The sequence below is a fragment of the Streptomyces sp. NPDC041122 genome, from assembly GCF_055592445.1.
Window position 1 is genome coordinate 210643 of sequence record NZ_JBVIYQ010000012.1, and the last position, 49442, is coordinate 260084.

Consider the following 49442-nt stretch of genomic DNA (forward strand, 5'->3'; position numbering starts at 1 on the left):
CCGAGGTCGTGGACGAGGTGATGACCGAGATCACCGGCGCCGTCCCGGACCACGAGGCGGCCATCCGCTTCCACACCTTCGGCGACTCGCGGATCAGCTTCACGGTCATCCTCGGCGTCGGGGAGTTCAGCGACCAGTACCGGATCAAGCACGAGTTCATCAAGCGCCTGCACCAGCGCTACCGCGCCGAGGGCATCCGGGTCCCGGCGCCGGCCCGCACGGTCACCGTGCAGCAGGGCGAGCTGCCGCCGCCGCTCGGCATCCCGCACCAGCGCGACGCCTCGGTCTCGCCGCGGCTGCACTGACCGTCCCGCACACCGCACACCGCTCGCGGCGGGCCCCGCCCGCGCACCGACGGCCTGCCCGGCGCGCCCGGCGTCCGCCCGCTGCGCCGAGTGGCCGACCGCTCGGTGGCGGCCCGCCGCGCCGCGTGATCCGATCGCGGGCATGGGGCACGACCACGGCCCGGCCGCGGCGACGGCGGGCGGCACGCTCAGCGGCACGTACCGCAACCGGCTGCTGTGGACCATCGGCATCAGCGGCGCGATCACGCTCCTCCAGGTCGTCGGCGCGCTGCTGTCCGGCAGCCTCGCGCTGCTCGCGGACGCCGCGCACAGCCTGACGGACGCGGTCGGCGTCTCGCTGGCCCTCGGCGCCATCACCCTCGCCCAGCGCGCGCCGACACCACGCCGCACGTTCGGGTTCTACCGGGTGGAGATCTTCTCCGCGGTCCTGAACGCGCTGCTGCTCGTCGCCATCTTCGTCTGGGTCCTGTGGTCGGCGATCGGCCGGTTCAGCGAGCCGGTGGAGGTCAAGGGCGGCCTGATGTTCGTGGTCGCGGTGGGCGGCCTGCTCGCCAACCTGGTGGGCCTGTGGCTGCTGCGGGACGCCAAGGACAAGAGCCTCAACCTGCGGGGCGCGTACCTGGAGGTGCTCGGCGACGCGCTCGGGTCGGTCGCGGTGATCGTGGGCGGCCTGGTCATCCTGCTCACCGGATGGCAGGCCGCCGACCCGATCGCCTCGATCGTCATCGGCCTGCTGATCGTGCCGCGCGCGTACGGGCTGCTGCGGGACTCCGTGCACGTCCTGCTGGAGGCGACTCCGCAGGACGTCGACCTCGGCGAGGTCCGCCGGCATCTGCTGGAGGAGCCGGGTGTCATCGCCGTGCACGATCTGCACGGCTGGACGGTCACCTCGGGGATGCCGGTGCTCACCGCCCATGTGGTGGTGACCGAGGCGGCTCTCGCGGACGGTTACGGGGAGCTGCTCGGCCGCCTCCAGCGGTGCGTCGGCGGCCACTTCGACGTGGCCCACTCGACGATCCAGCTGGAGCCCGAGGGGCACGTGGAGGACGAGGGGGCGCTGCACACCTGAGCGGGTCCCTCGGCTCGCTCGCGGCGCGCGGACCCCTCAGCCCGGCCGCGCCCCGAACGCCTCGGCCACCGCGTCCCTGACCGCCGCCGCGACCGCCTGCGCGTCGAATCACCACAACGCGGGGCGAGTTGCCTATGTTGATCCGGCGTGGCACACGCAGCGCCGCGCGACTCCCCCTCCCCCACTGTGGGCTCAACGCCCAGACACGGATGCCACGTTGAAGTCAATCCTGAGCATGAACCGCTTGAAGTACGTATCCACCGCCGGGCTCGTCGCCCTCGCCGGTCTCGCGGCCGGGGCGCTGTTCCTGGGCCCGGTCGCGGGCACCGCGGCCGCGACCCGCCCGGCCGCGCACATCGCGTCGCCGACCCCTCCGCCTCCCGCGGCCCCGAGCCCGTCGCTCACGGCGAACATCTCGGCGAGCAGCGTGCGAAGCGCGGAGGAGTTCCGCATCCACGGCGAGGCACGCGGTCTGCCCGCCGGGACCCCGGTCACCCTGCAGCAGCGGCAGGGCGCGCTGTGGGTGACGCTGCCCGCCACCGTCAACACCACGCCGCGAGGGACGTACTCGATGCGCGTCAGGCTCGCCTACCAGGGGCGCAACGCGCTGCGCATGAGTGCGGGCGAGACGCTCTCGCCCGTCGTGTACGTCACCGTCCTGCCCTGACCCACCCCCGGCGGCACCCCCGCTCCCCGCGTGCCTTCGCCCCCAGGCGGGCCGCACGATCCGCCGTCTTGCAGATCCCGCAAGAAGAGATGCCGTTTCGCCACCTGTCGGCCCAGACTCGGTCCACGGAGTCCGAAAGCGACGGACTCCCCAGGGATCGAGAGGCAGGCATCCGATGGAACAGACCGACGCGGCCACGTACTGGGACAAGGTGTACGCGGAGCGGCCCGCGCCCGACGACCCGCGGCCCAACGCCCGCCTCGTGGAGCACGTCTCCGGCCTGACCCCCGGAGACGTGCTGGACATCGGCTGCGGTGGCGGCGGGGACGCACTGTGGCTCGCGGCGCGGGGCTGGCAGGTCACCGCCGTCGATGTCTCCGACGTGGCGGCCACCCGGCTCGACCGGCTGGCCCGCGCGCGCGGCCTGGGCGACCGGATCACCGCCGCGCGGCACGACGCGCGCGCGTCGCTGCCCGGGCCCGCGTACGACCTGGTCACCGCCCACTACTTCCACACGCCCTACGAGCAGGACAGGGCGGCCGTCCTGCGCTCCGCCGCCCAGCTGCTGCGCCCGGGCGGACGGCTCCTGGTCGTCGACCACGGGTCGACCGCGCCGTGGTCGTGGAACCAGGACCCGGGCGTGCGCTTCCCGACGCCCGAGGAGGTCGCGGCCTCGCTGCGGCTCCCGCCCGCGCAGTGGGCGGTCGAGCGTGCGGACAAGGCGCGCCGCGTCGCGGTCGGCCCCGACGGGACGACCACCGCCGAGGTCGTCGACCACGTCCTGCTCATCCGCCGGAACCGGTGACGTCACACCGCTAGGAGAACGCCATGCCCACCGCCTCCCACCGATCCGACGCGCCTCCGCCGCGCACCGGGAACAGCGAGACCGAGGTCCTGCGGGGCTTCCTCGACTATCTGCGCGCCTCGGTCGCGGCGAAGGTCGACGGAGCCCCGGAACCCGACGTCCGCGCGGTCGCCGTGCCCTCGGGCACCAACCTGCTGGGGCTGCTCAACCACCTGACAGCCGTGGAAGGAGCGACGTTCCTCGGCGAGCGGGTCACCGACTGGCAGGCGACGTTCCGGGCCGACCCGCGGGACGGGGTCACCGAGGTCGTCGCCCGTTACCGGGCGACCGTGGGCCGTGCGAACGAGGTGCTCGACACCTGCGCCGACCTCGGCGCACCGCTCCCCCGGCCCGGCCGCCCGGGACCGAGCGTCCGCTGGGCGGTGACCCACCTCATCGAGGAGACCGGCCGCCACGCGGGGCACGCGGACATCCTCCGCGAGCTCATCGACGGCAGCACGGGGCGCTGAGCGGACGGACGTATGGACGTACGGCTGAGGAGCACGGGGACGGCTGAGCGAGGGGGACGGCTCAGTGGGGAGGCAGCCGAGTGAGGGGGTCTCGGACACCCATACGATCGCTGGATGGCATCCACCACTCCCACGACCGACTACCTCCGGCACGGCCCGCGCGTGGCTGTGCGCCGCATCCGCCGCGAGGACTACGAGGAGATCACCGCGCTTCGTGCGGGGAGCGCCGAGATGCTGCGCCGCTGGCTCGGCGCCCATAAGGAGTCGGTGGAGGCCTTCGAAGCCTCCCTCGCCCGGTTCGAACAGCCCACCCACGAGGGCTTCGTGGTCTGTCTGCGCGACACCGGCGCGATCGTGGGCGGCGTCAACGTCAACAACATCGTCCGCGGCTCGCTGCGGAGCGGCACGCTCGGATACACCGCCTATGCCTCGACGGCCGGCCGGGGCTATCTGACCGAAGGTGTCGGACTGGTGGTCCGGTTCGCCTTCGAGGAGCTGGAGTTGCACCGCCTGGAGGCGAACATCCAGCCGGACAACGTGGCTTCGCTGAACCTCGTGCGGCGCCTGGGGTTCCGGCGCGAGGGCCGCTCGGAGGGCTTCCAGTTCATCGGCGGGGCGTGGCGGGACCACGAACGCTGGGCCCTCACCGCCGAGATGGCAGCGGCGAAGCCGGACGGCGCCCCGCCCCGGCCTTCGTCCCGCAGCACGGCGGGCGTGCACGAGCGGTACGGGCTGACGCGGATCATCAACGCCCGGGGCACCTACACCCCGCTGGGCGTGTCACGGAGCGTGGAGTCCGTCGCGGCGGCCACCGCCGAGGCGTTGGGCGAGTTCTTCGTCATGGCGGAGCTCCAGGACGTCGCGGGCCGCACGGTCGCCGAGGCGACGGGCGCGGAGGCAGCGACGGTGGTGCACTGCACCTCCTCCGCCCTCACGCTGTCCGTCGCGGCGTCGATGACGGGCGACTGCGCCGAGCGGATCGCGGCGTTGCCGGACGCGGCCGGGCTGCCCACGCGCGTGGTGCTCCCCGCCGGGCACACGGTCGACTACGGCCACCCCCTGCTGCAGGACATCCGCCTCGCGGGCGCCGTTCCGGTCCCCACGGGTACGGAGGCCGACTGCACGGTCGCGGACCTGGAGGAGGCGCTCTCCCGGCCCGGCACGGCGTGCCTGCTCCTCGTGTCGTCGCGGCTCGTGCGGGGCGCGGACATCCCGCTCGCGGAGGCCGTCGCGGCCGCGCACCGGCACGGGGTCCCCGCCGTCGTGGATGGGGCGGCGCAGGACCTGCGCGTGGCGGAGCTGCTCGGCACCGGCGCGGATCTCGTGCTGATCAGCGGCCAGAAGTATCTGGGCGCCCCGACGGCGGGTCTCGTGATCGGCCGCGCCGGGATGGTGCGCGCGGTCCGGGCGCAGGAGAAGGGCATCGGGCGGGCGATGAAGGCGAGCAAGGAGGCCGTGTGCGGCGTGCTCGCGGCGGTGCGTGCGCGGCAGGAGACGGATCTCGGGGCCTGGCGGCGGGAGCAGGCGGAGAAGGTCGCGCGGTTCACCGCGAGGGCGGGCGCGCTGCCGGGCGTCGACGCGACGGCCGTGCCCGACCCGACGGGGCTGCCCTTTCCCCGCGCCCGGCTCCGCTTCGACCCGGCCGTGTCCGCCTCGGGCGCCGGCGCTGCGGCGGATGCGCTGCGGGCGGGCTCCCCGCCGGTCTGGCTCATGGACGACGCCCGGGACCGGGGTGAGCTCACCCTCGAACTCGTCCCGCTGACGGACGAGGAGATCGATGTCGTCGTCGACCGGCTGGGCGCCGCCGTGACGGCGGGGCGGGTTCCGCACACGGGGCCCACCGCCGTCTGACGCGGCCCCTGGAGTTCCGCTCAACTCCCGTGTTCCGTGGGGGCGTTGACGTATACCGTGGCACCGCTCCACGATGAGGAGCTCCCGCCGCTGGGGGCTCCCCCCACCCCCACGGAGGTCCTTGTGCGCACGTCCTCTTGGCTCGGCGGTCTCGCGGCGGCCGTGCTGACCCTGTCCGTCCTGCCCGCCTCCGCCGCCCGGGCGGCGGCCGAACCCTCGCCGCCGCTGGAGATCCCGACGGCCCAACTCGCCGCGGCGCTGCACTGTCAGACGGACCTCGACGACCTGCGCGAGGCGAGCGACAAGCCGACGGTCGTCTTCGTGCCGGGCACCGGCCTCAAGGGCGAGGAGAACTACGCCTGGAACTACATGGCGGAGCTCAACAAGAAGGGCTACCAGGGCTGTTGGGTGGACTCGCCGGGTCGCGGACTCAGGGACATGCAGGAGTCCGTCGAGTACGTGGTGTACGCGGCGCGCACCGTCCAGGAGCGCACCGGGCGCAAGGTCGACCTGGTCGGGCACAGTCAGGGCGGGCTCCTGACGGCGTGGGCCCTGCGGTTCTGGCCGGACCTCGCGGGCAAGGTCGACGACATGGTGACCCTGGGCGCCCCGTTCCAGGGCACCCGGCTCGCCAGTCCGTGCCGGCTGATCACCGAGGTCGCCCGCTGCCCCGCGTCGGTCCTGCAGTTCGCCCGCGACTCGAACTGGACGAAGGCGCTGAACGCCGAGGACACGCCGATGCCCGCGGGCCCGTCGTACACCACCGTCTACTCGTACGCCGACGAGTCCGTGGTCGCCGACGGGCAGGCCCCGTCGCTGCCGGGCGCCCGACGCATCGGCGTCCAGGACATCTGCCCCGGGCGGCCCTGGCCCACGCACATCGCCATGGTCGTCGACCAGGTCAGTTACGACCTGGTCGCCGACGCGGTCGAGCACGAGGGCCCGGCCGACTCCGGCCGGATCGACGGCGCGCACTGCGCGAAGCCGATCATGCCGCTCAACAGTGAGGAGGCCGTCAACGCCCTGCCCGGCCTGCTCAACTACCCCATCGAACTGCTCATCCACAGCCAGCCGTGGGCCGACGCGGAACCGCCGCTGCGCGAGTACGCGCGCTGAGCTGGTTCTTTTACCTTTCCAGCATTGCAGGGCGATGAGGGTCGTGTCGCGGCGGACGGTTTTACCCACGTCGTAGCGAAGTGTGTCTCCAGCACCGTCCTTCGAAGGCCCCGACAACGCTGGGGAGATCGCCCTCGCGGTCGGGCCGGGCGGCTCGGTGGGTCGGACACGCGTACAGCTCCTCCGGGAAGCGTGACGGTTCCTCGAACGCTTCCCGCGGCCGGCTTGACGGTAGCGTGATCGGCATGACGGCTGAGGGTGAGACGGCAGAGGGCGAAGCCCTGATCGGCGGCATGGTGAACGCGGGCGCGGTCTTCCGTCGCGGTGCCCTGGTGGAACGTCCAGCGCCGCCCACCGCGCGCGCCCTCCATGCTCATCTCCTCGCGCTCGAAGCGCATGGGTTCGACGCGGCTCCGAAGCCGGTGAGCCTCACCGCGGACGGCCGCGAGCAGCTGACCTTCATTCCCGGCGACGTCGCTCTGGCGCCGTTTCCGCGCTGGGTGATGACCGAGACCGCGCTGCGATCGGTGGGAAACCTGCTGCGGCGCCTGCACGACGCCAGCTCGGCCATCTCGGTGGACGCATGCGCCGAGTGGCCCCGATCCCTGGCCGACCCGGACGGAGGAACGATGCTGTGCCACAACGATGTATGTCCGGACAACGTCGTCTTCCGCGACGGCCGTGCCGCAGGACTGATCGATTTCGACCTGGCGGCCCCCGGCCGAGCCGTGTGGGACGTCGCCATGACCGCCCGCTACTGGGTACCCATGCTCGATCCCACGTCTGCGGAAGCTCTCTATCCCCCAGGAATGGACACCCCGACGCGCCTGCGGATCCTCGCCGACAGTTACGGCCTCTCCCCGCAGGAGCGCGCTGAACTGCCCGGCGTCATCGAACAGGCCACCGCATCCTGCCGGGCCTTCGTCGCCGACCGCGTGGCCACCGGTGACGCCGTCTACACCCAGGCGCTGAACGAGCACGGTGGTTGGCGACGTTGGGACCGCATCCAGGAATGGCTGGCGGCTCACCACGAGGTATTCACAGCTGCCCTCTCGAACTGACGGACGCGGAGGTTGCAGAACAGGCTGAGAGGGAGTGAACACTCCCGCCGAGGCAGACGCGTGCGCCCGGCGGGACCGGTCAGGCGGCGGCGTGCGGGATGATCGTCCGGTACTTGCCGCCGTCTCCCTGCCGGGGCGGCTCCTCGGCCCGTTCCACGGTGACGTTGTCGAGCTTGTTGTCGGCGAGCAGGCGGGTCAGCCCGTCGTGGGCGTTGCGCCACACGCGCTCCGCGTCGGCGCCGGGGGCCTTGACCATGCGGACCCGCAGCGTCGACGGCTCGGTCTGCTCGATCTGGAACAGCTCGACGCCGGGCATCCGGTCGAAGAGGCTGCTGAAGGCCAGCGGGGCGAGCCTGACGTCGTCGCCTCGGCCGGAGGGGAAGCTCAGGATGTCCCCGGCCCGGCCCTGCACCCGGATCGCGGGTGACGTGACGCCGCAGGGGCAGGGGTCGGGGCGGACCATGACGCTGTCGCCGAGGTCGTACCGCAGGAACGGCTGGACGCGGTTGGCGAGGTTGCTGATCAGGACGGTGTGCGAGAACTCCCCGGGCGGCGTGGGCCGCAGATCGGCGTCGACCGGTTCGAGCACGGCCCAGTCGTCGTTGACGTGGTACCAGCCCTCGACGCAGCCGTGGCTGAGGTAGGTGCACTCCGTCGCGCTGTACATCGTGCGCACCTTGGCACCGAAGGCCTGCGCGATGCGGTCGGTGTCGCTCTCGCTCATCGTCTCGCCGGCCGGTTCGACGAGCACCGGGTCGATGTGCAGCCGGCCCGCCTCCTGTTCGGCGGTGAGCAGCATGATCGTGCTGGCGTAGCCGATGATGAACGCCGGGCGGTAGTCGTTGAGTTCGGCCACCAGTTTCGCCATCGGTTCGTGCACCGACAGGGCGCGCAGCAGTTTGCTGCGCCCCCCGCCCTCCAGCGCCATCCGGGAGTAGCCGGCGAAGCCGACGTAGTGCCCCTCGGTGGCGACGAGTTGGGCGAAGCGGCCGCCGCGGGCGACGGCCCGGGCGATGCCGAGCGGGCCAAGCCAGGAGGCGAGTACCCGCGAGGAGACGGCGGACGACACGGACATGTACCGGTCGTCGAGCACGAACAGGCCGCGCCTGCCGCTGGTCCCCGAGGTGGTGGCCACCAGATAGCGGCCGAGGAAGCGCCGTCCGATCAGGTCGGGGTCGTCGGTGAAGGCACGCACCTTCTCGAAGGTGATGTCCCGGTCGGTCGGCCAGTCGTCGAAGTGGTCCATCAGCTGCTTCTTGTCGGTGACCGGCAGCAGCGTGGGGTCGTCGATCCGCTCGGGGAGGCCTCGGTAGAGCTCCCGGTAGTACGGCGACGCGGAGCGGGCGTGGGCGACCAGGTCCGCGAGCCGCTCACCTCGGCGCCGCGCTACCGCGTCAGGGCCCTGCTTGCGGACCCGGCGGAGGTCCCGCATCAGCCACGACATGCTCTCGCTCTCGCTCATCGTCTTGTGCTCCTTCGTGTGGCGGACCCGTCCGGTGGGGCCTGCCGGAGACGGCGGGGGCGTGTGCCCGAGCGCCTTCGCTATGGGTGGTGGGGGGTGACGGGCGCCCGCGGGGCCGGCGGGCCGGCTCCCGACCGACCGCTTTCCCGCAGGCGGCGCCCTTCATCCATGGCACGACGATCGCCGATGGCCCGTCGGCCAGGGCCCCTTGAACGAGGCGAGTCACCCCAAAAGGTGACAACCCCGTCCCGACGTCCACGAAGCCGGGTGGCCCGGCGGCCGCCGCTTCACACGGGACCGGATCAGGCCACGCGACTCGCGCCGACGGCCCGCCGCCCCGCCCCGCGCGGGCCGCGGTACGGCGGCGTGGCGCGTTTCGCCGACCGGCGCCGACGAGCGCGGGAGGCGCGATCAGGACCGGTCCGGAGCCGTCGACACCGCAAGAAAACAACCGGCCACAATCGGCGTCGCGCGTTATTCACACACCGGCCACGCGGGGAAAACAGATCATTTCTTCGCGATGACGTGGAGACCGAGAAGTGGTGCAGGCCAGCAGAGGCGATAAACGGTAAAACCAGGGGCGCGTAATATTCGCGCAAAGAACGGCGCCGGGGCGAGTGGAGCGAGAGTCCACGGCGGCTCCACCGGACCTCAAGGGCCTCCGCCGAGCCCATGGGCACCGTCACCCGATCCAGCCCGGACAGCAGCCCGTTGGAGGTGCCCGCCGGGCCGGGCCGCACCCTGCCGGTCGGCACGCCCGGCAGGGTGCATCGTCAAGCATTCATATTCAAATTCCCCTTAAACCAATCACTTGCGAATCGATCACGACAGAATCCGAACAGAAAGTAAAGGGAATGTCCGATTCCGCGCTGTTGCGACCTAACCGACGTTGCCCTTTAAACTTTGAGCTGCGCATGATCAGGAGCTGCTATGCGATGTGGCGACACCGTTGTCAGCGTTCCTGGCGAAGGGAAAGATCTTGTCTGCCTCCCCCACACCCGATATGTCGGACCCCTGGATACGTCGTTTCCGGCCCCGTCCCGAAGCCGCTGTCTCGCTGGTCTGCTTCCCCCACGCGGGCGGCTCGGCCACCTACTTCCACCCCCTGGCGCAGTCCCCCACGCTGCTGCCGGACACCGAAGTCCTGGCCGTGCAGTACCCCGGTCGGCAGGACCGGCGCCGCGAACGGCTCGTCGACGACATTCCGACGCTCGCCGACCTGGTCACCGAGGCGCTCGCGCCGTTCGACGCCAAACCCCTGGCCTTCTTCGGCCACAGCATGGGCGCCGTCCTCGCCTACGAGGTCGCGCAGCGGCTCGGTGAGCGCACGGGCGCGCCGCCCTGCCACCTGTTCGTGTCGGGGCGCCGCGCCCCCTCCCGGTTCCGGCCGGGCACCGTCCACCTCCTCAACGACCGCGATCTGGCGGCCGAGCTGCGCCGCGCCGGCGGCACGGACCCGATGTTCCTGAACGACCCCGAACTGCTCGCGGACATCCTCCCGGTCGTCCGCAACGACTACCGCGCGGTCGAGCTGTACCGGTGGAAACCGGCGCCGCCCCTCGACTGCCCCATCACCGCGCTGGTCGGCGACCGGGACACGCAGGCCCCGCAGGACGACGCGGCGGCCTGGCGGGAACACACCACGGGCCCCTTCGACCTCAAGGTCTTCTCCGGGGGTCACTTCTACCTCAACTCCCATCAGCGGGGCGTCTCGGAGGTCATCGCCGGCTCCCTGGCGGACCGTACGCGCCGGCCCGCGGCGGCGCGGACGGCAGGGGGGACGGCCCGATGAGGTACGAGATGCTGGGCCCGCTCCGCATCAGGAACGGCAACACGTACTGCACCATCAACGCGCAGAAGGTCGAAGTCGTCCTCACCGTGCTGCTCATCCGGGCCGACCAACTGGTCTCCCTGGAGCAGCTGATGCGGGAGATCTGGGGCGAGGACCTGCCCCGGCGGGCCACCGCGGGACTCCATGTGTACATCTCCCAGCTCCGCAAGTTCCTCAAGGCACCCGGCTCGACCGGCAACCCGGTCGAGACCCGCGCGCCGGGGTACGTGCTGCGCAAGGGCGACGACCGGATCGACGCCCAGGTCTTCCCCGAACTGGTGGACACGGGGCGCTCGTTGCTCAGGGAGCAGCGGTACGACGAGGCGGCCTCCTGCTTCGGGCAGGCCCTCGCGCTGTGGCGCGGGCCGATCCTCGGACAGGGCGGGAACGGGACCCTCGCCAACGGCCCGATCGTGGACGGGTTCTCCACCTGGCTGAACGAGATCCGCCTGGAGTGCCAGGAAATGCTCGTCGAGTGTCAGCTTCAGCTCGGCAGGCACCGGGAGGCGGTCGGCATGCTGTACGCCCTCACCGCGGAGAACCCGATGTGCGAGGCGTTCTACCGCCAGCTCATGCTGGCGCTCTACCGCTCCGAGCGGCAGGCGGACGCGCTCAAGGTGTACCAGTCCGTCCGCAAGACGCTCAACGACGAACTGGGCCTCGAACCGGGGCGCCCGCTCCAGGATCTGCAGCGGGCCATCCTCTCCGGTGACACGCATCTGATGGCCCCGCCCCTGGCGATGTCCGGCCGCTGACCGGCCCGCCGGCCCGTCGCACGGCGTGCGCGCACGGAGGAGGCGTACGTCTGCGACCGGCCCGGGAGGACCGGCGCGTCAGAAGGCGCAGTGCAGGTGCTTGATGCCCTCGATGAAGCTGGAGTCGAGGCGACGCGGCTGCCCCACGGCGTGGATCCGGGGCAGCGCGGCGAGCAGCTCCCGGTACAGGGCGGTGATCTCCATCCGGGCGAGGTGCGCGCCGAGACAGACGTGCGGGCCCACCGCGCCGAACGTGACGTGCGTGTTCGCACCCCGCGTGATGTCGAAGCGGTACGGGTCGGGGAAGACGTTCTCGTCGCGGTTGCCGGACCAGTAGAACAGGAAGATCCGGTCGCCCCTGCGGAACCGGTGGCCGTTCATGTCGCAGTCACGGGTGGCGACCCGGCGCATCCAGTTGATGGGCGTGGAGACCCGGAGGATCTCCTCGACGGCGTCCTTCGCGTACCGGTCGAAGTCCGACACGAGCAGCTGCTTCTGCTCGGGGTGCTCGGTCAACAGCACCAGGGCGTGCGAGATGGCGTTGCGGGTGGTCTCCATCCCGGCGATGACGAGCAGGATGAAGAAGGAGACCAGCTCCTGGCGGGTCAACTGCTCGCCGTCCGACTGGACTTGCACCAGCTTGGTGATCAGGTCGTCGCCGGGTGAGGCCAGCCGCTCCTCGCGGAGACCGGCGATGTAGTCGCCGAGCTCCCGTGACGCCTCGATCACCGCACGCTCGGAGTCGGCCCGGTCGGGCACGTAGTCCGGGTCGAGAGGGCCGACGATCGTGTTGGACCGCTCGAAGAGGAAGTCGTAGTCCTTCTCGGGGATCCCCATCATGTCGCTGAGCACCGCGATCGGCATCTCCGCGGCGACGGGCCTGATGAAGTCCCCGGGCCCGCGCTCGACGAGTTCGGCGATGATGCGCCGCGCCGTGCGGGTCGCCACGGCCTCGAACTCCGGCACCATGTTGCGGCCGAAGGAGCGCGAGACGATCCGGCGCAGCCGGGAGTGCTCGGGATTGTCCATGTTGATCATCGACCCGTAGTACTCGTCCAGCTCGGGCGGCAGACCGATGATGGTGGTCGCGCCGTTCGAGGAGAAGTCCTGCGGCCGGCGGCTCACCTCCGCGATGTCCGCGTACTTGACCAGCGCGTGGTAGCCGAACGTCCAGGGCACGCCCGGCATGTTCTGCCGGATGAACGCCGGCTGCGGCAGCGCGCGCAACTCCTCGAACAGCGCCACGCGCTCCTCGTGCGACCGCGCCCAGAACGACGGGTCGACCAGGTCCGGGAGTGTGGCGGCCGGCTGGTTGTTCGTGATGGACACGATGCCTCGCTTCGCGTGATCGGAGCGTGACGACGTCCCGCTTCGCGTGATCAGAGCGTGACGACCTGACACCGGCTCACCTTTGCAGGCATCGCTTAAGCGTCCCTAAGAAGCCTCTCCTCCGCCCACCCGTACCCCGTGACCAGCACGGACGGGCGCGGAACGGCGTCGGACGCGGCCGGATGTGCGGCGTACACAGCCGAGTATTAGGAGGGCTTTAGCGCTGTCGAGGAGTCTGCGGACCGGCGGGGCCCCGCCTGCCCGATGCACTCGCCGACCCCGCGGCCGTCCGGCCATCGGGTCAGGGGCCCGGCCGTTCTCGCGGAGAGGAGCGGTTGTCACCGGGATGGCGCACAACGAAGAGAAGCTTCTTGAGTATCTCAAGCGGGTCACAGCGGACCTGCGTCAGACGGAACGCCGACTGCAGGACGTCGAGTCGGCGGGCCACGAGCCGATCGCGGTCGTCGGCATGGCCTGCCGGTTGCCGGGCGGGGTCCGGTCTCCCGAGGAGTTCTGGGAGCTGATCTCCGCGGGCGGCGACGCCGTCGCCCCGCTGCCCGGCAACCGCAACTGGGACCTCGACGCGCTCTACGACCCGGATCCCGAGAGCACCGGCACCAGTTACGTCCGCGAGGGCGGTTTCGTCTACGACGCGGGCGACTTCGACCCGACCTTCTTCGGCATCGGCCCCAGCGAGGCGCTGGCCATGGCGCCGCAGCAGCGGCTCGCCCTGGAGACCGCGTGGGAGGCGGTCGAACGCGCCGGCATCGACCCGCTCACCCTGCGCGGGAGCGCCACGAGCACCTTCATCGGCTGCGACGGCCTCGACTACGCGCTCGGTGCCTCCGAGGTGCCCGAGGGCACCGCCGGCTATTTCACCATCGGCAACTCCGGCAGCGTCACCTCGGGCCGCGTCGCCTACACCCTGGGGCTCGAGGGCCAGGCGGTGACGGTCGACACCGCGTGCTCCTCGTCGCTCGTCTCCCTCCATCTCGCGGCCCAGGCCCTGCGCGCGCAGGAGTGCTCGCTGGCCCTGGCGGGCGGCACGTACGTGATGTCGTCATCGGCTCCGCTGATCGGCTTCAGCGAACTGCGCGGCCTCGCGCCCGACGGCCGTTGCAAGCCCTTCTCGGCGAACAGTGACGGCATGGGGATGGCCGAGGGCACCGGGGTGGTGCTCCTGGAGCGGCTCTCCGACGCGCGCCGCAACGGGCGCGAGATCCTCGCGGTGATCCGGGGTTCCGCCGTGAACCAGGACGGCGCGAGCAACGGCCTGACCGCGCCCAACGGCCCCGCCCAGGAGCGGGTCATCCGCGCCGCCCTCGCCAACGCCCGCCTCACCGCCGAGGACGTCGACGTCGTGGAGGCGCACGGCACGGGCACCACGCTGGGCGACCCGATCGAGGCCGGCGCCCTCATCGCCGCCTACGGACAACAGCGGCCGGAAGACCGCCCCCTGTGGGTCGGCGCGGTGAAGTCCAACATCGGTCACACGCAGATCGCCGCGGGCGTCGCGGGCGTCATCAAGATGGTGCTGGCCCTGCGGAACGACCTGCTGCCCGCCATCCTGCACGTCGACGAGCCGTCCCCGCACGTGGAGTGGGACGGCAGCGGGCTGCGCCTGCTCACCGAGGCGGTGAAGTGGCCGCGCGGCGAACGCCCGCGACGGGCGGGGGTCTCGTCGTTCGGCTTCTCGGGAACGAACGCGCACCTGATCCTGGAGGAGGCGCCGCCGGAGACACCTGCCTCGACCACTGCTTCTGCTTCTGCTTCTGCTTCTGATCCAACCGCTGTCCGTGAGGCGGCGGGTGCCGTCGTGGGTGGAGTGATTCCGTGGGTGGTGTCCGGGCGCTCGGCGGACGCGCTGCGTGCACAGGCCCGGAAGCTGGCCGCGTTCACGGCGCGGGACGAGGATGCCTCGGCATCGGAGGTCGGGTGGTCGTTGGCCACGACGCGGTCGGTGTTCGAACACCGGGCCGTGGTGGTCGGGCGTGACCGTGAGGCGCTGACGGCGGGGCTCGGTGCGTTGGCGTCGGGTGAGGTGTCGGCGGACGTCGCCGTGGGTGCGGCCACGTCCGGGGGCGCCGGTGGTGCCGGGCCGGTGTTGGTGTTCCCGGGGCAGGGGTCGCAGTGGGTGGGGATGGGTGCCCAACTCCTGGATGAGTCGCCGGTGTTCGCGTCCCGGATCGCGGAGTGCGAGCAGGCCCTTTCGGCGTACGTGGACTGGTCCCTTACGGGCGTGTTGCGTGGGGACGGGAGTGAGCTGTCCCGCGTTGAGGTCGTGCAGCCGGTGTTGTGGGCGGTGATGGTGTCGCTGGCCGCTGTGTGGGCGGACTGCGGGGTCGTACCCGCTGCTGTGGTGGGGCATTCGCAGGGTGAGATGGCCGCCGCGTGCGTCGCTGGTGCGTTGTCGTTGGAGGATGCGGCGCGGATCGTCGCCGTACGCAGTGACGCCCTGCGGCAATTGCAGGGGCACGGGGACATGGCGTCCCTGGGTACGAGTGCCGAGCGGGCCGCCGAGCTGATCGGCGACCGGCCAGGCGTATGCGTCGCCGCCGTCAACGGGCCGTCCTCTACGGTCATTTCGGGTCCGCCCGAGCATGTGGCCGCCGTCGTTGCGGAGGCCGAGGCGCAAGGGTTGCGAGCGCGTGTCATCGATGTGGGTTACGCCTCCCACGGCCCCCAGATCGACGCACTCCACGATCTGCTCACCGAGCGCTTGGCGGACATCGCACCGACCCGCACCGACACGGCCTTCTACTCCACGGTGACCGCCGAACGCCTCGACGACACCACCGCCCTGGACACCGAGTACTGGGTCACCAACCTCCGCCAACCCGTCCGCTTCGCCGACACCATCGAAGCCCTCCTCGCCGACGGCTACCGCCTCTTCATCGAAGCCAGCCCCCACCCCGTCCTCAACCTCGGCATGGAAGAGACCATCGAACGGGCCGACCTGCCCGCCACCGTCGTCCCCACCCTCCGACGCGACCACGGCGACGCCACCCAACTCGCCCGCGCCGCAGCCCACGCCTTCACCGCCGGAGCCGACGTCGACTGGCGGCGCTGGTTCCCGGCCGACCCCGCCCCCCGTACCGTCGACCTCCCCACCTACGCCTTCCAGCGCCAGCACTACTGGCTCGACCGAGCCGCGGCTCCCGTGGCCGCCGGCGGTGAGCAGGGGGCCGCCGAGTCCCAGTTGTGGCAGGCCGTCGAGGAGCTCGATCTCGGACTGCTGGCCGCGACGTTGGGCTCGGAGGAGGGCAGCGAGGAGGCGGTCCGGGCGTTGGAGCCCGCGCTGCCGGTGCTCCAGGGCTGGCGTCGGCGCCATCGGGACCAAGCGACCATCGATTCCTGGCGGTATCGCGTCACGTGGAAGCATCAACCCGATGCCCCGGCGGCTGAACTGGGAGGCCGGTGGCTGCTGTTCGTCCCCTCTGGGCACGTCGAGCACCCGGCCGTGCGGGCCGCCGCCGAGGCGCTCACCGCGCACGGGGCGGACGACGTACGGCTGCACGCGGTCGAGACCCACCGGGTCCGGCGTGACGACCTGGCCGCGGTGGACACCGACGGGCTCGCCGGCATCGTCAACCTCCTGGCCCTGGACGAGGAGCCGCTCCCCGAGCACCCCGCCGTGCCCGCGGGGCTCGCCGCGACCACCACGCTGATCCAGGCCCTCGGCGACAACGGCACGAGCGCGCCCCTGCACACGGTCACCCAGGGCGCCGTCTCCACCAGCGCCACCGACCCGCTCACTCACCCGTTGCAGGCCCACGTCTGGGGGCTCGGGCGCGTGGCCGCCCTCGAACATCCCCGCCTGTGGGCCGGGCTCATCGACCTCCCGGCGCGCGTCGACCCCCACATCCAGGCACGTCTCGCCGTCGCGCTCCTTCCCCGGGACGAGGACCAGACCGCGATCCGCCCCACCGGCGTCCACACGCGGCGGTTCACCCACGCCCCCACCTCCCCCGGGACCCACCGGGCCGAGCCGGCCTGGCGGCCCGCGGGGACCACCCTCATCACGGGCGGCACCGGCGGCATCGGCGCGGTCCTCGCCCGCTGGCTCGCCCACCGCGGCGCACCCCACCTGCACCTCACCAGCCGCCGCGGGCCCGACGCCCCCAGCGCCGCGGAGCTCGCCACCGAACTCACCGGGCTCGGCACCACCGTGACCGTGACCGCCTGCGACGTCAGCGACGCCGACCAAGTGCGCCGCCTCGTCGACGACACGCCCGACGAGCATCCCCTGACCGCCGTCATCCACGCGGCGGGGATCACCGACCTGACGTCGATCGCCGATCTGACGGCGGCGCGCCTGGGCGAGGTCCTCGGCTCCAAGTCCGGCGCGGCCTGGACCCTGCACGAGGCGACGCGCGGGATGGATCTCTCGGCGTTCGTGATGTTCTCCTCCGGCGCCGGTGTCTGGGGCAGCGGCCAGCAGGGCGCCTACGGAGCCGCCAACCACTACCTCGACGCGCTCGCCGAACACCGCCGCTCCCAAGGGCTGCCCGCCACCACCGTCGCCTGGGGGCCCTGGGCCGAGGCCGGCATGTCCGCGGACCCGGAGTCGCTGACGTACTTCAAGCGCTTCGGTCTGCTCCCGATCGTCCCGGAGCTGTGCGTCAAAGCACTGCACCAGGCGGTGGACGCGGGTGACACGACGCTGACCGTCGCGAACTTCGACTGGACGCGGTTCACGCCGACGTTCACCGCGCAGCGGCCGAGTCCCTTCCTCGACGACATCCCGGAGAACCGGCGGGAGGCCGAGCAGACCGGTTCCGCCGCGGAGACCAGCGCGTTCCGCGCGGAGCTCGCGAAGACTCCCGCGGCCCAGCGGCTCGGCTTCCTCGTCCAACACGTACGGACGTACGCCGCCGCGACGCTCGGCCGCACGGTCGAGGACATCCCCGCCGCGAAGCCGTTCCAGGAGCTCGGCTTCGACTCGCTCACCGCGGTCCAGCTGCGCAACCAGCTCAACACCACGACCGGGCTCACCCTGCCGGCCACCGTGATCTTCGACCATCCGACGTCCGAGGCGCTCGCCGCGCACCTGCGCGGGCAGCTCGGCGACGACGGCGGGACCGCGGGCGAGGGCACCGTGCTCGCCGCGCTCGACAAGTGGGACGCGACGTACGGCACGGCCGAGGTCGACGAGGCCGCGCGCCGGCGGATCGTGGGCCGGCTGCAGGTGCTGGTCTCGAAGTGGAGCCCGGCGCGGGAAGACCCGGAAGGAGGCGACTCCGCCCATGCCGATCTGGAGGCGGCCAGCGCGGACGACATCTTCGACCTGATCTCCAGCGAGTTCGGGAAGTCCTGACCGAAGTCCCGAACCCCGCCCACCACTCGCCGTCCCTGTTCCCCACCGTGTTCCCCCCCACCGTCCTCTCCGCGCCCCCACCCGTACGTCCCCGATCACCACGTAGCGCCAAGGAGCCTGGGTCAGATGTCGAACGAGGAGAAGCTTCTCGATCACCTCAAGTGGGTCACCGCGGAGCTGCGCGAGGCCCGCCAAAAGCTCCGCGACAAGGAGTCGGCCGAACCGGTCGCGATCGTGGGCATGGCCTGCCGCTATCCCGGCGGCACGCGCTCCGCCGAGGATCTGTGGCGGCTGGTGCGCGACGAGGGCGACGCGGTCTCCGCGTTCCCCGACGACCGGGGTTGGGACCTGGAGTCGCTCTACCACCCCGACCCGGAACACCCCGGCACCAGCTATGTGCGGGACGGCGCCTTCCTGTACGACGCGGGCGACTTCGACGCCGACTTCTTCGGCATCAGCCCGCGCGAGGCCGTCGCGATGGACCCCCAGCAACGGCTGCTCCTGGAGACCGCCTGGGAGGCCATCGAGCACGCGGGCCTCAACCCGCAGGCGCTGAAGGGCAGCGACACCGGCGTCTTCACCGGCGTGAGCGCCCACGACTACCTGACGCTGATCAGCCAGACGGCCAGCGAGGTGGAGGGGTACATCGGCACCGGCAACCTCGGCAGCGTGGTGTCCGGCCGGATCTCCTACACGCTGGGGCTCGAGGGCCCGGCGGTGACCGTCGACACGGCGTGCTCGTCCTCCCTGGTGGCCATCCATTTGGCGGCGCAGGCGCTGCGCCAGGGCGAGTGCTCCCTCGCGCTGGCCGGCGGCTCGACCGTCATGGCGACGCCCGGCTCGTTCACCGAGTTCTCGCGGCAGCGCGGACTGGCGCCCGACGGGCGGTGCAAGCCGTTCGCGGCCGCCGCCGACGGCACCGGCTGGGGCGAGGGCGCGGGCGTGGTGGCACTCGAACTGCTCTCCGAGGCGCGCCGCCGCGGCCACCAGGTCCTCGCGGTGGTGCGGGGCTCGGCGATCAACCAGGACGGTACGAGCAACGGTCTCGCCGCCCCCAACGGCCCCTCGCAGGAGCGGGTGATCCGCGCCGCGCTGGCCAACGCGCGCCTGTCGCCCGAGGACATCGACGCGGTGGAGGCCCACGGCACGGGCACCACGCTCGGCGACCCCATCGAGGCACAGGCCCTGCTCGCCACGTACGGCCAAGGGCGCCCGGCGGAACGGCCGTTGTGGCTCGGCTCCGTCAAGTCGAACATCGGCCACACACAGGCCGCCGCGGGTGTCGCCGGTGTCATCAAGATGGTCATGGCGCTGCGCAACGAGCGGCTGCCCGCCTCCCTCCACATCGACGCGCCCTCCCCGCATGTGTCGTGGGAGCAGGGCGGCGTGCGGCTGCTCGCCGAGTCGGTCCCCTGGCCGGCGGAGCGGACCCGGCGTGCGGGCATCTCGGCCTTCGGCATCTCCGGCACGAACGCGCATCTGATCCTGGAGGAGGCGCCCGAGGACACACCGGAGTCCGCCGCGGACGAGTCCGCTCCGACGCCCGGCGCGGTGCCGTCATCGGACGGGATGGTGCCGTGGGTGGTCTCCGGGCGGACCGGTGAGGCCCTGCGCGAACAGGCGCGGCGGCTGGGCGTGTACGCGGCCGGGGACACGGGGACAAGGGACACGGGTGCCTCGCCCGTGGAGGTCGGCTGGTCGCTGACCACGACACGGCCCCTGTTCGCGCACCGGGCGGTGGTCGTGGGACACGCTCCCGTCAACACCGCCGCCGGTCTCAGCGCGTTGGCGTCGGGTGAGGCGTCGGCGGATGTGGTGTCCGGTGTGGCCGGTGATGTGGGTCCTGGGCCGGTGTTGGTGTTCCCGGGTCAGGGGTCGCAGTGGGTGGGCATGGGTGCCCAACTCCTGGACGAGTCGCCGGTGTTCGCGGCACGGATCGCGGAGTGTGAACAGGCGCTGTCGGCTTACGTGGACTGGTCGTTGACCGATGTGTTGCGTGGGGACGGGAGTGAGCTGTCTCGCGTTGAGGTCGTGCAGCCGGTGTTGTGGGCGGTGATGGTGTCGCTGGCTGCTGTGTGGGCGGACTGCGGGGTTGTTCCGGCTGCTGTGGTGGGGCATTCGCAGGGTGAGATGGCCGCCGCGTGTGTGGCGGGTGCGTTGTCGTTGGAGGATGCGGCGCGGATCGTTGCCGTACGCAGTGACGCCCTGCGGCAACTGCAGGGGCACGGCGACATGGCCTCCCTGGGGACGGGCCCTGAGCAGGCTGCCGAGCTGATCGGCGACCGGCCGGGCGTGTGCGTCGCCGCCGTCAACGGGCCCTCTTCTACCGTCATTTCGGGTCCGCCCGAGCATGTCGCCGCCGTCGTTGCGGAGGCCGAGGCGCAAGGGTTGCGAGCGCGTGTCATCGATGTGGGCTACGCCTCCCACGGCCCCCAGATCGACGAGCTCCACGACCTGCTCACCGACCGGCTCTCCGACATCCGGCCCTCCTCCACGGACGTGGCGTTCTACTCCACGGTGACCGCCGAACGCCTCGGCGACACCACCGTCCTCGACACCGAGTACTGGGTCACCAACCTCCGCCAACCCGTCCGCTTCGCCGACACCATCGAAGCCCTCCTCGCCGACGGATACCGCCTCTTCATCGAAGCCAGCCCCCACCCCGTCCTCAACCTCGGCATCCAGGAGACGTTCGAGGCCGCGGGCGTCAACGCGATGACCGTCCCCACCCTGCGCCGCGACCAGGGAGGCCGTGCCCAGCTCACGCACGCCGCCGCCCAGGCGTTCGTGGCCGGAGCGGACGTCGACTGGCGGCGCTGGTTCCCGGCCGACCCCGCCCCCCGTACCGTCGGCCTCCCCACCTACGCCTTCCAGCACAAGCACTACTGGGTGGAGCCGCCCGCGGCGGGCGTCCCCGCGGGTGCCGGGCACGATCCGGTCGAGGCGCGGGTGTGGCAGGCCATCGAGGACCTGGACATCGACGCCCTCGTCGACAGCCTGGGCGTCCAGGGGCAGGCCGAGACCGTGGAGGTGCTGGAGCCCGCGCTGCCCGTCCTCTCCGCCTGGCGACGGCGCCACCGCCGGCAGACCACCGTCGACTCCTGGCGCTATCACGTCACGTGGAAGCACCGGCCCGACGGCGCCGCACCCGACCTCAGCGGCACCTGGCTGCTCCTGGTGCCCGCCGCGCACGCCGACCACCCCGTGGTCCGGGCCACCGCGCAGACGCTCGGCGCACACGGCGGCGAGGTGCGCCAGCATGTCGTCGACACGGGCGCGGTGGAGCGCGCGGGTCTCGCGCAGGAGCTGCGGTCCCTGACGGACGGAGGCGCCCGCGCCGGGATCGTCAACCTGCTCGCGCTGGACGAGGAGCCGCATCCCGGGCATCCGGCCGTGCCCGCCGGGCTCGCCGCGACCACCGCCCTCGTCCAGGCCCTGGGCGACCTCGCCGCCGACGGCAACAGCACTCCTGCCGTACGGACCCTCACCCAGGGCGCCGTCTCCACGACCGCCGCCGACGCCCTCACCCACCCGGTGCAGGCCCAGGTCTGGGGCCTCGGGCGCGTCGCCGCGCTGGAGTACCCGCAGTTGTGGGCCGGTCTCATCGATCTCCCGGGGCGCATCGACCACCAGACGCTCACCCGTCTCGCCGCGGCCCTGGCGTTCCGGGACGAGGACCAGGTGGCCGTCCGCCCGGGCGGCGTCCAGGCCCGTCGCCTCGCCCACGCGCCGGCCCGCATGCACGACAGCGGCGTACGGTGGCGGCCCGCGGGGACCACCCTCATCACGGGCGGCACCGGCGGCATCGGCGCGGTCCTCGCCCGCTGGCTCGCCCGGGAGGGCGCCCCGCATCTGCTGCTGACCAGCCGGCGCGGACCCGACGCGCCCGGCGCCGATGAACTCCGCGCAGAACTGGCCCGGTCGGGCGCGGCCGTCACCATCGTCTCGTGCGACGTCGGCGACCGCGAGCAGGTGCGGGGCCTCATCGAGGGCGTACCGGAGGAGCATCCGCTGACGGCCGTGATCCACGCGGCGGGCGTGCCGAACTACATCGGGCTCGGAGACGTGTCGGGCGCGGAGCTGGACGAGGTGCTCCGGCCCAAGGCGCTCGCCGCGCGGCACCTGCACGAGCTGACGCGCGGATCGGATCTCTCGGCGTTCGTGATGTTCTCCTCCGGCGCCGGTGTGTGGGGCAGCGGCCAGCAGGGCGCCTATGGAGCCGCCAACCACTACCTCGACGCGCTCGCCGAACACCGCCGCTCCCAGGGGCTGCCCGCCACCTCCGTCGCCTGGGGGCCCTGGGCCGAGGCCGGCATGGCCTCCGACCAGGCCGCGTTGTCGTTCTTCAGCCGGTTCGGCCTGCACCCGCTGAGCCCGGAGCTGTGCGTGACGGCGCTGCAGCAGGCGCTCGACGCGGGCGAGACAACGCTGACCGTGGCGAACTTCGACTGGGCGCAGTTCACGTCGACGTTCACCGCGCAGCGGCCGAGCCCGCTCCTCGCCGACCTGCCCGAGAACCGCAGGACGAGCGCGCCCACGGCAGCCGACGAGGAGTCCGGGGAGGCGTCCTCGCTCCAGCAGGAGCTCACCGAGGCGAAGCCCGCGCAGCAGCGGCAGTTGATCCTTCAGCACGTACGCGCACAGGCCGCGGCCACGCTCGGGCACGCGGACGTCGACGCCGTACCCTCGACGCAGCCCTTCCAGGAGCTGGGCTTCGACTCGCTGACCGCGGTGGAGCTGCGCAACCGGCTCAACAAGAGCACCGGCCTGACGCTGGCCACCACCGTCGTCTTCGACCACCCCACACCCGACTCCCTCGCCGACCTCCTCCTCGCCGAACTGTCCGGCGACACCTCGGCCGCCGACGCCGCCGCCCCGGCGGCCGTTGCCGCCGCCGACGACGAGCCGATCGCGATCGTCGGCATGGCCTGCCGCTACCCGGGCGACGTCCGCTCCGCCGAGGAGCTGTGGGACCTGGTCACGGCCGGCCGTGACGCCATGGGGGACTTCCCCGACGACCGGGGCTGGGACCTGGAGACGCTGTACGACCCGGACCCGGAGAGCCGGGGCACCAGTTATGTGCGCGAGGGCGGATTCCTCTACGACGCGGGCGACTTCGACGCCGGCTTCTTCGGCATCAGCCCGCGCGAGGCCGTCGCGATGGACCCCCAGCAACGGCTGCTCCTGGAGACCGCCTGGGAGGCCATCGAACGCGCGGGCCTCGACCGGGAGACCCTCAAGGGCAGCAACGCCGGCGTGTACACGGGCCTCACGATCTTCGACTACCTGGCGCTCGTCGGGGAACGCCCCACCGAGGTCGAGGGGTACATCGGCACCGGCAACCTCGGCTGTGTCGCCTCCGGCCGTGTGTCGTACGTCCTCGGGCTCGAAGGCCCGGCGATGACCATCGACACCGGGTGTTCGTCCTCCCTGGTGGCCATCCACCAGGCGGCGCACGCGCTGCGCCAGGGCGAGTGCTCCCTCGCCCTCGCGGGCGGCGCGACGGTGATGGCCACGCCCGGCGCCTTCGTCGAGTTCTCCCTGCAGCGCGGCCTCGCCAAGGACGGGCGCTGCAAGCCGTTCGCAGCCGCCGCCGACGGCACGGGATGGGCCGAGGGAGTCGGCCTGGTCGTCCTCGAACGGCTCTCCGAGGCCCGGCGCAACGGCCACAACGTCCTTGCCGTGATCCGGGGTTCGGCCATCAACCAGGACGGTACGAGCAACGGTCTCACCGCGCCCAACGGCCAGGCGCAGCAGCGCGTGATCCGGCAGGCCCTCGCCAACGCCCGCCTCCGCGCCGAGGACGTCGACGCGATCGAGGCGCACGGCACCGGCACCATGCTGGGCGACCCCATCGAGGCCAGCGCGCTCGTCGCCACGTACGGCAAGGAGCGGCCCGCGGACCGGCCGCTGTGGCTCGGCTCGATCAAGTCGAACATCGGCCACGCCCAGGCGTCGGCGGGCGTCGCCGGAGTCATCAAGATGGTCATGGCGCTGCGCAACGAGCAGTTGCCGGCCTCGCTGCACATCGACTCCCCCACGCCGCACGTGGAGTGGGAGGGGAGCGGTGTGCGTCTCCTGTCGGAGCCGGTCGCCTGGCCGCGCGGCGAACGTCCGCGCCGCGCCGGTGTCTCGGCCTTCGGCATCTCGGGCACGAACGCGCACCTCATCCTGGAGCAGGCTCCCGACTCACCGGAGCCCGTGAGCACTCCGACGGACGACTCGCCTGCCGGCGTGGTTCCGTGGGTGCTGTCGGCGCGCGGCGAGGAGGCGCTGCGGGCACAGGCCGCGCTCCTGGCCGACCGCGCGACGGCCGACCCGCGGCTGACGTCGCCCCTCGACGTGGGCTGGTCACTGGTCAAGACCCGCTCGGTCTTCGAGGACCGGGCCGTGGTCGTGGGCGAGGACCGCGACACACTCCTCGCCGGGCTGCGGTCACTGGCGGCGGGCGAACCCTCCCCGGACGTCGTCGCGGGCACCGTCCAGGGCGCTTCCGGTGCCGGGCCGGTGTTGGTGTTCCCGGGGCAGGGGTCGCAGTGGGTGGGCATGGGCGCCCAACTCCTCGATGAGTCGCCGGTGTTCGCGTCCCGTATCGGTGAGTGTGAGCGGGCGCTGTCGGCTTACGTGGACTGGTCCCTTACGGGCGTGTTGCGTGGGGACGGGAGTGAGCTGTCTCGCGTTGAGGTCGTGCAGCCGGTGCTGTGGGCGGTGATGGTGTCGCTGGCCGCCGTGTGGGCGGACAGCGGGGTCGTACCCGCTGCTGTGGTGGGGCACTCGCAGGGTGAGATGGCCGCGGCGTGTGTGGCGGGTGCGTTGTCGCTGGAGGATGCGGCGCGGATCGTCGCCGTACGCAGTGACGCTCTGCGGCAGTTGCAGGGGCACGGAGATATGGCGTCCCTGGGTACGGGTGCCGAGCGGTCCGCTGAGCTGATCGGCGACCGGCCAGGCGTATGCGTCGCCGCCGTCAACGGGCCGTCCTCTACGGTCATTTCGGGCCCACCCGAGCATGTCGCCGCCGTCGTCGCGGAGGCGGAATCCCAAGGGCTGCGGGCCCGGGTCATCGATGTGGGCTACGCCTCCCACGGCCCCCAGATCGACGCACTCCACGACCTCCTCACCGAGCGCCTGGCGGACATCGCACCGACCCGCACCGACACGGCCTTCTACTCCACGGTGACCGCCGAACGCCTCGACGACACCACCGCCCTCGACACCGAGTACTGGGTCACCAACCTCCGCCAACCCGTCCGCTTCGCCGACACCATCGAAGCCCTCCTCGCCGACGGCTACCGCCTCTTCATCGAGGCCAGCCCCCACCCCGTCCTCAACCTCGGCATGGAAGAGACCATCGAACGGGCCGACCTGCCCGCCACCGTCGTCCCCACCCTCCGACGCGACCACGGCGACGCCACCCAGCTCGCCCGCGCCGCAGCCCACGCCTTCACCGCAGGCGCGGAGATCGACTGGACCAGCTGGTTCCCCGCCGTGCCGCTGCCTCGGGTGGTGGATCTGCCGACGTACGCCTTCCAGCGGGAGCGGTACTGGCTGGAGGGACGCAGGGGTGTCGCCGGGGATCCGGCGGGGCTCGGGCTCGCGTCCGCCGGGCATCCGCTGCTCGGCGCCGCCGTGGAACTCGCGGACGGCAGCAGCCATGTGCTGACCGGCCGGATCTCGCCGCGTGACCAGACGTGGCTGGCGGAGCACCGGGTCATGGACACCGTGCTGCTGCCCGGTTCGGCGTTCGTCGAGCTCGCCCTGCAGGCCGCCGCGCGTACGGGCTGCGAGGAGCTGGCGGAGCTGACCCTGCACACGCCGCTCACCTTCGGGGAGGAGGGCGCTGAGACCGTCGACCTTCAGGTCGCGGTCGGCGCGGTCGCCGAGGACGGCCGTCGCCCCGTGTCCGTCTACTCGCGCCCCACGAGTGAGGGCGAGGAGGCGACGTGGACCCGGCACGCGGCGGGTGTGGTCGCGCCCGCCGAACCGGACGCCGGATCGGGGGACGAACTGGGCTCCACGGCTGACGTCCCGTTCGGCGGGGCCTGGCCGCCACCCGGCGCCACCCCGGTCGGCGGGCAGGATCCGTACGACGAACTCGCCGCGCACGGCTACGACTTCGGGCCCGGGTCCCAGGGGCTCGTGAGCGCCTGGCGGCTCGGGGACGACATCTTCGCCGAGGTGGCGCTGCCCGAGACGGAGAGCGGCCGGGCCGACCGCTACCAGGTGCATCCGGTGCTCCTCGACGCCACCCTGCACGCGCTGATCCTGGACGCGGTCACCTCGTCCGCGGAGACCGGCCAGGTACTGCTGCCGTTCTCCTGGAGCGGGCTGCGGGTGCACGCGTCCGGCGCGGACCGGCTGCGGGTCCGCATCGCACGGACCGGCACCGACCAACTGGCCCTGACCGCCGTGGACAGCGGTGGCTCCCCGGCGCTGAGCTTGGAGTCGCTGACGGTGCGGCCGGTGGGCGCACATCAGATCGCCGGGTCGCGTGCGGCGGACCGCGACGCGCTCTTCGGGCTCGTATGGGCGAAGACGGCCGCCGTGGCCGACGACGGAAGCGGCGCCACGCGTCCCGCCGTGGTGGCGCCGGCCCACGAGCCGCTGGGCGCCTTGCTCGCCGGTGCGCTGTCCGATGCCCCCGTGTGGGACACGTTCGACGCGCTGCGCGCCGGTGTGGAAGCGGGCGGCGAGACTCCCGATGTCGTACTCGCCGTGTGCACCGGGCCCGAGGCGCGTCCGGGGAATGGGGCGGGCGCACGCGGTGACGGGGGCGGCACGAGTGCGGCCGGGGAGGCGCGGGCGGCCGCCGTGGCGCTGCTGTCGCTGCTGAAGGAGTGGGTCGACGACCCGGCGTTCACGGCCGGCCGCCTCGTCGTCGTCACCCGGGGCGCGGTGGCGACCAGGGCCGGCGAGGCCCTCGGCGATGTGCCGGGTGCCGCCCTGTGGGGCCTGGTGCGCAGCGCGCAGGCGGAGAACCCCGGCCGTCTCACTCTGCTCGACCTCGACGAGCTGGACGCGTCTCTCGGTGCGCTGTCCGGCGTACTCGCCTCACGCGAGCCGGAGTTGGCGCTGCGTGACGGGCAGGCGTATGTGCCGCGGCTCGTACGCGACGACATCTCGGCGCGGCTGGCGCCGCCGGTCGGGTCGGCCACGTGGCGCCTCGCCCGGGCCGGGGCGGAAGGGGCCGGTTCCGGACGGCAGTTGTCGCTCGTCGACGCTCCCGAGGCGGGGCGGGCGCTGGAGCCGCACGAGGTGCGGGTGACGCTGCGGGCCGCCGCGCCCGGTACGGGAACGCTCGGGGCGGACGCTCTGCCGGGGGCGGGCTCGGCCGCGAGTGCGGGCTCGGTCGAAGGTGCCGGCGTGGTGGTCGAGGTCGGCGGCGCGGCGGGCGCGTTGGCCGTGGGCGACCGCGTGATGGGTGTGTTCGACGCGGTCGGCCCGGTGGCCGTCGCCGATGCCGGGATGGTCATACCCGTGCCGACCGGCTGGGGTTGGGCACGGGCGGCGGGGTCGCTGGGAGCCTATGTGGCCGCGTACCACGTTCTGGCGGATGTCGTCGTGCCGCGCGGCGGGGAGTCGCTGCTGGTCGAGGAGGAGACCGGTTCCGTCGGCCGGGCCGTGCTGGGTCTCGCCGCGCACTGGCACCTCGATGTGGTCGGCGGCGGTCTGTCGGCCCGCGGATCGGGCGCCGAGCAGACGGCCGACGTGGCCGATGTGGCCATAGGGCGGCAGGACACGACGGCCACGCCCGGCGAGGGCGTCGGCGAGGAGGCCCTGGTCGTCCGGCATTCCGGGCCCCGTGCCGGTTCCGGTTCCGGTGACGCGGGCGGCGCGGGACAGCCCGTCGCCCCCGCCGGACCCGAGCGCGTACGTGAAATCCTTGCCGAACTGGCCCAGTTGGCCGACGACGGCGCCCTGGAGCCGCTCGACGTCTCGGTGTGGGACGTCCGGCAGGCGCCCGCGGCGCAGGCCGCACCCCCGTCACCCGGCACCACCGCCGTGTTCACGCTCCCCGTCCGCTTCGACCCCGACGGCACCGTCCTCATCACCGGCGGCACCGGCGCCCTCGGCGCCCTCACGGCACGTCATCTGGTGGGCCGCCACGGCGCCCGGCACCTGCTCCTGTCCAGCAGGCGCGGGGCCGACGCGCCGGGCGCCCTGGAGCTGGCGGCGGAACTCTCCGCGCTCGGCGCGCGGGTCACCTTCGCCGCCTGCGACCCGGGCGAGCGCGAGGCGGCCACCGCGCTCGTGGAGTCGGTGCCCGCGGAGCATCCGCTGACCGCCGTCTTCCACTGCGCGGGCACCGTGAGCGACGCGGTGGTGCAGAACCTCACGGCTGACCAGGTCGAGGCGGTGATGCGGGTGAAGGCGGACGCCGCGTGGCACCTGCACGAGCTGACGCGGGACGCCGACCTGTCCGCGTTCGTCCTGTACTCCTCGGTCGCCGGACTGCTCGGCGGCCCGGGCCAGGGCAGCTACACGGCCGCCAACGCCTTCCTCGACGCGCTGGCCCGCCACCGGTACGGCACCGGGCTCGCGGCCACCTCGCTGGCCTGGGGCTACTGGGATCTGGAGAGCGGGATGTCGGGCCGGCTCACCGACGCCGACCGGGCCCGCCACGCCCGCGCCGGCGTGGTCGGACTCGCCGCCGACGAGGGGCTCGCGCTGCTCGACACCGCGTGGGCCGCCGGTCTGCCCCTCCTGGCACCGGTCCGCCTGGACCTGACCCGGATGCGGCGGCAGGCCCGGAGCCACCCGGCCCCCGCGCTCCTGCGGGACCTGGTGCGCGGCACGAGCAGGAGCGGCGGCTCCGGTACGACCGGGTCGTCCGCACTCCTCAAGGCGCTGGCCCGGATGTCCGACGCGGAGCGGGAGGAGGCGCTGCTCGACCTGGTGCGTACGCACATCGCCGCCGTCCTCGGCTACGACGCGGCGACCCCGGTCAACGCGACGCAGGGGCTGCGGGAGCTCGGCTTCGACTCGCTGACGGCGGTGGAGCTGCGCAACCGGCTCTCGACCGCGACCGGCCTGAAGCTGCCCGCCACGTTCGTCTTCGACCACCCCAACCCCGCGGAGCTCGCCGCGCACCTGGGGCAGGAGCTCGCGCCCCGCGCGGCGGATCCGCTCGCCGGCGTCCTCGCGGAGTTCGAGCGGCTGGAGAGCTCGCTCCTTTCGGTCTCGTCGAAGGACGGCACCGCACGGGCCGAGCTGGCCGGGCGGCTCCGCGCCACGCTGGCCCGGCTCGACACCCCGGCGCGGCCGACGGGCGAGGCGGCGGTGGCCGCCCGCATCCAGGACGCGTCGGCCGACGAGATCTTCGCGTTCATCGACCGGGACCTCGGCAGGGACAGCGGCAACGGACAGGCAGTGGAGGGACAGCGATGAGCGAAGGGGAGCGACAACGGTGAACGAAGGGGAGGAACAGCGGTGAACGAGTTCGCCCGCAAGCAGCGCGCGCAGGAGCACAGCCGCCGGATCAACGCCGGGGACCTCGACGCGCTCGTCGAGCTGTACGCACCCGACGCCGTCCTCGAGGACCCGGTCGGCCACCCGCCGGTCACCGGCCACGCGCGGCTGCGCGCCCACTACGCGCGTCTCTTCTCCGCGCGGCTGCGGGAGGAGGCGGAACAGCCCGTCGCCGGGCAGGACGCGGCGCACGCGCTGATCCAGGTCGTCTCCGAGATGGACTACCTGCCCGTGGGCCCCTCGTACGCCGAGCGGGGCTGGCTCAAGGCCCCCGACGCCCCGGAGACGGCACGGATACGGCGTACGGCGATGCTCGTGATCCGCATGGACCCGTCCGGCCTCATCCGGCATCTGAAGTCGTACTGGGGCACATCCGATCTCACGGTCCTCGGCTGAACCGCAGGCCGAGGCCCCACCCCGCACTGGAGGTGCTATGCCCGACGAGGCCACCCGCAAGCAGATGGCCGTCGACTACGCCGAGCGGATCAACGCCGGCGACATCGAGGGCGTCCTCGACCTGTTCACGGACGACATCGTCTTCGAGGACCCCGTGGGGCGGCCGCCGATGGTGGGCAAGGACGATCTGCGCAGGCACCTCGAACTCGCCGTCTCCTGCGGTACGCACGAGGTGCCGGACCCGCCGATGACCTCGATGGACGACCGGTTCGTGGTGACGCCGACGACGGTCACCGTACAGCGCCCGCGGCCCATGACCTTCCGCATCGTCGGCATCGTCGAGCTCGACGAGAACGGTCTGGGGCGCCGGGTCCAGGCGTTCTGGGGAGTGACGGACGTGACCATGGACGAGCCCGCCGACAGCAGCCATCCCGAAGGGATCCGCGCGTGACCACCACCCGACCCGCACACGCCGTCGTACTGGGCGCCAGCATGGCAGGCACCCTGGCGGCCCACGCCCTGGCCCGGCACGTGGACACCGTCACCGTCGTCGAACGGGACGCGCTGCCCGAGGAGCCCCTGCACCGCAAGGGCGTCCCGCAGGGCCGCCACGCCCACCTGCTGTGGTCCAACGGCGCCCGACTGATCGAGGAGATGCTGCCGGGCACCACCGAGCGCCTCCTCGCGGCGGGCGCCCGCCGCCTCGGCTTTCCCGAGGACCTGGTGACGCTGACCGGGCAGGGCTGGCAACACCGCTTCCCCGCCACGCAGTTCGCGCTGGTCGCCAGCCGCCCGCTGCTCGATCTGACGGTGCGCGGGCAGGCACTCGCGGCCGGCAACATCACCGTCCGGCAGCGCACCGAGGCCGTGGAGCTGACGGGTGACGGCCGCCGGGTCACCGGTGTCGTCGTACGCGAGGTCGACGGCGGCCGGCAGGAGACCCTGGAGGCGGACCTGGTGATCGACGCCACCGGGCGCGGCTCCCGCCTCAAGCAGTGGCTGTCGGCGCTCGGCGTGCCCGCCCTGGAGGAGGACGTGGTGGATGCGGGCGTCGCCTACGCCACCCGGCTCTTCCAGGCGCCGCCCGGCGCGACGACCCGCTTCCCCGCCGTCAACATCGCGGCGGACGACCGGGTGCGCGAGCCGGGCCGCTTCGGTGTGGTCTACCCCATCGAGGGCGGCCGCTGGCTCGCGACGCTCTCCTGCACGCGCGGTGCCCAACTGCCGACCACGGAGGACGAGTTCGTACCGTTCGCCGAGAACCTCAACCACCCGGTCATCGCCCATCTCCTGCGCGACGCCGAACCGCTCACTCCCGTCTACGGTTCCCGCTCCGGAGCGAACCGCCGCCTCTATCCGGAGCGTCAGGAGCGGTGGCCCGACGGCCTGGTCGTCATCGGCGACTCGCTCACCGCGTTCAACCCGATCTACGGGCACGGCATGAGCTCGGCCGCGCGCTGTGCCGACACGATCGACCGGGAGCTCACCCGCCAACCGTGGGGTGGTCCCGGCGCCGCCCTCGCCCTGCAGAAGGCGATCGGCGCGGCGGTCGACGATCCGTGGATCCTGGCCACGACCAAGGACATCGACTACGTCAACTGCCGGGTGTCCGCGACGGATCCGCGCCTCATCGGGATGGACACCGAGCAGCGGCTGCGGTTCGCCGAGGCCATCACCGCGGCGTCGATCCGCTCACCGAAGGCGTCCGAGATCGTCACGGACGTGATGAGCCTCAACGCGCCGCAGACCGAACTGGGCTCCAACCGTTTCCTGATGGCGATGCGCGCCGACGAGCGCCTCCCGGAACTCACCGCGCCGCCGTTCCTGCCCGAGGAGTTGGACGTGGTGGGCCTCGACGCCGCGGCCATCGCGCCGGAGGCGGTGCGCTCCTGAGCGGATGCGCCCTGCGCACCGCGGTTGCGCCTTGCGCGCCGCACTGACACAGATCGTCAAGTGATCGGTTCTCTCGGGGCTGGTCGCCGCACTGTTTCTGGACGAGGGTTTCCAGGAGTCGGCAGTGCGGTGTTCCGTCGCGCGCCGCGTCCGCTGTCGCGCCGCGTGTTCGGGCGCGTCCACGAGAGAAGGAACCAACTCATGCGTGCCCTTGTGGTCGATCACGGCGAGGCGGGCCCCGTCCGGTTCGCCGATGTGGACGAGCCCGTGCCGTCCCGCTCCGAGGCGTTGGTCGAGGTGCGGCACATCGCGCTCAACTTCGGGGAGTTGAACTATCCGGACCGGTGGCCGGCCGGCGCCGTGCACGGTCACGACGCGGCCGGCGTCGTGGTGCGCGCCGCGTCCGACGGCTCGGGGCCGCCCGAGGGCACGCGTGTCGCCGTGGGCATGGCTCCCCACGCGTGGGCGGAGCGGGTGGCGGTCGCCCCCGCCTCGCTCGGCACCGTTCCCGAGGGCGTGGACCTGGCCGATGCCGCGGCGCTGGGGATCGCCGGGGTCACCGCACTGCGGGTGCTGCGCACGCGTTCGCTGCTGGCGCGCGATCTCCTGGTGACCGGCGCCAGCGGGGGCGTGGGGCACTTCGCCGTCCAGTTGGCGGCGCTGGCGGGTGCCCGGGTGACGGCGCTGGTGGGGTCGCCGGAGCGGGCGGGCGGACTGCGCGGCCTCGGGGCCGCCGCGGTGGTGACCGACCTGGCCGGGACCGGGGACCGGTTCGACCTCGTCCTGGACACGGTCGGTGGGCCACTGATGGCCCGGGCGTGGAGCGCCCTCGCCGAGGGCGGCACCCTCCATGTGGTCGGATACTCCTCGGGGCAGGAGACCACCTTCCCGTCCGGCACCTTGTTCGGCTTCGGCGCGCCCCGCAACATCACCACCTTCGGCGACATGACGCCGACCGGCGGGGAGCTGACGGACCTGCTGGGCCTGATGGCCGCGGGGAGGCTCACGGCGCCGCTCGGGCTGCGGGGCGGCTGGCGGGACGTGGACGACGCCGTCCGGGCGCTGTTCGCGAGGAAGGTGCACGGAAAGATCGTTCTCGACGTGCTCTGACGCCCGTCGACGAGAAGGGACAGCATGGACGTGCTGGCGGAGGCCCTGCGGGTCTCGGGTGCGCGAGGAGCGCTCGGGGTCGTGCTGAAGGCCGGCGGAACCTGGGGCCTGTGGCTGGAGTCCTCTCCGGCAGCGGCACTGCACGTGGTGTCCCGCGGCACGGCGTGGCTCCACGTCCCGGGCGCGAAGCCCGTGGAGCTCCGGGCGGGAGACGCCGTCCTGTTGTCGCCGGGCACCGCCCACGGGCTGGCCGCCGGGTCGAGTACGACGATGGGTCCCTGTGACCGGGAGGCGACGGACCGGGCCCTCGCCGACGGCAGCCCGGTGCGTCTGGGCTCGGGGCCGGAGCGGACGGAAGTGCTCGTCCTGCGCTACGAGCAGGACCCGGAGGTGCGGACGCCCGTACTCACCTCCCTCGCCCGGCCCCTGCACGTCACCGGCCGGGAGAACGGGCAGCTCGGAAAGACCGTCGAGCTGCTCACGGCGGAGCTCGCGCAACCGCAGATCGGCACCACCGCCGCCGTCAACAGCATCGTCGACCTGCTGCTCATCCAGTTCGTCCGCGTCTGGTTGGCGCGTAACCCGGAGCAGCGGTCCGCCTCCTGGCTGGGCGCGCTGCGTGACCCGGTGGTGCGCGAGGCGCTGGCACGCGTCCACGCCCGGCCGGAACACCCCTGGACCACCGAGTCCCTCGCGGCCGCGACGGCGGTCTCGCGGACGACGCTGTCCAGGCGATTCCGGTCCGCCCTCGGACAGACACCGGGCGCCTACGTGACGCAGTGGCGCATCGACCTGGCGTCCGTCCGGCTCCGCGACACCGACGAGCCGGTCGAGTCGGTCTCCGGGGCCGTCGGCTACGCCTCTCCGCACGCTTTCAGCCGGGCCTTCCGGCGCGCCCGGGGCATGCCTCCGGGCGAGTACCGTTCCCGACTCCGCGGGTGAGCCGGGCCGTCTGCCGCAAGCAACTCCTCGACGGCAGGCGGGCGATGCGACCACACCGGCACGGAACGCCAACGGTCAGGAACCCTTCCCGTCAGCCCAGCGACGCGCTCGCCACCCGCAGCTCGTCCAGGGCCGCCAGGACGTATCCGGCGAGTTCGCCCTCGCCGTCCCGGTCGCCGTCGGACCACTGGGCGAATCCGCGCTTGAAGGCGAGGACGCCCAGTTCGCTCGCGAGGGCCGCCGTGGCGTCGGGCAGGCCGCGGGCGACCAGGGCGGCCGTCATCGCGGCGGCGAGGCTGACGGTCTTGAGCGCGTCACGCTCCTGTAGCTCGACGCAGGACGCGATGGCCGCCTTCACGCGCGGGGCGAGCTCGCGGTTCATGGGACCCATCGCACTCGACGCGCGCTCCAGCCCGGCGGCGACCGCCTCGAGCGGGGTGGCACGGCCGGGCGCCTCGGCGATGCCCTCCGTCAGCAGCCGGCTCAGCGTCTCCTGCCCGGCCACCAGCAGCTCCCGTTTGTCGGGGAAGTGCCGGAAGAAGGTGCTCTTGGTGACCCCGGCACGCTCGGCGATCTGCGTGACCGTCGTGGCGTCGTACCCCTGCTCGGTGAAGAGGTCGACCGCGGCCACGACGAGGCGCTCACGCGCACCTGGTTCCCACCTGCCCATGGGGCCAGCATATGCGAGGGGACTCTTGTCCCGTCACCCTGGTAGCTTGCGACGGGACAAGAGTCCCATCACTTGGGGAGGATCTCCATGCGTGTCTTCGTCACCGGCGCCACCGGCCTGATCGGCTCCACCGTCGTCGCCGAACTGCTCGGCCATGGCCACACCGTCCTCGCACTCGCGCGTTCCGACGCGTCCGCGCTCGCCACCGAGGCGGCCGGCGCCGAGCCGCTCCGCGGAGCCCTCGCCGATCTGGACGTCCTGCGGGCCGGCGCCGCCCGGGCCGACGGGGTCGTCCACCTGGCGTTCGGCAATGACTTCAGCAGCCCCGAGGCCCTCGCGAAGAACGTCGACGAGGAGAGCGCCGCCCTAGCGGCGCTGGGTGAGGAACTCGTGGGCAGCGACCGCCCCTTCGTGACCGCCTCGGGTACGCCCCACACCCCGGGCCGCCTCTCCACCGAGGCCGATCCGGTGCCGACCGACGGACCGGTCGGCGGTCGCGGCCGCGCGGTCACGGCGGTCCTCGGCCTGGCCACGCGCGGGGTCCGGAGCACGGCCGTACGGCTGCCGCGCACGGTCCACAACGAGGGCACGGGCGGGTTCGCCGGCCTGCTGACCGACATCGCCCGCCGGACCGGGGTGTCCGGCCACCCGGACGACGGCACACAGCGCTGGCCGGCCGTCCACGCGCTCGACGCGGCGGTCCTCTTCCGGCTCGCCCTGGAGCGCGCGGACGCCGGTACGGTCTGGCACGCCGTGGCCGACGAGGGGGACCGGGTGCGGGACATCGCCGCGGTCATCGGCCGCCGCCTCGGCCTGCCGGTCGAGTCGGTGCCGTCATCGACGTACGGTCCGCTCGGCCCGATCTTCGCGAGCGACCAGCCGTCGTCCAGCGCCCACACCCGGCGCGCCCTCGGCTGGGAGCCGAAGCGGCCCGGCCTCCTGGCCGACCTGGAGAACATCCGTCCCTGACCCGACGACCACCTCGGCGTTCGTATGGAGGGGCGCCATGCGCTACCCCAGCATGGCCTGCAAATCGACTCGCTTGACGTCGAGTTTCCGGTAGATCCGGGTCAGGTGCTGTTCCACCGTGCTCACCGTGACGCACAGCTTGCGGGAGATCTCGCGGTTGGTGAACCCGTCGGCCGCGAGCTCCGCCACCCGCCGCTCCGCACCGCTCAGTTCGGCGTCGGAGGGGGTGGCGTCGGGTGGCGTGCCGTCGAGGGGGGTGCTGTCGAGTGGGGGCCCGCCGTCGGAGGCCGTGGCGGAGACGGGCGCGTTGTCCCACCGCCGGGACAGGAGTTGGGCCTTGCGGGCGAGCAGGCGGGCCCGTTCCGCCTCGCCCCTTTCCCGTACGGCCACGCTCTGGTCCGCGACGGCACGCGCCAGCTCGAAGGGGTCACCGCTCTCCCGGAGCGCCGCCACGGCCTCGTCCAGCAACTCGACGCGCTCAGGGGCGGGCGCGGTCGCGGCCCGCAGACGCAGGGTCATACCCCGGGTACGGCCGCCCGTCGGAGTGTTCAACGCGCGCTGAGCATCGATGAGTTGGCGAGCCAGCAGCGACTCCCCGAGGGCCAGGTACGCCTCGGCCGCGCCGAGGCGCCACGGTTCCAGCGCGGGCAGGTCGAGACCCCAGCCACTCATGCGGGTCCCGCAGGCGTAGAAGTCGCAGAGGGCGGCGTAGTGGCAGCCGGTGGCCAGGTGGTAGCGGCCGCGGGCCGCGAGGTAGTGCAGTCCGGGGCGGGTCTGGAAGACCGGCTGCGGTACGGGCCGCTCCAGGAGAGCCGCCGCCCCGTCCACGTCCCCGAGCACCGACTTCGCCTGTACGGCGGCGGCCAGCGGCAGTCCGATCGCGGCGCCCCAGCCCTTCGGGCCGAGCAGGGCGAGCGCGGTCCCGGCGTGCCGGTCAGCGGCGGCCGGGTCGCCCTGGCGCAGCTGGATGAGGGCCCGCCAGGCGTGGAACAGGGCCTGCCAGGTGGGGCTGTCGCGCTCGGCGGCCTGCGCGAGGAGCCCGTCGCACCAGGCGCCGGCCCGGTGCGGCCGGTCGTGGTAGGTCAGGGTGGCCAGGGCCGCCGACTGCACCGCGACGGTACGGGGGCCGAGCCGGTACCGGTTCAGGGCGCGCTCGGCGGCTTCGACGGCGTCCGGCCCGGCGCCGTGCAGCAGGTCGGTCAGGAGGGTGCCCGCGCCCTGCAGCTCCGGAGTGATGGCGGGCGGTGCCGAACGCTGCGCGGCGAGCACGCCGGCGCCCAGCCGCTCCTTGACGTGCCCGGGGAACAGGTACGCGCCCCACAGCCACGGGGTGTCGAGGTCCGCGGCGTTCATCGGGGGCGCGCCGCCCGGTCGCCCCGGCCCCGGTCCGGTGAGCGCCTCGATGGCGTCCAGGCCCTCCTCGACCCGCCCGTGCCAGAGGAGGTGGGTGGGGAGCGGGGGCGGGGCGAGGCCGGGGAGGCGGGGTGGGGGGAGGGCAGAGGGCGCGGGCCCTGCGGAGGGCTCGGCGGGCACGGTCGGAACCGTGAGGTCGGGCAGGTGGCGGAGTACCTTCGCGGGGTCCACGCGCCACTCCGCGTCGGCGAGCGCGACGACGGTCGCGGAATGTTGGCCGGCGGTTCGGCACCGGCGCTGAGCGGCCCGCAGATAGCCGATACCGGTCTCCAACTGGTCCGCCTCCAGCGCGAGTTCGGCCGCCTCTTGGAAGACGGGTACCGCCCACGGCGTGTCCGAGCGGTCGGCGGCCACGAGGTGGGCGGCGACCTCGGTGGCCGGCGCGCCCTCCTCGTGCAGCAGGTCCGCCACCCGTCCGTGCAGGGCCCCGCGCTCCTCCGGCGGCATGCCGTCAAGGACCGCCGCCGCGAACGCCGGATGGCACAGGCGCCCCTCGTGCAGGACGTCCGCCACGGTCAACCGGTGTGTGGCGCGGGCGACGGACGCCGCGTCCACGTCCCCGTCCAGGAGCCGTCCGACCAGGGTCGGATCGGCCCGCGTCCCCAGCGCCGCGACCGCCCTGGCGACCTGGGTGGCGGGCGCCCCGTGCCGGTGGAGGAGGCCGAGCACCGCGCGGCCGTACGCCTCCCCGGCCCCGCCCGACGTCCGGTGGTCGTCGATCAGCGCGTGGACGAGGTGCGGGTGGCCCGCGGTCATCGCGTGGACGAGCGGCGTGAGGTCCTGGGCCGTCCGCTCGTCCAAGTGCCGGGCGAGTACGGCTCCCACCCCGGCCTTCGACAAGGGCTCCAGGCGGAGTACGCGGAGGTCGGGCTCGTGCGGGAAATCGCTGTCGAGCAGGGCGTTCGACGCCTTCTGCTGCGCGTACTCGGTGAACACGACGTGCAGCCGCGCCGACCGCATCCGTCGCACCACGTACAGCAGGCACCGCAGCGAGGCGGCGTCGGCGTGGTGCGCGTCGTCGACGGCGATCACGACGGGCCGCTCGCCCTCGTCGAGGAGGCCGCGCAGCACGGCGCAGAGGCCGCGCAGGGCGGGGGCGGGGAGCGGCGGCTCACCGTCGCCGGTCCCGGTGGTGGCGGTCGCGGGTTGGAGGGTCGGGTTCGGGGCCGGGGCGCCCGGGACGCCCTGGGCCAGGGTGTTCGGGGCTGGGATGCCCGTGTCGCCGAGCCACGTCAGGGCGCGGTCCGCGCTCGCGGCGGGCAGGCCGGGGCTGTGCAGCAGCTGCTCCATGACCCCCAGCGGCAGGTCGCGTTCGGCACGGCAGGCGGTGGCGGTCAGCACCAGGGCGTCGGGGCTCAGCCCGTCCGTCCAGGCACGCAGCAACGCCGTCTTTCCCGTACCGATTCCGCCGCTGAGGACCACGAGGCTGCCGTGGCCGTCGGGGCGGCGGGCGGCGGCCCCCGGGTGGGGCCCAGTGCCGGGGCGGCGGCCGGCAGCGTCACGGGCAGGGACTCCGGCACCGGCGCCTCCGTACGCGTCCCGTAGAGCGGACAGCTGCTCCGAACGTTCGACAAGGTCCACCGCTCGCCTCATTCCGTCGTCAGCTGCCGGGCCGCCAGGAGCGGGTCACCGCGTGCCCCACTCGCGGTCGATCAGCGCGAACATGTCGTCGGCGCTCGCGGTCTCCAGGTCCTCGCCCTCGTTCCCCTCGTCCGGCGTTTCCCCGTCGGCGGGAGCGGCCGCGCCGGCGGTGTCGGGCTGCTGCTTCCACAGCAGGGCCTGCAGGCGCCGGATCAGTCCCTTGCGGCGTGGATCGTCCGCGGCGAGGCCGTCGAGGGCCAGCTCCAGGTCGTCCAGGTGGGCCGCCACCGGCAGCTCCCCCGCGCCGCCGTCGGGCAGGATCCGGTCGAGCAGGTGCTCGGCGAGGGCGCGGGGCGTCGGGTAGTCGTAGACCATCGTGGCGGGCAGGCGGAGTCCGGTGGCGGCGCGCAGCCGGTTGCGCAGCTCCACGACCACCAGGGAGTCGAACCCGAGGTCCTTGAAGGCCTTTTCCGGCTCCACCTCCTGCCCAGGCTCGTACCGGAGGACGGCCGCCACTTGGTTGCGGACCACGTCCAGGAGCACGCCGGTCCGCTCTCGTACGGGCAGGGCGGCCAGTTCCCGGCGCAGCTCCGCGGCCCTCTCCGCGGTCTCGCCGCTGTCCGACGACGCGTCGAGGATCCGTACGGCCTCGGGGACCCGGTCGAGCAGGCGGGTGGGCCGGGCCAGGGTGAACAGCGGGGCGAACCGCTCCCACTCGATGTCCGCGACCAGCGTGTGCCCCTTGCCGCCGCCGAGCACGTCGTGCAACGCACTGAGCGCCAACTGCGGTTCCAGCGGCGGCAGTCCCTGGCGCCGGGACAGCCCGGCGGTATCGCGCGCCAGTTCACCGTCGTCGGGCAGGTCCCAGATCCCCCATCCGACGGAGACCGTGCGGAAGCCGTCGGCGTCCTGCCGCTGCGACAGGGCGTCGAGGTAGGCGTTGGCGGCGGCGTAGGCGGCGTGTTCCCTGCTCCCGAGGGTGGCGGCGACGGAGGAGAAGTAGAGGACGGTCTCTACGGTGCTCAGGGCGGTGTCGGTGTCGGGGTCGTGGTCCGCGTCCGTGCCTGCGTCGGCGTCGGCGTCGGTGTCGGTGTCGGTGTCGGCGCCAAGGCCTGCTTCAGCGGCCGTATTTGAGGCACCCACCGGCCGCGACACGGCACCCCCCAGCTCGCCCAGCTCAACGGCGGCGGAGGCCGTGGCTGCGAGTTCCTCGGGGGTGACCTCGGCGAGCGGGGCGAGCCGACCGGGGAGCGAGGTGTGGATGACGGTGCGTATCGCCAGGTCCGGCAGCTCGGCGAGCGCACGCGTCACCGCCGCCCGCCCGGACGGGCTTCCGGAGATCACCGTCAACTGGGTTCCGTTCCGGGCGACTTCGTCCGCGAGATCGCCGTCGCGCGGACTCGCTTCGGGGTCCGTGTCCAGGAGTACGACGTGTTCGGCACCGGACGCGGCGAGCCACCGCACCACGTGGTCCGCCAGGTGACCGACACCGCCCGTGACCAGGACGGCACCGTGCGGCCGCAGGCGGGCGCCGGTGGAGTCGGCCGAGTCCGGGTCGGCGCCGGTGGCGGCGTCGGGTACCAGGCGGCGGCCCAGGGCTCCGCCTCGCCGCAGGGCGATCTGGTCCTCACCACTGCCCCCGGACAACACCGCGTACAGCGTCCTCGCGTCGAGCGCCTCCGGGTCGCCGGGCAGATCCACCAGGCCGCCCCACAGCTCCGGGTGCTCCAGGGCCGCCACCCGTCCGAGCCCCCAGACCGGGGCCTGCGCCGGGGAGACGACCGGATCGGCGTCACCGCACGAGACCGCGCCACGAGTGGCGCACCACAGGGGGACACCGAGGTCGGCGTCGAGCAGCCCGTGCATCAGCGTCAGGGTGTCGGTCAGGCCCCGGGCGACGGCGTCGCAGACGGGGGCCTCGGTCGATGCCGGGCCACCGGAAGCTGCGGCGCCCACGGCTCCCCGCCCTTCGTCGAGCGCCAGCAGGGACAGCACCCCGCCGAGCGGCGCCCCGTCCGGGATCGCGGCCTGTTGCGCCCGGAGCAGCTCCGCCGCCTCCGCCCGGCCGCAACCCGGACGGACCTCGACGAAGGCCACCGGCGCACCCGCCTCCTCCAGCGCCCGCGCGCAGGCCTGTCGCCAGACGGGAGTCGTCGCGTCGGCGGGAGTGACGATCAGCCAGGTGCCGTCGTGTCCGCCGGCCGGCGCCCCTTCCGCACGCGCGCTCCCCGCGCCCGTGTTGGCCGCGGCCGGTCCTGGAAGTTCGATGCGCTGCCAGTCGACGCGGTACCGCCAGCCGTCGACGATCGACTTCTCGCGCCGCTCGCGCCGCCATGCGGCCAGCGCGGGGAACACCGTCTCCAGCGCCGCCCGGTGCCCGTCGTCCTTGAGGTGCAGGGTGTCGCAGAGCGTCTGGATGTCCTCGCCCTCGACGGCCGCCCAGAACCCGGCCTCCTCACCGTCCGCCTGCGAGGCGGCCACGGGCGCCGCGATGTCCGCCAGCCAGAACCGTCGTCCCTGGAAGGGGTAGGTCGGCAGGTCGACGGTGCGGGGCGCGGGGCCGGCCGGATAGTACGCGGTCCAGTCCAGGGTGGCCCCCGCCGTGCACAGACGCGCCATCGCCCGCGCGAACGCCACGTCGTCGGGCAGCGCAGGGTCGAGGGACGTGGTGACGACCGGCTCCGGGCCACTGCCACCGCCCTCGGCCTGGTCCTCCGCCGCCGCATCCAGGGTGTGCTGGGCAGCGGTTGTCAGTACGGGAGCGGGACCCAGCTCCACGAACACGCCCGCCGACTCGGCGAGTTCGGCGATGGCGGGCTGGAACAGGACCGGCTGACGCACATGCCGCGCCCAGTACTCCGGAGCCGTGACCTCCACCCCGGCCCGCTCACCCGACACATTGCTCATCAGCGGAATCGACGGCTCCCGGAACTCCACACCCCGCAACGCCTCGGTGAAGTCAGCCAGCATCGGCTCCATCAACACCGAATGAAAAGCATGACTGACCGACAACGCCTTGGTCTTACGACCCCGCTCCCGCCATGAGGCGACGACCTTCTCCACCTCTTCGGCCGGCCCCGAAATCACCGTGGAATCCGGCGTATTCACCGCCGCCACACTGACACCGGAACCCTCCAACTCGGCAGCCAGCTCCTCAGGCGTCGCCTGCACCGCACACATCGCCCCACCCTCAGGCAACGCACCCATCAAACGAGCCCGCGCACCCACCACCCGGCACGCATCCTCCAGCCCGAAAACACCCGCCACATACGCAGCCGCGATCTCCCCCACGGAATGCCCGACCACCACATCCGGCCGCACCCCCACCGAACCCCACAACCGCGCCAAACCCACCTGCAACGCAAACAACCCCGCCTGCGCCCACAACGTATGACCCAACAACTCCCCCGGACCCTCAAAAACCACCTCCCTCAACGACGGCCCAGAAGAACCCAACTCCTCGTCAAGCAGCCCACACACCTCATCAAAAGCATCAGCGAACACCGGGAACCGCTCATACAAACCGGCCCCCATCCCCACCAACTGACTCCCCTGACCACTGAACAACCAGACCACTTCCCGGCCCACTCCGCCGCCGCCTCCACGCGACGAAGACGGTTCGACCAGCGCCGCGTGAGGCTCGCCGGATGCCAAGGCCCGGAGTCCTGCCGTCAGTTCGCCGAGTCCTCCGCCGATGACGACCGCACGCCGGTCGTGCACCGCGCGCGTCTTCAGCAGCGACCAGCCGACTTCCACCGGGGAACCCGACGCGGCTGTCCCCGACAGGCATCCGGCCAAGGCCGTCGCCTGTGCTCGTAGCGCCTCGTCGCTGCGGGCCGAGATCAACCACGGCACCGCGAGGTCCGCGTCGGTGCCCCCGGTCCCGGTGCCACCCGCGGCCGGCTCCTCCGGGGCCGCCGTCGCGGGGTCGGGGGCCTGTTCCACGATCAGGTGGGCGTTGGTGCCGCTGATGCCGAAGGAGGAGACGCCCGCCCGGCGAGGGCGGTCGGACCGGGGCCACGGCACGGGGTCGGTGAGGAGCCGTACTCCCCCGCCCTCCCAGTCCACGTGCGGCGTGGGGCGGTCGATGTGCAGCGAGGGCGGCAGTTCGCCGTGGCGCATCGCCATCACCATCTTGATGACGCCTGCCACACCGGCGGCGGCCTGTGTGTGGCCGATGTTCGACTTCACGGAGCCGAGCCAGAGCGGCCGGTCGGCCGGCCGGTCCTTGCCGTACGTGGCGAGGAGCGCGTTGCCCTCGATGGGGTCACCGAGCGTCGTGCCGGTGCCGTGCGCCTCGACGGCGTCGACCGCGTCCGGGGTGACGCGAGCGTTGGTGAGGGCCTGGCGGATCACTCGTTCCTGGGCGACGTCGTTGGGGGCGGTCAGGCCGTTGCTCGCGCCGTCCTGGTTGACCGCTGATCCCCGTACGACACCGAGGATCCGGTGACCGTTGCGGCGCGCGTCGGAGAGGCGCTCCAGGAGGATCAGGCCGACGCCCTCGGAGAAGCCGGTGCCGTCGGCCGCCTCGGCGAACGGCTTGCACCGGCCGTCCGGGGCCAGGCCGCGCTGGCGGGAGAACTCCACGAACGCGGTGGGCGTGGACAGCACGGTGACGCCGCCCGCCAGGGCGAGGCCGCAGTCGCCCTGCCGCAGTGCCTGACAGGCCAGGTGGATCGCGACGAGGGACGCCGAGCACGCCGTGTCCAGGGTCACCGCCGGGCCCGCGAGCCCGAAGCTGTAGGCGATGCGACCGGAGATGACGCTGGCGAGGGTGCCCGTGGTGGCATACCCCTCGACCTCCCGCGGCACCTGCCCGCCGTGTCCACCCGTCATGTGGTCCTGGCTGGACACGCCCGCGTACACGCCGGTGGGGGTGTCCTTGAGCGTGGCCGGGTCGATGCCCGCGCGCTCGAACAGTTCCCAGGCCACTTCGAGGAGCACCCGCTGCTGCGGGTCGGCGGCCAGCGCCTCGCGCGGGTTGACGCCGAAGAAGTCGGCGTCGAAGCGGGCCGCGTCGCGCAGGAACCCGGCTTCGCGCACATAGGTCGTGCCCGGGTGGTCGGGGTCCGGGTGGTAGAGGCCGCCCAGGTCCCAGCCGCGGTCGGTGGGGAACTCCTCGATGGCGTCACCGCCCGAGGCGACCAGATCCCACAGCTGTTCGGGGGAGGCGACGCCGCCCGGGTAACGGCAGGCCATCGCGACGATGGCCACCGGTTCCCGTTGCCGCTCCTCCATGTCGCGCAGGCGCTGACGGGTCTGTCCGAGATCCGCCGTCACTCGCTTCAGATAGTGGCGGAGCTTGTCCTCCGTACCCGGCGTGTCGTGCGTACCCGGCATGTCGTCTCCACTCCTGATCAAGAAGGCAGTTCTCGGTCGATCAGTTCGAAGAGCTCGTCGTCCGAGGCGGACTCGAGGTCTCCGTTCCCGGTGTCCGCGTCGTCGGCTTCGCCGGTGCCGCGCGTGCCGTCGCCCGTAGTGCCGGTGGCGGCGTCGTCGAGGCGCCACATCAGGCTCTGCAGGCGGGCCACGAGGCGGTCGCGGGTGTCCGCGTCGTGCGCGTGTCCCGTGATGGCCGTCTCCAGGCGGTCCAGCTCGCCGAAGAGGGGCGCCGCGGGGTCGGCGCCTGCGGGGCAGAGCTGCGTCCGCAGTTCCTCGGCGATGGCCGAGGGCGTGGGGTGCCGGAAGATGAACGTGGCGGGCAGCCGCAGTCCGGTGGCGGCGGAGAGACGGTTGCGCAGTTCGACGGCGGTCAGGGAGTCGAAGCCGAGGTCCTGGAAGGCGGCGTCGGCGCGCACGGCGTCGGTGCCGGAGTGCCCGAGGACGGCCGCCGCGTGCGTCCGGACCAGGTCGAGCAGGGTGCGGTGCTGTTCGTCGGCGGTGAGCGCGGCCAGCTTGCCCGCCCAGTCGACGTCCTGCCGGACGGTCGCGGCCGTCGGGCGGCCGGAGCCGCGTCCGCCCGCGAAGCCGCGCAGGAGGGCGGGGAGGGTGGCGGCGGATTGGCCGCCGAGGACACGGGTGTTGAGGTCGGCGGCGACGAGGTGCGCGTGGCCGTGACGACGGGCGGCGTCCAGGAGGGACAGGCCGTGTTCGTGGGTCATGGCCTTGACGCCGATGCGGTTCATCCGGGCGACGTCGGTGTGGCTGAGGTTGCCGGTCATTCCGGTGGCGGTCGCTTCGGGGCCGGTCGGGGCGGGGCCGGTCGTGGCGGGGCCGGTCGTGGCGGGGCCGGTCGTGGTAGCGCTGGTTTCGGTGCTGTCCGGCGTACCGCCCGTCTGCGCCTGCGAGGCTTCCCACAGGCCCCAGCCGATGGACAGGCCCGGCAGTCCTTGGGCCTTGCGGTGCTGCATCAGTGCGTCGCAATAGGCGTTCGCTGCCGCGTAGTTGGCCTGACCGGGGCTGCCGAGAGTGGCAGCCGCCGAGGAGAAGACAGCGAAAAGACCGAGCCGCATTCCGCGGGTCGCCTCATGCAAGTGCGCGGCAGCCGACGCCTTGGCCGCCCACACCCGCGCCAGCCCTTGCGGCGTCTGCGCGGTGACCACCGCGTCCTCCAGGACACCGGCGGCATGCACGACACCCGTCAGCGGGTGGGAAGGATCGGTCTTGCCGACCAGCTCCGCCACCGACTCCGCGTCGCTGACATCCGCGGCGGCCACGGTCACTTCGGCGCCCAACCGCCGTATGTGCGCGGCCAGTTCCTTGGCCCCCGGGGCGTCCGGGCCACGGCGGCCGGCCAGCAGCAGGTGCCGCACACCCCACTCCCGCACCAGGTGCTCGGCCACGACCTGACCCAACGCGCCCGTGCCACCGGTCACCAATACCGTGCCCTCGGGATCGAGGACGGGCGGAACCTCCAACACCAGCTTGCCGGTGTGCCTCGCCTGACTCATGAACCGGAACGCCTCCCGCGCCTGGTCCAACGGCCAGGAACGCACGGGCAGGGGAGCCAGGGCTCCGGAGGCGAACCGCTCGCCGAGCTCCCGCATCATGACCTCGATGCGATCCGGCCCGGCGTCGGTGACGAGGTCGTAGACGGTGTACGTGACGCCCGGGTGCTCGGCGGTGACGTCTTCAGGGGTACGCAGGTCGGTCTTGCCCATCTCCAGGAAACGCCCGCCCTCGCCGAGCAGTCGCAGCGAGGCGTCGATGAACTCGCCTGCGAGGCTGTTGAGTACCACGTCCACGCCGCGCCCGCCGGTGGCCCGGCGGACGGTCTCCTCGAAGTCGAGGTCACGGGACGAAGCACGGTGGGCGGCATCGACACCCATCTCATTGAGCACAGCGTGCTTGGCGGGACTCGCCGTCGCGAAGACCTCCGCACCCAGATGCCGGGCGATCCGCACGGCCGCCATACCCACACCACCGGTACCGGCATGGATCAGCACCCGCTCCCCCGCCCTCAGCCCCGCCAGCTCCACCAACCCGTACCAAGCCGTGAGGTATGCGACGGGCATCCCGGCCGCCTGGCGCATGTTCCAGCCCTGCGGAACCGGCGCCACCATCCGCGTGTCCGCCACGGCCATAGGGCCGAAGGATCCGTGCAGTACGCCCATGACGTGGTCGCCGACCGAGAGGTGCGTGACGTCGGAACCGACTTCCGTCACGACGCCCGCACCCTCGCCGCCCAGGCCGACCTGGCCCGGAACCATGCCGAGGCTGACCAGGATGTCGCGGAAGTTGATGCCCGCGGCGTGGACGTCGAGGCGTACCTGGCCGGGGCCCAGGGGCTCCAGGAGCTCCGGGTAGGCGACGGGCGCCACGCTCTCCAGCGTGTCGGCGGCCCCCTTGTCCAGGCGCCAGGCGCGCGTGTCGGGGACCGTCGCCAGGACGCCACCGGCCGCACGGACGAGTCGGGGGATCAGCAAAGTGCCCTCACGCAGGGCGAGTTGGGGTTCGTCGAGTTCCTCTATGGCGTGGCGGAGCCCGGCCTGCGGCAGCTCGCCGGCCTGCGCGGTGAGGTCGGCGGTCCGGCCATCGGCGTCCAACAGGGCGAAGCGGCCCGGGTGTTCCGACTGGGCGCTGCGGACCAGGCCCCAGACGGCTGCCGCGTCGGCGTCCACGTCACCGCGATAACCGCCGGCGCTCTCGCCTGCGGGTAGCGTGGCGACGGCTCCACGCGTCACCAGGAGCAGGCGGGAGTCCGCCAGCTCCGGTTCCGCCAGGAACTCCTGCACCAGCGACAGCACCTTCTCCGCCACCGGGAGGCCGTCGCCGGGCGTGGTCTCACCGGGGGCGGTCCCACCGGCAGCGGTATCACCGGACGCGGTGTCGCCGGACGCGGTGTCGCCGGATGTGGTCTCGACGGGGACGACGACCGCCCAGGGCGCCTCGCCACCGGTCCGCACCACGTCCGCCAGCCCGGTACCGCCCGTCAGCGTGACCCACTCGCCGCCGCCTTCCGTCTCCCTGACCGAGGCGGGAAGCGGGAGCGGCGTCCATTCGACGGTGAACAGGCCCTCGTCGCGGACCCGTTCAGTGCGCAGCTGCCCGATGTCGGCGGGGCGGAGGGCAACCGATCCCACGCTCAGCACCTTCGCCCCGGTGCCGTCGGCGACCGACACCCGTACCTCACGCTCGGTCTCGTCGTGCGCGCCGGGCGACAGACGGACGCGTACGGTGCCGGCACCCGCGGCCCACAAGGCAACCTGGTTCCACGTGAACGGCAGCCAGACCTTGCCGTCGTCCTGCGGCTCTCCGGGCCATTCGAGCAACAGGGCGGGGTGGAGGGTGGCGTCCAGGAGGGCGGGGTGGATGCCGTAACCGTCATGGGCACCGGCGGCTTCGGGAAGCTCCACCTCGGCCAGCAGATCCTGCCCGTCCCGCCACACCGCGCGCAGCCCCTGGAACGCCGGACCGTACGCGTAGCCTGCCGTGGCCACCCGCTCGTAGAAGCCGGCCAGATCGACGGGCACCGCCCCCGGCGCGGGCCACGTTCCGGCGAGCTCCTCGGGGGCGTCGCTGGTGACGCCTCCGGCACTCACCTGGGTGGTGTCGGGGGTGAGGGTGCCGGTGGCGTGGCACACCCACGCATCGCCTCCGTCGTCGCAGCCAGCGGTGTCGGTGTCGCTGTCGGGGCGTGTGTAGATCTGCACACCGCGACGCCCCTCGTCACCGGCCTCCTCCACCACCACCTGCACCCGCAGACCCGACGCCTCAGGCACCACCACCGGCGCCTGCAACATCAACTCATCCACACCCCCACAACCAACCTCATCACCAGCCCGCAACACCCACTCCACCAAAGCCGCACCCGGCACCAACACCGTCCCGGCCACCTCATGATCCACCAGCCACGACACACCCGAACGCGACAACCGACCCGTCAGCAGACACCCACCCCGGTCAGCGAACTCCACCGCCGCACCCAGCAACGGATGCCCCGCCGCCACCAAACCCAGCCCCACCGCATCCCGGCCACCCCCACCACGCCCCACCAGCCAAAACCGCTCACGCTGAAACGCATACGTCGGCAAATCCACCACCCGCGATCCCCGACCACCCGGGAAGAATCCCGACCAGTCGACATCGACGCCGGCCACATGCAGACGCGCCATAGCATCCACGAACGCCCGCTCCTCGGACCGCTCCCCGGCAAGCGAGGACACCAGCACCGGCTCGGCCTGCTGCTGCTCGGCAACGTCGTCCAGGGTGTGCTGGGCAGCGGTCGTCAGCACGGGAGCGGGACCCAGCTCCACGAACACGCCCGCCGACTCGGCGAGTTCGGCGATGGCGGGCTGGAACAGGACCGGCTGACGCACATGCCGCGCCCAGTACTCCGGAGCCGTGACCTCCACCCCGGCCCGCTCACCCGACACATTGCTCATCAGCGGAATCGACGGCTCCCGGAACTCCACACCCCGCAATGCCTCGGTGAAATCAGCCAGCATCGGCTCCATCAACACGGAATGAAAAGCATGACTGACCGACAAAGCCTTCGTCTTACGACCCCGCTCAGCCCACAAAGCCGAGATCGCAGTCACATCCTCAACAGGCCCCGAAATCACCGTGGAATCCGGCGTATTCACCGCCGCCACACTGACACCGGAACCCTCCAACTCGGCAGCCAGCTCCTCAGGCGTCGCCTGCACCGCACACATCGCCCCACCCTCAGGCAACGCCCCCATCAAACGAGCCCGCGCACCCACCACCCGGCACGCATCCTCCAACCCGAAAACACCCGCCACATACGCAGCCGCGATCTCCCCCACGGAATGCCCCACCACCACATCCGGCCGCACCCCCACCGAACCCCACAACCGCGCCAAACCCACCTGCAACGCAAACAACCCCGCCTGCGCCCACAACGTATGACCCAACAACTCCCCCGGACCGCCGAACACGACGTCCTTCAACCCCGGCCCGGAAGAACCCAACTCCCCGTCAAGCAGCCCACACACCTCATCAAAAGCATCAGCGAACACCGGGAACCGCTCATACAAACCGGCCCCCATCCCCACCAACTGACTCCCCTGACCACTGAACAACCAGACCACGTCACCACTCGAAGGGGTCGCGCCGTCTCGCGTCTCCGTGAGGCCGACCGCCGGCTCCTCGGAGGCCAACGCCGTGAGACCGGCGAGGAGTTCGGATCGATCGCGACCCGCCACCACCGCCCGCTGCTCGAACAGTGAGCGCGAGTGCAGCAAGGCCCGGCCCACGTCGCGTACCGCGAGGTCCGTATCCGCCGTCACCGCATCGCGCAGGCGGTTCGCCTGGGCGCGCAAGGCCTGCCGGCTACGGGCCGACAACACCCACGGCACCACCGGCCCGTCACCCTCCGGCACCAGCGAGGCACCCCCCACCGGCTCCGACACCGGCTCCTCCACCGCGTCCGGCGCCTGCTCCAAAATCAGATGCGCATTCGTCCCCGACGCACCGAACGACGACACCCCCGCACGCCGAACACGCCCCACCTCCGGCCACCG

23 protein-coding genes and 2 pseudogenes (1 of these 25 running past the window's edge) are annotated in these 49442 nt (G+C 72.7%); 19 read left to right on the forward strand and 6 right to left on the reverse strand.

Translation table 11 applies throughout. The features are described from left to right. The 9 genes and pseudogenes from ACZ6B8_RS35885 to ACZ6B8_RS35925 all read left to right on the forward strand — a co-directional run. Window positions 1–305: the final stretch of a mechanosensitive ion channel family protein gene (locus ACZ6B8_RS35885; RefSeq protein WP_471072256.1), read on the forward strand. The gene continues 787 nt to the left of window position 1, outside the view; 305 of the gene's 1092 nt are visible here — the last part of the coding sequence; its start codon lies off the left edge, out of view; it ends in the stop codon at window positions 303–305. 142 nt (window positions 306–447) lie between these two features. Continuing rightward, entirely contained in the window at window positions 448–1374 is a 927-nt protein-coding gene (locus ACZ6B8_RS35890) for a cation diffusion facilitator family transporter (RefSeq protein ID WP_471072259.1), read from the forward strand. A 235-nt stretch (window positions 1375–1609) separates the two neighbouring features. Continuing rightward, window positions 1610–2041 (forward strand): hypothetical protein, encoded by a 432-nt coding sequence (locus tag ACZ6B8_RS35895; protein ID WP_471609950.1) that lies wholly within the window; start codon window positions 1610–1612, stop codon window positions 2039–2041. Window positions 2042–2216: 175 nt separating this feature from the next. After that, entirely contained in the window at window positions 2217–2846 is a 630-nt protein-coding gene (locus tag ACZ6B8_RS35900) for a class I SAM-dependent methyltransferase (protein ID WP_471609951.1), read from the forward strand. A gap of 23 nt (window positions 2847–2869) precedes the next feature. Beyond that, entirely contained in the window at window positions 2870–3355 is a 486-nt protein-coding gene (locus ACZ6B8_RS35905) for a DinB family protein (RefSeq protein ID WP_471072267.1), read from the forward strand. Between the two features lie 114 nt (window positions 3356–3469). Then, window positions 3470–4006: pseudogene (locus tag ACZ6B8_RS35910) on the forward strand (GNAT family N-acetyltransferase); the annotation flags it as partial. Between the two features lie 393 nt (window positions 4007–4399). Further along, a pseudogene (locus tag ACZ6B8_RS35915) lies at window positions 4400–5206 on the forward strand (aminotransferase class V-fold PLP-dependent enzyme); the annotation flags it as partial. A gap of 123 nt (window positions 5207–5329) precedes the next feature. Beyond that, window positions 5330–6322 carry an esterase/lipase family protein gene (locus ACZ6B8_RS35920; RefSeq protein ID WP_471609952.1) on the forward strand — a complete coding sequence of 331 codons (993 nt, stop codon included), beginning with the start codon at window positions 5330–5332 and terminating at the stop codon, window positions 6320–6322. Window positions 6323–6567: 245 nt separating this feature from the next. After that, on the forward strand, window positions 6568–7383 hold the full coding sequence (locus ACZ6B8_RS35925) for a phosphotransferase enzyme family protein (RefSeq protein WP_471609953.1): 816 nt from the start codon (window positions 6568–6570) through the stop codon (window positions 7381–7383). Between the two features lie 79 nt (window positions 7384–7462). Here the strand turns inward: ACZ6B8_RS35925 and ACZ6B8_RS35930 are convergent, their stop codons facing one another. Further along, window positions 7463–8845: a phenylacetate--CoA ligase family protein gene (locus ACZ6B8_RS35930; RefSeq protein ID WP_471072273.1), complete on the reverse strand. Its 1383-nt coding sequence runs from the start codon at window positions 8843–8845 to the stop codon at window positions 7463–7465. A 1003-nt stretch (window positions 8846–9848) separates the two neighbouring features. Here ACZ6B8_RS35930 and ACZ6B8_RS35935 point away from each other — a divergent pair. Together ACZ6B8_RS35935 and ACZ6B8_RS35940 are read left to right on the forward strand one after the other, a co-directional pair. Next, entirely contained in the window at window positions 9849–10637 is a 789-nt protein-coding gene (locus tag ACZ6B8_RS35935; protein WP_471073503.1) for a thioesterase II family protein, read from the forward strand. Further along, complete coding sequence (locus ACZ6B8_RS35940) at window positions 10634–11431, forward strand: AfsR/SARP family transcriptional regulator (RefSeq protein WP_471072275.1); 798 nt, start codon at window positions 10634–10636, stop codon at window positions 11429–11431. The genes ACZ6B8_RS35935 and ACZ6B8_RS35940 overlap by 4 nt, the downstream gene beginning before the upstream one ends. Before the next feature lie 78 nt (window positions 11432–11509). On the opposite strand, the gene ACZ6B8_RS35945 is transcribed toward ACZ6B8_RS35940, so the two are convergent. Then, window positions 11510–12760, reverse strand: a complete 1251-nt coding sequence (locus ACZ6B8_RS35945) for a cytochrome P450 (RefSeq protein WP_471072278.1) — start codon at window positions 12758–12760, stop codon at window positions 11510–11512. 346 nt (window positions 12761–13106) lie between these two features. Here ACZ6B8_RS35945 and ACZ6B8_RS35950 point away from each other — a divergent pair, with 346 nt between their 5' ends. The 7 genes from ACZ6B8_RS35950 to ACZ6B8_RS35980 all read left to right on the forward strand — a co-directional run bounded on the left by ACZ6B8_RS35950 (window position 13107) and on the right by ACZ6B8_RS35980 (window position 33884). After that, the gene (locus ACZ6B8_RS35950; protein WP_471609954.1) at window positions 13107–18077 is read left to right on the forward strand and encodes a type I polyketide synthase; all 4971 of its coding nucleotides are present in this window, start codon (window positions 13107–13109) and stop codon (window positions 18075–18077) included. Window positions 18078–18203: 126 nt separating this feature from the next. Further along, complete coding sequence (locus ACZ6B8_RS35955) at window positions 18204–29462, forward strand: type I polyketide synthase (protein WP_471609955.1); 11259 nt, start codon at window positions 18204–18206, stop codon at window positions 29460–29462. A 42-nt stretch (window positions 29463–29504) separates the two neighbouring features. Further along, window positions 29505–29939, forward strand: coding sequence for a nuclear transport factor 2 family protein (locus ACZ6B8_RS35960; protein WP_471609956.1), 435 nt, complete (start codon window positions 29505–29507; stop codon window positions 29937–29939). 37 nt (window positions 29940–29976) lie between these two features. Beyond that, window positions 29977–30390, forward strand: a complete 414-nt coding sequence (locus tag ACZ6B8_RS35965; protein WP_358708764.1) for a nuclear transport factor 2 family protein — start codon at window positions 29977–29979, stop codon at window positions 30388–30390. Further along, entirely contained in the window at window positions 30387–31832 is a 1446-nt protein-coding gene (locus ACZ6B8_RS35970; protein ID WP_471609957.1) for an NAD(P)/FAD-dependent oxidoreductase, read from the forward strand. The genes ACZ6B8_RS35965 and ACZ6B8_RS35970 overlap by 4 nt, the downstream gene beginning before the upstream one ends. 201 nt (window positions 31833–32033) lie before the next feature. Continuing rightward, window positions 32034–32942: a zinc-binding dehydrogenase gene (locus tag ACZ6B8_RS35975; RefSeq protein ID WP_471609958.1), complete on the forward strand. Its 909-nt coding sequence runs from the start codon at window positions 32034–32036 to the stop codon at window positions 32940–32942. Between the two features lie 24 nt (window positions 32943–32966). Continuing rightward, complete coding sequence (locus tag ACZ6B8_RS35980; protein WP_471609959.1) at window positions 32967–33884, forward strand: cupin domain-containing protein; 918 nt, start codon at window positions 32967–32969, stop codon at window positions 33882–33884. Between the two features lie 91 nt (window positions 33885–33975). Here the strand turns inward: ACZ6B8_RS35980 and ACZ6B8_RS35985 are convergent, their stop codons facing one another. After that, complete coding sequence (locus tag ACZ6B8_RS35985; RefSeq protein WP_471072299.1) at window positions 33976–34554, reverse strand: TetR/AcrR family transcriptional regulator; 579 nt, start codon at window positions 34552–34554, stop codon at window positions 33976–33978. Window positions 34555–34641: 87 nt separating this feature from the next. Between ACZ6B8_RS35985 and ACZ6B8_RS35990 the strand changes: the two genes are divergently transcribed. Further along, on the forward strand, window positions 34642–35523 hold the full coding sequence (locus ACZ6B8_RS35990) for an SDR family oxidoreductase (protein ID WP_471072302.1): 882 nt from the start codon (window positions 34642–34644) through the stop codon (window positions 35521–35523). Window positions 35524–35565: 42 nt separating this feature from the next. Here ACZ6B8_RS35990 and ACZ6B8_RS35995 read toward each other — a convergent pair whose 3' ends face one another. From ACZ6B8_RS35995 to ACZ6B8_RS36005, 3 genes are read right to left on the reverse strand one after another with little or no spacing between them, the layout of a single operon-like run. Then, window positions 35566–38517 (reverse strand): helix-turn-helix transcriptional regulator, encoded by a 2952-nt coding sequence (locus ACZ6B8_RS35995; RefSeq protein WP_471609960.1) that lies wholly within the window; start codon window positions 38515–38517, stop codon window positions 35566–35568. 45 nt (window positions 38518–38562) lie between these two features. Continuing rightward, on the reverse strand, window positions 38563–43857 hold the full coding sequence (locus tag ACZ6B8_RS36000) for a type I polyketide synthase (protein WP_471609961.1): 5295 nt from the start codon (window positions 43855–43857) through the stop codon (window positions 38563–38565). Window positions 43858–43874: 17 nt separating this feature from the next. Next, entirely contained in the window at window positions 43875–49406 is a 5532-nt protein-coding gene (locus ACZ6B8_RS36005; RefSeq protein ID WP_471609962.1) for an SDR family NAD(P)-dependent oxidoreductase, read from the reverse strand. Between the last annotated feature and the right edge of the window lie 36 nt (window positions 49407–49442).

Coding starts and splice junctions, on each gene's coding strand:
- ACZ6B8_RS35935 (WP_471073503.1), top strand. CDS start 9,849: ATGTCGGACCCCTGGATACGTCGTTTCCGGCCCCGTCCCGAAGCCGCT.
- ACZ6B8_RS35990 (WP_471072302.1), top strand. CDS start 34,642: ATGCGTGTCTTCGTCACCGGCGCCACCGGCCTGATCGGCTCCACCGTC.
- ACZ6B8_RS35900 (WP_471609951.1), top strand. CDS start 2,217: ATGGAACAGACCGACGCGGCCACGTACTGGGACAAGGTGTACGCGGAG.
- ACZ6B8_RS35940 (WP_471072275.1), top strand. CDS start 10,634: ATGAGGTACGAGATGCTGGGCCCGCTCCGCATCAGGAACGGCAACACG.
- ACZ6B8_RS35930 (WP_471072273.1), bottom strand. CDS start 8,845: ATGAGCGAGAGCGAGAGCATGTCGTGGCTGATGCGGGACCTCCGCCGG.
- ACZ6B8_RS35975 (WP_471609958.1), top strand. CDS start 32,034: ATGCGTGCCCTTGTGGTCGATCACGGCGAGGCGGGCCCCGTCCGGTTC.
- ACZ6B8_RS35980 (WP_471609959.1), top strand. CDS start 32,967: ATGGACGTGCTGGCGGAGGCCCTGCGGGTCTCGGGTGCGCGAGGAGCG.
- ACZ6B8_RS35895 (WP_471609950.1), top strand. CDS start 1,610: ATGAACCGCTTGAAGTACGTATCCACCGCCGGGCTCGTCGCCCTCGCC.
- ACZ6B8_RS35925 (WP_471609953.1), top strand. CDS start 6,568: ATGACGGCTGAGGGTGAGACGGCAGAGGGCGAAGCCCTGATCGGCGGC.
- ACZ6B8_RS35985 (WP_471072299.1), bottom strand. CDS start 34,554: ATGGGCAGGTGGGAACCAGGTGCGCGTGAGCGCCTCGTCGTGGCCGCG.
- ACZ6B8_RS36000 (WP_471609961.1), bottom strand. CDS start 43,857: ATGCCGGGTACGCACGACACGCCGGGTACGGAGGACAAGCTCCGCCAC.
- ACZ6B8_RS35965 (WP_358708764.1), top strand. CDS start 29,977: ATGCCCGACGAGGCCACCCGCAAGCAGATGGCCGTCGACTACGCCGAG.
- ACZ6B8_RS35950 (WP_471609954.1), top strand. CDS start 13,107: ATGGCGCACAACGAAGAGAAGCTTCTTGAGTATCTCAAGCGGGTCACA.
- ACZ6B8_RS35905 (WP_471072267.1), top strand. CDS start 2,870: ATGCCCACCGCCTCCCACCGATCCGACGCGCCTCCGCCGCGCACCGGG.
- ACZ6B8_RS35955 (WP_471609955.1), top strand. CDS start 18,204: ATGTCGAACGAGGAGAAGCTTCTCGATCACCTCAAGTGGGTCACCGCG.
- ACZ6B8_RS35890 (WP_471072259.1), top strand. CDS start 448: ATGGGGCACGACCACGGCCCGGCCGCGGCGACGGCGGGCGGCACGCTC.